Below are 55,834 nucleotides of genomic sequence, written 5' to 3'. Positions count from 1 at the left end.
ACTCGGGTCCGTGCAACTGACGACCGTTGTTCCCACCAGACACCGGTCGGCGCTGGCGCGCCTCCCTGCCACGTCCGCGGTGCCAAGCACCAGCGGCCTGGCGGCCGCGAACAAACCCGGCCGAGGGGCACGAAGCAGGGCCGGAACGGGCCGCAAGCGGGGCCAGAGGCGGGGTCGGAACGGTCCCTGCAAGCCGGGCCAGAGGCGGGGCCGGAACGGAGCCGGAACGGGGCCAGAGGCGGGCCAGAACGGGCCAAAGGCGGGGGCCGGAACGGGGCCCCCGAGGCAGGGCCGGAACGGGGCCGAGGCGGACCAGCGGGGCCAGAGGCGGGGCCGAGACGGGCCGCAAGCGGGGCCGCAACAACCAAGGGCCACGGTGAGCAACGAGCCGACGCACACCGTGAGCAAGGCGGCCAGCGAGGCCGCAGAACGACCGTCCGCAGCACGACTTTCAGCACCCGGCAACCATTGTTCCGCATTCGGAACAGCACACCCAAAGCAAGATCAACGTTAATACAACAACGCACAAGATCGCGGTTGTAAAAAGGCCGTGAATTCACCGGCGGCGGGACAAAGAAAATCCCGCGCCGCCCGAGGGAGCGGCGCGGGATTGAACCCGGCAAAAACGTTGGTTCAGGCGCGGGCGAGTGTCCCGAGGTACAGCTCGATCACACGAGGATCGTTGATGAGCCCCTCGCCCGAGGCCGTATAGGCGTTGCGGCCCTGGTCGAGCACGTAGCCGCGGTCGCAGATCTGCAGGCACCGGCGCGCGTTCTGCTCGACCATCACGACCGTGACGCCGGTCGAATTGATCTGCTTGGTCCGGAAGAACACCTCGTCCTGCAGCGCCGGCGAGAGGCCCGCGGAGGGCTCGTCCAGCAGCAGCACGGTGGGCTCCATCATCAGCGCCCGGGCCATCGCCACCATCTGCCGCTCGCCGCCCGACATGAGACCGGCCCGCTGCTTGCGCCGCTCGGCCAGGGTCGGGAACAGCTGGGTGACGAAATCGAAGCGCTCCTTGAACCGCTTGGGCTTGAGGAACGTGCCCATCTGCAGGTTCTCTTCGATCGTCAGCGCGGCGAAGACGTTGTTCGTCTGCGGCACGAAGCCGATGCCCCGCTCGACCAGCGCGTGCGCCTTGAGGTTGGTGATGTTCTCACCACGCAGCGTGACCGCGCCCGTGCGGACGTTCACGAGCCCGAACATGGCCTTGAGCAGCGTGGACTTGCCGGCGCCGTTGGGCCCGATGATGCCGACGAGCTCGCCGTCGTGCACGTACAGGTCGGCCCCGTTGAGGATGTTGACGCCCGGCAGGTATCCGGCGACGACGTCGTCTGCCCGCAGTACCGCACCGTCTGCCTTGGAAAGGTGCTCCGTGCGGTCGACCACGGCATTGCTCGGCGCGGCGGCCTCTTCGCCCTCGTCCTCGGGCAGATCGGCGATGTCGGTCACGACCGGTCCTTTCCGTCGGCGCCGGACTCCGCGGAGTCCCCCGCCGCCTCTTGCTCGAGCTCGTCGACGGCCGGGATGAGGGCCACCTCGCCGCCCTCGGCCAGGTCGCCGGCGTCGATCTCCTCGCCGCCGACGGTCTTGACCGCGCCGTCGTGGTGCGCGCCCAGGTAGGCGTCGATGACCCGCGGGTCGGCCATCACCTTGTCCGGGGTGCCCTCGGCGATCACGCCGCCCTGCCCCATGACGATGATCCAGTCCGAGATGTCGTGGACCATGTCCATGTCGTGCTCGACGAAGAGCACGGTCATGCCGTCCTCGCGCAGCTGCTTGACGTGGCCGAGCAGCGACTGCGTCAGGGCCGGGTTCACCCCGGCCATCGGCTCGTCGAGCATGACCATCTCCGGCTGCACCATGAGGGCGCGGGCCATCTCCAGCAGCTTGCGCTGGCCGCCGGAGAGGCTGCCGGCGAAGTCGTCGCGCTTGGCGATGAGCTTGAACCGGGTGAGCAGGTCCTCCGCGCGGGCGGTGATCTCCGCCTCCTGCTGCTTCCACACGCCCGGGACCAGGGCGCGCCAGAAGTTCTCGCCCTTCTGCCCGGTCGCGCCGAGGCGCATGTTGTCGATCACCTTGAGCTTCGACAGCGCCTTGGTCAGCTGGAACGTGCGCACCATGCCGGAGCGCGCGACCTTGTGGGCCGCCACGCCGGACAGCGACGCGCCGTTGAACGTCCAGCTGCCCTCGTCCGGCGCGTCGAAGCCGGTGAGCAGGTTGAAGAAGGTCGTCTTGCCGGCGCCGTTGGGCCCGATGAGCGCGGTGATGGACCCGCGCTGGACCTCGACGTGCTTGACGTCGACGGCGGTGAGGCCGCCGAAGCGGCGCACCACGCTGTCGGCGATGAGGATGGGGTCGGGCTTGGGTACGCCCGGCTCGCACGGCAGGCCGGCGAGCGCGGCGACCGCCCGCTCGCGGGCCGTGCCCGTCTTGACCGGCTCAGCGGACATCGAGCATGACCTCCCTCTTGTCGCCGAAGATGCCCTGCGGGCGGAAGATGAGCAGCAACATCAGGCCGAGGCCGACGATGATGTAGCGGACCGAGCCGGCCTGGGTGGTGCTGATCAGCCAGGACGGGACGTCCTTGTGGTTGATCGCCTCGGAGATGAACGCGTCGATGAAGACGAGCAGCACCCAGAAGATCGCCGAGCCGACGACCGGGCCGAAGACGCGCGCCGCGCCACCGAGGATGACGATGGTGTACGCGAAGAACGTGAACTCCGTGCCGTAGGTGTCCGGCTGCACCGCCGCCCGGTCGAGGGCGAAGACGAAGCCGCCGAGGCAGCCGATGACGCCGCCGATGACCAGCGACTGCATCTTGTAGGAGAAGACGTTCTTGCCGAGGCTGCGCACCGCGTCCTCGTCCTCGCGGATGGCCTTGAGCACACGGCCCCACGGGCTCTTCATGAGCAGCCACACGAACAGGCAGCTCAGCGCGATGAGGGCCCAGCCGACGACCAGGATCCAGGTCTCGCGGTCCGTGAACGTGATGATGTCGCCGATGTTGATGCCGCTGGTGCCCTTGAACGGGTTGAGGTCGTAGAAGTCCTGCGAGAAGCCCTGCAGGCCGTCGGAGGCACCCGTCCACTTACGCAGGTCGGTGGCTCGGTAGATGAGCCGGATGATCTCGGCCGCCGCGATGGTGACGATGGCCAGATAGTCCGCGCGCAGGCGCAGCGTCGGGATACCGAGCAGCAGCGCCAGGATCATGGACGCGCCGATGCCGATGACAACGCCGAGCCACAGGGGCAGGTCGAACGTGGAGACGGTCATCGCGATGCCGTAGGCGCCGACGCCCACGAAGGCGGACTGGCCGAAGTTGAGCAGGCCAGTGTAGCCGAAGTGGACATTGAGGCCGATGGCCGCGAGCGCGTAAGCAATGGTGGTGGACCCGATGATCGCTTCGAGCGACACGCTGAAGATGCTCTGCCAGTTCATCGTGTCCCCCTCAGCCGATCCGCGTCCGGCGGCCCAGGATGCCCTGCGGCCGGAAGAGCAGGATCACGATCAGCACCGCCAGTGCGCCGACGGTCTTCAACTCGGTCGGAATCCACAACGTCGAGAACTGGATGAACAGGCCGATCACCAGGCTGCCGATGAGCGCGCCCCACGCGGTGCCGAAGCCGCCGAGCGTGACCGCCGCGAAGACGAGCAGCAGGATCTGGAAGCCCATCTGGTAGCCGACGTTCTGGTAGGCGCCCAGGATCACTCCGGACAGCGCCGCCAGGCCGCCGCCGATCGTCCAGACGAGCCGGATGATGCGGTCGACGTTGATGCCGGAGGCCGCCGCGAGCGCCGGGTTGTCGGCGACGGCGCGGGTGGCCTTGCCCAAGCGGGTGCCCAGCAGCGCCCACGACACCGCGACGAGCACGATGATCGCGATCGCGTCGCAGATGAGGTTCTTGGGCGCAATGAGGAACGGGCCGTACTGGTGCCCGGGCTGGGCGTTGAAGTCGGCGAAGGCGCGCGACTCGCCGCCGAAGAAGTACAGGAAGACGTACCGCAGGGTCAGCGACAGGCCGATCGAGATGATCATCATCGTGACCAGGTTGGTGCGTCGCTTGCGCAGCCAGCCCCAGAATGTTCGGTCCTGGAAGTAGCCGGCGGCGGCGCCGATCGCGACCGCGATGAGGCCGGAGACGACCAGCGGCAGCCCGATGGTCACATTGAAGAGGAAGGCCATCAGCGCGCCGAAGGTGACCATCTCGCCGTGCGCGAAGTTGGTCAGGCCCGTGGTGCCGAAGATCAGCGAGATGCCGAGCGCGGCGAGCGCGATGATGAGCGAGAAGTGCAGGCCGGAGTAGAGCAGGTCGGCGTACCGGTCAAGGCTCGACGGAGCCTTCGGTGCGCCCGGCTGGTTCTGCCCCGGTGCGTTGCCGGCCGCCCCGCTGCCAAGCGGGAACAGCACGTTACGGGCCTGGCCGTCGGCCACCGGCGGGCTCAGGCTGGGCCGCCCGTTGCTCACCGTCACGCCCGCTGGGAGCGTGGACTGGTCGAGGTCCACCCGATATGTCCCGGCCGCAGGTACCGGGATACTCCATTTGCCCTGGGCGTCGGAGGTTGCTTCGCCGACGGGCGCGCCGTCCTGTGTGAACGCTTTGATCTTGACCCCGGCGACCGGTGTGTCGCCGTTCCTCAACGTTCCCTGCAATGACTCGCCGTCGGCCCAGGCGCTTGTGGCGCCGATGCCGAACGAGAGCATTACGCAGGCCAGGAAGGCCGTGAGCATGATCACGGCTCTACGCAATGGTGCTCCTCGAATCAACGGTGATGGTTGGGCCATTGCTGTGGGGGGCAGGCCAGTCCCGACCCTCGGGACTGCGGGATCATAGCCCGCCCCGCAAGCCAATTGCGGGCCGTTACCAAGCCGTTATTCGATGCTGAGCCAACCGCGGCAAACGCGCCGTGCGCAGGTAAAAGGTCAGGACTCGGCGGTTACGTTGGTGTTTCCGCCGGCGGTTTCGGCGATGATCCGGTCGGCCACTTCGCGCATCGTCATGCGGTGGTCCATCGCCGTGCGCTGGATCCATTTGAAGGCCTGCGGCTCGTTCATGCCGTAGGTCGCCATGAGCTGGCCCTTGGCCCGCTCGACGACCTTGCGGGTCTCGAGGCGCTCGGTCAGGGTGGCCACCTCGGACTCCAGGACCGACAGCTCTGCGTAACGGGAGACGGCGATCTCGACCGCCGGCACCAGGTCGCTCTTCTGGAACGGCTTGACCAGGTAGGCCATCGCACCGGCCGCCCGCGCCCGCTCGACCAGGTCGCGCTGGCTGAACGCGGTGAGGATGACGACCGGCGCGATCCGCCCGCCGGCGATCTTCTCCGCGGCGGCGAGCCCGTCCATGATCGGCATCTTGATGTCCAGGATCACCAGGTCGGGCTTGAGCTCCTCGGCAAGGCGCACGGCCGTCTCGCCGTCGCCGGCCTCGCCGACGACGTCGTAGCCCTCCTCGACGAGCATCTCCCGGAGGTCGAGGCGGATGAGCGCCTCGTCTTCCGCGATGAGCACCCGACGGCTCTGCACCTCGGCCACTGGCCTCTCCCGATCCGATCCGACGTGTCCGACGGCGGTTACCGTCGCGATCAGAGTAGTGGGTACCCTAGTGCGGCGTAGTCGTCCCGGTATCCCAATCGGCAGAGGAACGGAGCTCAAACCTCCGACAGTGTGGGTTCGAATCCCACCCGGGGCACCACCAGCGGTCCGCCAAACACGGACACACCCCCCAAACGGGCGCGAGAAGCCGCCCGCCGGCCCCGGCCGCAGGTGTGACGGCGGACACCATCACTGGCATGCGGCCTCTAGGCTCGGCGGCGCCCCGCAGCGCCCCCGGCGAAGGAGCCGCCCATGCACATCGCCGCCCACCTCGACGTCGACCTCATTGCCGTCGAGACCGAGGACCAGGTCTCGGTCATGATCGAGCTGACCGCGCCGGCCGCGCCGGACGACGGCGCCGAGCACACACCCCGCACGCTGCAGGTCGTCCTCGACCGCAGCGGCTCGATGTCCGGACCCCGCCTCGACGGCGCCAAGCGGGCCCTGGGCAGCCTCGTCGCCCGCCTGGACCCGCGCGACCGCTTCGGCGTCGTGGTCTTCGACGACCACGTCGGCGTGGCGGTGCCGGCCGCGCCGCTGGCCGACAAGCCGGCCGCGAGCCGGGCGATCGCCGCCATCCAGGCCGGCGGCTCCACCGACCTGTCCGCCGGCTACCTGCGCGGCCTGCAGGAGGCGCGCCGGGTGGCGGGCGCGGCCGGCGCCACGGTGCTGATCGTCAGCGACGGGCACGCCAACGCCGGCGTCACGAACCCCGTCGCCCTCTCCCAGGTCGCCGCCGAGGCCTACCTCAACGGCGTGACCACCTCGACGCTCGGATTCGGCCTCGGGTACGACGAGCGGCTCATGTCGGCGATCGCGCGCGGCGGCTCCGGCAACGAGCACTTCGCCGAGGAGTCCGACACGGCGGTCGCGCTCATCGCCGGCGAGGTCGAGGGCCTGCTCACGCAGACGGCCCAGGCCGCGACGCTGCACGTGCGCCCCGGGCCGGCGGTGCGCGGCGTGCTGGTCGTCAACGACCTGCCCGCCAGCGTTGTGGAGGACGGCGTGCTGGTCGAGCTCGGCAGCTTCTACGCCGCCGAGACCCGTCGCCTCGTGCTCACCTTCGACGTGCCGGCGATCGCCGACCTCGGCCCGGCCGCGGTCGCCGAGCTGGCGTTCACCTACGTGGAGCTGCCCGCGCTGGTACAGCACACGGTGACCGTGCCGCTGCAGGTCAATGTGGTCCCCGGCGACGAGGCCGCCCGCCGGGTGCCGGACGCCGGGGTGCGCACCGAGCTGGTGTACCTGCGCGCCCAGCAGGCGAAACGGCGCGCCTCCGACCACCTGTACCGGGGCGACTCCGAGGCCGCCCTGCGCGAGATCCGCCAGGCCAGGCGCGACATCGACGAGGCACGCGCCGACGCGCCCGACGCCTACGCGGCCGACCTCGCCGACGAGGCGCGGGAGCTGGACTACCTGGAACAGGAGACGGAGGCCGGATCGGCGGCGCGGGCCGGCAAGTTCATGTCGGCGAGCTCCGCCGCCCGCCTGCGCAAACGCGGACGCTCGTCCGGCTATCCGCCGGCTACCCCGCCGCCCGCCGCGACCGACGCCGACGACAACAACGCCGGCGACGAGGACGACGATCAGGCCTGATCCGGCCCGTCGAGGCGGACCGGCTCGGCGCCGTCGGTCAGCAGGTCCAGGCCGGCGCCGGTGACCACCTGGGCCGGCTGGCGGTCCCGGCCCGCGATCGCGGCGAGGCGGGCCACCGGCAGCCGGCCCGCCTCGAGCGCCGCGGCGAACACGACGTTGCCGAAGCGGCGCCCGCGCATCAGCTCGGGCCGCACGATGAGGCACACGTCGGCGAACGCGGTGCGCAACGTCGCCGCCTGGCCGCGGGAGAACGCGAGCGGCGCGAGGTCGGCGACGTTGAGCGCGTACACGCCGCCGGGCGCCAGCAGCCGGGCCACGGCGGCGGCGAACCTGACGTCCGAGACGCTCTCGGGCATCTGCGCGGCGTCGTAGACGTCGCCGATGATCAGGTCGTAGGCCTCCGCCTCGAGCTCGGCGACGGTCTCGCGGGCGTCGCCGAAGGCGATGTCGATGCCGGCGTCGGCGGGCAGCGGCAGCACCCGCTGCACGAACGCGGCCAGCCGCCGGTCGCGCTCCACGACCAGCTGCTCGGAGCCGGGCCGGGTGGCGGCGACGTACCGCGGCATCGTGAACGCCCCGCCGCCCAGGTGCAGCACCCGCAGCGGCGCGCCGGGCGGTGCGGCGGTGTCGATGATCGAGCCGATGCGGCGGGTGTACTCGAAGTAGAGGTGCGTGGGGTCGAGCACGTCGACGTACGACTGCTGCACCTCTTCGACGAGCAGCGTCCAGCCGCCCTTGCGCCGGGGGTCGCGCACCAGCCGGGCCGCGCCGAACTCGCCGTTCTCGGCGATCCCGTCGATGATCTCCCGCCAGCTTCCCATCGGGGCACAACGTACCGCGAAGCGGCGAAACCCTCAGGTGCAGGGCATGCGGTTCACCTGCGCGCTGACGGACGACCGAGATCTCGTTCTGGACGCGGCCGGTGCCATGTGGCACTGGATTGTGCCAACATAGGCGGCCATGAGGCGCATGCTGCTGGTGGCGCTGCTCGTGCTCGTCTCGCTCGGCGGCGCCGCGCTGTCCGGGCGCGGCCACTCGCCGCGCGACGCCGGGGCCGGCGCGGACACGGGCGCGCTGCCGCCCGGGGACGCGATCAAGATGCGCGTCGAGGTGACGCAGGGCCGGGTCGACGAGGTCCGGCACTCCGTGCAGGTCTCCCTGCACAACGACGGGCCGTCGAAGCTGGTGGTGTCGCGGGTCGAGCTGCAGGCGCCGTCGTTCACCGGCACCGAGACGGTGACGCCCAACGCCTGGCTGCCGCCGGGCGGGCTGCAGGTCGACGTGCCGCTGCTGTACGGCACCGGCGTCTGCACCGGCGACCAGGTCAAGCCGCAGGCGCAGGCCTCGTTCGTGAACCTGACCGTGCAGACCGAGGACGGCCGGGTGCAGCAGGTGCGGCTGCCGCTGCAGTACCCCAACCCGATGCTCGACAAGCTGCTCGGCATCGACTGCCTGCAGGCGTACCTCGACCAGCAGGCGACCTTCACCTTCGGCCCGTGGACGCACCTGCCCAGCGGCTGGGTCACCGGCACGGTCGTCGTGCACCGCACCGGCTTCAAGGGCACGGTCACGCTGCAGGAGTTCGTCGGCAGCATCCTGCTGGAGGTCCTGCCGACGCCGGGCCGCGAGGCGACCCCGAAGCCCTACGCGGTGCTGAAGCCCGGCCAGGACGAGGTGTCGATCCCGATCATCGTGGACGGCGAGCGGTGCACGCCGCACTCCCTCGGCGAGATCAAGAAGCCCTACGTCTTCCCCGCCTGGGTCAGCCTCGACGGCGGTCCGCTGCTGTACACCGAGCTGAAGATCACCGACAAGGAGATCGCGGCGTTCAAGCCGGTCATCGACGCCTGCGCCGCGGGCCACACCCAGATGTAGGTCGCTTGCTGGAAGGCAGTCGCTTTTCTTTAAGGCAGCTTTAGGCCGGTTGCAAGCGTGCGAGCGCGGGTGCCATGCTCCCAGCCATGTCCGAGGCCGGTCGGCGAGCCCGCGCCGCACTCCCCGCGGTCGCCCTGCTGGTTCTGGCCACCGGGGCGATGCTCGCGCTGTCCACGCTGCTCGGGTTCGCGCCGCTGCCGGCCGCCTGGCGCATCGCGCTGACCCTGGTCGTCGCGGTGCTGCTGGCGCTGGCCGCCGCCGACCAGGTGCGGGCCGCGCTCACCGACTGGCAGGGCGCGAGCGCCGCCGAGTCCGGCGTGCACCGCCGCCCCCGCCGCAACGTGCTCCCGCAGCCGAACTCGCGCACCGACCCGGACCGCTCGGGCGAGTTCACCGGCGAGCGCACGGAGACCGGCATCTTCACCGGCCGGACGCGCCCGGTGCCGACGACCGACGAGCTCTGGGGTGCAAGCGGCGAGCACACCCGGCCGGTCTCACCCGCGCCGGAGTCCGCGGAGGAGCGGCGGCCGGAGCGGCCGAAGCCCCGGCGCCCGTCGTGGGTCCGGCTGGCCGTGACCGTCGCGGCCGCGCTGGTCCTTGCTGCCCTGTTGTGGGTACCGCAGGTGCCGGTGCACGGCCTCGCGGTGCGCGTGACCACGTTCCTGCTCGGCTACGCCGCCTACGCGCTGCCGGTCCTGCCGCTGCTGCTCGCCTGGCCGCTGCCCCGGCTGCCGCGGGAGCCGTGGCCCTGGCGGCTCGCGCTCGTGCCGGTCGCCGACCGGCGGATGTGGAACGGCGGCGAGCTGCGCCACCTCGGCACCGCCACCCTGGCGTTGCTGCGCGAGCGGGTGCTGACCCGGGCCACCGGCGTGGTCGTCGCCGCGCTCGGCCTGCTGCACCTGGTGCGCGGCAACCCCGACGTGCTCGACGGCGGCGCCGCTCGGGCCGGCGGGCTGGCCGGCTACCTCATCGCCGAGCCGCTGCGGCTGCTGCTGTCCGGCGGCGGGGCCATCGCGGTGCTCGGCGGCGTGCTCGCCTCGGCGGCCGCGATCACCGCCGCGTCGGCCGGGCGGGCCTGGGGCACCGTCACGGGGTACACCACCCTCGCCCTGAGCGTCGTGGCGCCACTCGGCGCGGTCGGCGCCGGGCACTGGCTCGGCTACGAGTACTACCTGCGCACCGAGAACGGGCACGTGGTGGTCGTCGCCGGGCTCTCACCGACGCACCGGCAGGCGGTGCACGACACGAAGCTCAGCGTCGAGGGGCTGTCGCCGTCGCTGCGGCAGCTGTTCGCCGACGGGCTGCCGGTCTCCGACTACGACGACGGCGACCGCATCGCCAAGGCGCTCGCCGCGCCGGCCACCTCGGCGGCGGAGAGCTACGCGGGCGAGGAGTTCGACCTCAGGACCGGCGAGTGCTTCGACTGGATCGGCGGGTCGTCGCAGCTGCGGTACGTCGCCCAGTGCAACGCCGCCCACGTCGGCGAGGTCACGTTCGTCGGGCACCTGCCGTTCACGGTCAACCCGGGCTCGAAGGCGGTCGCCGCCGCGTCGCAGGCCATGTGCGAGCAGTCCTACGGCGACTATCTCGGGGTACCGTTCGGGCAGTCCTTCCTGCCGCTGGAGAAGCCGCTGCTGCCGCCGGGGCTCGAGGCCGCCTGGCACGCCAAGCCGGTCATCGCCTGCTGGCTCGGCTCGGTGGGGCCGTGGCCGCTCAAGGGCACCAAGACGGTCGCGGCGCTGCAGCAGAAGGCGGCATGGGGACCGGCCGGCGGCTGCAAGATCGAGGTGCCCGACGCGCTGCGGGTCACCGCCGAGCAGCCCAACGCGCGCTGCCTCGCGCCCGGCCCCGAGCAGCGCCTGAGCGTGCCGGGCGGCGGGTTCGCGATCGACCTGGAGTTCGCGGCGATCGGCAAGGGCGCCGGCGGGGCCCGCATCGGCGCCGGGTGCTACGACGGGGCGAACCTCGCCAACGGGTACAGCTTCGAGGTCAATGCCGACGGGGTCATCGAGATCTACAAGCACGCCGGCGACCAGCACCCGCGGGTGGCCGCCTCGGCGAAGCCGAAGAACGCCGGCCCGCCCACGACGGCGTCGACGCCGCTGCAGGTCAGCTGCAAGCCGACGGCCGACGGCGGCGTCGAGCTCACCGCGTTCTCCACCGGCAACCGCAAGGCCTCGTTCGTGGACAAGGACCACCCGTTCACGTCGCTGAGCCCGCGGCTGGTGCTGACCAACGCCGGCACCGGCGGCGTGGTGATGACCACCATGATCTTCAACGCCACCCGGGTCTAAAAAGCGAGCGTTCGTTCTACTATTGGGGAGTGCCCCGCGTCTCCGAAGCCCATCTTGCCGCCCGCCGGGAGCAGATCATCGAGGCGGCCACCCGCTGCTTCGCGCGCAACGGCTTCCACCAGACCTCCATGCAGGACGTCATCCGGGAGGCCGGCCTGTCCGTCGGCGCCTTCTACCGGTACTTCTCCAGCAAGGACCAGCTGATCCGGGCCATCGCCGAGGAGAAGGTCGGCGTCATCATCGCCACCCTCGACCGCCTCATGCGCGTCGAGCCCGTGCCGCCGCTGCGGGCCGTCTTCGCCGAGATCCTCGAACAGGTCGACCACAACCTCGGCGTCGACGGCCCGGTCCGCATCGCCGTGCAGGTGTGGGGTGAGGCGGCGCACGACCCGACGTTCGCCGAGCTGATCGGCGGCATCTACGGGCGCATCCGCGACGCCGCCGTGGCCCTCGCGGCGCGGGTGCGCGACGCCGGGCAGCTCGCGCCGGACGCCGACCCGGCGGCGATCGGCGCGGTGGTCGTCGGGCTCATCCAGGGGTACGTCATCCAGCGCGTCCTGACCGGGCGGGTCGACCGCGACGTGTACCTGGCCGGAATCGAGGGGTTGACCGCCCGCCCGTAGGGTGGAGCTCATGCAGGAACGGATTCTGGGGCGCACCGGCGTCCCCGTCAGCGTGGTCGGGCTCGGCGCGTGGCAGCTCGGCGCCGACTGGGGTCGCGTCGACGAGGACGAGGCGCTGGCGACCCTGATCGCCGCGCACGAGGCCGGCGTGACGTTCATCGACACCGCAGACGTCTACGGCGACGGGCGCAGCGAGCGCATCGTCGGGCAGTTCGCCCGCTCCCTGCCCGCGGGCCGGCGGGTGACGGTGGCGACCAAGATGGGCCGCCGGGTGCCGCAGGTGCCCGAGGCGTACCGCCGGGACAACTTCAAAACCTGGAACGACCGCTCCCGCGAGAACCTCGGCGTCGACACCCTCGACCTGGTGCAGCTGCACTGCCCGCCCTCGGAGGTGTACCGCACGGAGGAGGTCTTCGACGAGCTCGACGAGATGGTCGCCGAGGGGCGCATGCGCGCCTACGGCGTGAGCGTCGAGACCACCGAGGAGGCGCTCACCGCGATCGCCCGCCCCAACGTGGCCAGCGTCCAGATCATCTTCAACATGCTGCGGCTCAAGCCGCTCGACGAGGTGCTGCCCGCCGCCGAGAAGGCCGGCGTCGGCATCATCGCCCGGGTGCCGCTGGCCAGCGGCCTGCTCTCCGGCCGCTACGACGAGCACACGACCTTCGGCGCCGACGACCACCGCACGTACAACCGCCACGGCGAGGCGTTCGACCAGGGCGAGACGTTCTCCGGCGTGGACTACGGCACCGGCCTCGCCGCCGTGCGCCGCCTCGCGCAGCTGCGCCCCGACGACGCGACGATGGCGCAGTTCGCCCTGCGCTGGATCATCGACCACCCGGCCGTGTCCGTGGTCATCCCCGGCGCCCGCAACGGCGAGCAGGCCCGCGCCAACGCCGACGCGGCCGCCCTGCCGTCGCTCACGCCCGAGGCGCACGCCACCGTCCGCGACATCTACGACGAGCTGATCCGCGAGTCGGTGCACCCCCGGTGGTAAACGTCGGCGACACGCTCGGGGTAGAGGAAGAGTTCCATGTAGTCAATCTTGAAAGCGGCAGCCTGGAGATGGCCGCGCGGCGGGTGCTGCGCGGCGTGGACGCCGAGCCCGAGCTGCACCGCTCGATGGTCGAGACCGCGAGCGCCGTGCAGACGGACCTCTCCGCGCTGCGAGCCGACCTGGTCGAGAAGCGCCGCTCGCTGGTCCAGGCGGCCGGCCGGCACGGGCTCGCGGTCGTGGCCGCCGGCACCGTGCCGGGCTGCGGCAGCACGCCCAGCCGGGTGTACCCCCACGAGCGCTACGAGCGGATGGCGCAGGAGTATCGCCAGCTCGTCGACGAGCAGCAGGTGGCCGCCTGCCAGGTCCAGGTCGGCGTGCACGACAGGGACCTGGCGGTGCGCATCACGCGGCGCATCCGCGAGTGGCTGCCGACGCTGCTGGCGCTGAGCGTCTCCTCGCCGTACTTCGCCGGCCAGGACACCGGCTACGCCTCCTACCGCACGATCGTCACCTCGCGCTGGCCCACCGTCGGCCCGCCGCCGGACCTGGGTTCGGCGGCGGAGTACGACAAGGTCGTGTCCACGCTGGTGGAGAGCGGGGTGATCAGCGACGCCAACATGGTGTACTTCGACGCCCGCCCTTCGGCGCGCTACCCGACGGTCGAGGTCCGCGTCGCCGACTCGTGCCCGGACATCGACGACGTGGTACTGCTGGCGTCGCTGTCCCGGGCCCTGGTGACGGTCGCCGCGGCGGAGGACGCCGCCGGCCGCCCCCTGCCCGAGACCCCGCAGGTCCTGCTGCGCGCGGCCACCTGGCGGGCGGCCCGCTCCGGCCTCGGCGGCCACCTCGTCGACCCGTCCACCCGCTCCGCCGTCCCCGCGGGCGTGCGCATCGACGCCCTGTTCGAGCACGCCCGCCCGGCTCTGGAGGCCCGCGGCGAGTGGGACACCGCCGTGGACCTGCTGGCCGCCCTGCGCTGCCGCGGCACGTCGGCGACCCGCCAGCGCCGCGCCGCTTCGCACCGGGAGGCGGTCCTGGCCCTGGCCGAGGAGACGCGCCAGGGGTGACTACGCTCGGGTCATGACGCTGCATCGGGGCCTGCTGGTCGACTACGGCGGCGTGCTCACCACCGACGTGTTCGCCTCGTTCGACGCCTTCTGCACCGCCGAGGGCCTGCCACCGGGCACCGTGCGCGACCTGTTCCGCACCGACCCGACCGCCCGCTCGCTGCTGGCCGGCCTCGAGGACGGCACCCTGTCCGACGCCGCCTTCGAGACGCAGTTCGCCGCCCTGCTGGGCGTCTCGCCCGAGGCCCTGATCGCCAGGCTCATGGCGGAGGCCGGCGACGACCGGGAGATGCTCGACTTCGTCCGCACCGCCCGCCGCGCCGGCGTGCGCACCGGCCTCATCTCCAACTCGTGGGGCGTCGGCCGCTACGACCGCGCCCTGCTGGCCGACCTCTTCGACGGCGTGGTCATCTCCGGCGAGGTCGGCATGCGCAAGCCCGCGCCCGAGATCTACGCCCTGGGCGCCTCGTCCGTCGGCCTGCCGCCCACCGAGTGCGTCTACGTCGACGACCTGCCCGGCAACCTCAAGCCCGCGCGAGCCCTGGGCATGACCACCGTGCACCACCGCGACGCGGCCGCCACCATAGGCGTGGTGGGCGCCCTGCTGGGTCTGTCCACATGAGACGCCGCGCCCTGCTGGCGGCTCTTGCAGCGGCGCCTTTCCTGTCGGCCTGCGAGTCCGACGGCGCCGAGGCGACGGGCACGTTGCGCATAGCGACGGGCAGCCCCGGCGCCGTCTACTACCGCTACGGCTCGGCCATCGCCGACCTGGCCCGCCGCTACCTGCCGAACGTCCACGCCAGCGTCCTGTCGACGGCCGCCTCACAGATCAACGTCGACTACATCCTCAACGGCACCGCGGACGTCGCCTTCACCCAGGCCGACATCGCCGCCGACAACGAGAAGGCCCACCCACGGCAGCTGGCCGCGCTGGCCCGCCTCTACGACGACTACATCCACGTGGTGGTGGCCGCCCAGGGCAAGATCGCCACCTTCCAGGACCTGCAGAACCACCGCATCTCGGTAGGCGCAAAGGGCTCCGGCACCGCGGTCACCGCCAACCGCGTCCTGGAGGTCAACAACGTCACGGTCGAACACGCCCAACTGGGCCTGGACGACTCGGTGAAGGCCCTGCGCAACTCCCAGATCGACGGCTTCTTCTTCTCCGGCGGCCTCCCGGTGGCGGCGATCGCCGACCTGGCCCGCGACATGCCGATCCGCCTGCTGAACCTGGCCGACTCGGTGCAGAGCCTGCGCCGCACGTACGGCGACTACTACGCGGAACGCGTCGTCCCCGCCTCGACGTACACCGGCATCACCGCCACGGTCGTCATCGGCATCGCCAACTACTTGGTAGTGCGCCTGTCAATGTCCGAACCTTTGGCCTACGGCGTGACCCGCCTGCTGTTCGAGGGCCGCGACGAGCTGGCAAAGGCCCACCAGGCAGCGGCGCGCCTGAACATCCGCTCGGCCATCTCGACCCCCCCTCTCCCTCTACACCCCGGCGCCATCCGCTACTACAGAGCGCAGAAGCCATAGCCACACAGCGCGACGGGCCGGACGTGAATTTTTCTCACAGTGTTAGGCTTGGATTTGAAAGCGGCCCGGCCATCCGCCTTCACTCGCATTTGCTTCTTCGCTTCGTCCGTTCGCACCTGCCCTCGTCGTTCGCACCGTGACCTCGCTCAGCGCGGCCCCACGCGCGGGCGTTGGTGCGGACGATCGCGGGTTGTTGGTGAGGGCGGTCGAGGGTTCGCGGCCTGGGTCGGTCGCTCGTGCGCCACGCTCGCGAAGTGCCGGCGCGGGCGTCCGCGTGGGCTTGTGCTTTGTCGGTCGGCTGGGACCTCACGCTTTGTCAGGCGTCAGAGTCCTGCCGGGATGGGTTTGTCAGGGGGCGGCCGGGAACCAGACGCGGGCGTGCAGGCCGGTGGGCTCGTTGGGCAGCAGGTCGAACCGCCCGCCCGAGGCGTCGACCAGCACGGCGACGATCGGCAGCCCGAGGCCGCTGCCGTCGACGTTCTGCGCGTCGGGCGCCCGCCAGAAGCGCTCGGTGGCGAGGTCGCGCTGCTCCTCGGTCAGGCCGGGGCCGGTGTCGAGGACGTGGAGCGCTACGCCGTCGTCGTCGGCTGAGGGGCGTACGGTGACGGTGGTGCCGGGGCCGGAGAACTTCACAGCGTTATCGATCAGGGCGTCCAGCGCCTGGTCGAGGGCGCTGCGCACCGCCCGGGCGCGCAGCGGGCGGGCAGGGCGGACGTAGCGCAGCGTGATGTCCTTCTTCGCGGCCACCGGCTGCCAGGCCAGGACGCGCGCCCAGGCGGTCTCGCCGGCGTCGACGTCGACGAGGTCGTAGCGGCCGCGTTCGGCCCGGGCCAGGGCAAGAAGGCTGTCGAGCACCTCGCCGAACCGCTCGGCCTCCTCCAGGGCCAGGCGGTGGCCCTCGACCGCGGCGGGCTCGGTCAGGTCGGCGCCGAGGTCCTCGACGCGCAGGCGCAGCGCGGTCAGCGGGTTGCGCAGCTGGTGGCTCGCGTGCGAGACGAACGCGCGCTGGCGCTCCAAGGAGTCGGCGACCGTCGCGGCCATCTCGTTGAACGCGGTGCCGAGGCGGCGCAGCTCAGGCGGGCCGTCGGCGGCGGGGACGCGCGCGGCGTAGTCGCCCGCGCCGAGCTCGTGCGCGGCGGCGTCGAGCTCGGCCACCGGGCGCAGGGTCCAGCGGGCCAGGGACCAGGCCGCCACGATGCCGGCGAAGAGGACGACCAGGCCGCCGCCTGCGAGGATGATCCACGAGGTGCCGACGCCGTTGGCGTTGCGGCGGGTCGGGGAGACCGTGACCACGGCGCCGATCACCTCGCCGCCGCGGCCGACCGGGACGGCGACGACCAGGGGATCGGTGCGCCACGGCCAGATCGTCCCGTCGTCGCTGGCCTCGCGGCCCTCGAGGGCGCGGCGCGCCTGGCGCAGCACGTCGGCGTCGGCCAGGCGGATGCCGCTGCGCGAGCTCACGACCTCGTGCGCGTCCTGGTCGACGACGATCGCGCCCACGCCGTAGACGTCGTCGTAGCGCGTCAGCTCCGCCGCGAGCTCCGCGGTGTCGGAGGCGCGCAGCGCGGGCTCGGCGAGCGTGGCGAACCGGGTGGCGTCGGCGAGGCGGTCGGCCACGAGGCGCTGCGTGTCCCGGCCCGCGATGGTCATCGCCAGCGGTACCTCGAGCGCCGCCAGCACCAGCAGCAGCAACACCAGGTAGACGGCGCCGAGGCGGACCCTCATGGCGCCAGGCGGTAGCCGACGCCGCGCACCGTCTGCACCAGGCCCGCCACGTCGAGCTTCGCCCGCAGCGAGCCCACGTGCACGTCCAGGGTGTGCCGGCCGACGAAGCTCGTCTGCCACACGGCGAGGATCAGCCGGTCGTAGGAGACGACCACGCCGGGTGTGCGGGCGAGCACGGCCAGGATCTCGAACTCCTTGCGCGTGAGCGCGACCTCGCGTCCCTCGGCCACGACGCGGCGCGCGGCGACGTCGACGGTGACCGGGCCGGCGGAGAGCACCTCGCTGGGTGGCGGCGCGGCCCGGGCGGCGCGGCGCAGCACGGCCTCGATGCGGGCGTTGAGCTCGGCCATCGAGTACGGCTTCACGACGTAGTCGTCGGCGCCGGTCTGCAGCCCGAGCACCCGGTCGCGCTCCTCGGCGCGCGCGGTGACGGCGATGATCGCCACCGTCTCGTCCTTGCGCCGCAGCGTGCGGCACACCTCGATGCCGTCGCCGTCGGGCAGGTTGAGATCGAGCAGGACGAGGTCGAAGGGCTCGCCGGCGAACGTGTCGAGCGCGCTCTGTGCGGTCGGACAGTGCACGATCTCGTGCCCGCGCCGGCGAAGGGCCGTGGCCAGGGCGGCCGCCACCCGCGCGTCGTCTTCCACCAGCATCACCCGCATCGTGCGCCCATGGTACGGGAGCCGATCCTTCAAGAGTTCCTCAAGGAACGGCGGTGAACGTTCCCGCGAACGGCCGCTGTTGCCACGGTGTGCAGGTGGACATCGTGTCGAGCGGCGAGCGTTATCGGGCCTCGACCGTCGCCGCGTTCGAGGCGGCCGTGCTGGTGCGATGTACAGGGGTGTGTGGTGGAGGAGGTCGTGCCCGGGCGCTGGGGGGCACCCGGGCACGTTCCCCGTACGCGCCGAGCGGCATGCTGGCCGAGTTCAACCGCAGCGTCGCCGCCGAGCGGCTCGCGGAGCTGCTGGGTTCGGCCGGGCACGAGGCGAGCGTCCATCGGTACACCGCCGGCACCCGCCACCGCTACGAGATCTTCCGCGTCCTCGCCGACGAGCGGACGTTGCTGTTCCTGGACCGTGCGTGGGCGCAGGGTTACGGCGAGCTGTGCGGCGCCCCGGCCGAGGCGCGCTCGACCCGCCAAGTGCGCCACTCCCGCCAGCTCGCCGAGGCCGCGTGGCGCGGCGTGCTGATGGTCTCCGGCCCGGCCCGATCGGGCTCGCCGGGGCTACGCGTGCCGGACCTCGACACCGCGACCGTGCTGATGCGCGCCGGCCGCATGATGCGCCTGCCGGTCCGCATGAGCACCCGCCCGGGCGGCCAGCTCCTACTGGTGATGCCCGCCGAAGCCGCCGCCTGACGGGAACTTTCGCTCCAGGCCGTCGACCAGCGCGTCGAGGCCGAGCTCGAACGCGGCGTCGTCGACCTGGGCATGCCGCCCGGCGAGGCGGTGCGCGTCGCGCAGGTGCGGGTAGTCGGCCTCGTAGAGGGACGGGTCGTCGACGAAGCCCAGCGCGAACGACCCCAGCGCGGAGCCGGCGACGAAGTACCGCATCGCCGCCCCGATCCGCGTCGCCTGTGCCGGAGGCCATCCGGCGTCGACGAGCGCGCCGTAGACGGCGTCGGCCAGCCGCAGCGACGCGGGACGCCGAGCCGGGCCGCGGGCCAGGAACGGCACCACGTTGGGGTGCGCGCGAAACGCCGACCGGTAGGCGCGCGCCCACGAGCGCAGCGCCTGCGGCCACGGGTCGCGGCCGAGCATCGACAGGTCGACGCCGGCCACGATGGCGTCGCCGATCGCGTCGACGATCTCTTCCTTCGTGGCGAAGTGGTTGTACAGCGACGGCGCCTGCACCCCCAGCTCCCGCGCCAGCCGCCGGGTCGACAGCGCGCCGAGCCCTTCGGCGTCGACGATCGCTGTGGCGACCTCGACAATGCGCTCGCGGCTCAGCAGTGGCGTTCGGGGACGGACCATGCGTACGATCCTAGAAACTAACAACGTTAGTTAAGGAACCCGGTATGGACTTGACCCTCAGCGACGAGCAGCAGGCCGTGCGCCGCATGGTCGCCGAGTTCACGAATCGCGAGATCATCCCGCACGCGGCCGCCTGGGACCGCGCCGAGCAGGTCGACCTGTCGATCGTCAAGAAGCTCGCCGACCTGGGCGTCTTCGGCATCACGATCCCGGAGTCGCACGGCGGCAGCGGCGGGGACCACCTGACGTACTGCCTGGTCCTGGAGGAGCTCGGCCGCGGCGACTCGTCGGTGCGCGGCATCGTCTCGGTCTCGCTCGGCCTGGTCGCCAAGACCATCCACGCCAACGGCACCGAGGAACAGAAGGCCGAGTGGCTGCCGCGCCTGTGCTCGGGCGCCGACCTCGCGTGCTTCGCGCTGACCGAGCCCGACACCGGCTCCGACGCCGGTTCGCTGTCCACGCGCGCCACCCCGGTCGAGGGCGGCTGGCGCATCGACGGCGCCAAGATGTTCATCACCAACGGCACCTGGGCGTCCGTGGCGCTGGTGTTCGCGCGGACCGGCGGCCCGGGACCCAAGGGCGTTTCGGCGTTTCTGGTACCCCTGCCGTCGGAGGGCCTGCAGGTCACCGAGATCCACGGCAAGCTCGGCCTGCGCGGCCAGGCCACGGCGATGCTGAGCTTCGACGATGTGTTCGTGCCGAGCTCCGCCCTCCTCGGCGCCGAGGGCCAGGGCTTCAAGATCGCCATGGCGGCGCTGGCCAAGGGCCGCATGTCCCTGGCCGCCGGCTGCGTCGGGATCATCCAGGGCTGCCTGGACGCCGCGACCGGCTACGCCACCCAGCGTGAGCAGTTCGGCCGCAAGATCGCCTCGTTCCAGCTCGTGCAGCAGCTCATCGCCGACATCTCCGTGGAGGCCGACGCGGCCCGGCTGCTCACCTGGCGGGTCGCCGACCTCATCGACCGCGGCGAGCCGTTCGCCACCGAGTCGTCCACCGCCAAGCTGTTCGCCAGCGAGGCCGCGGTGCGCGCCGCCAACGCCGCCCTGCAGGTCTTCGGCGGCTACGGGTACATCGACGAGTACCCCGTGGGCAAGTACCTGCGCGACGCGCGGGTCACTACCGTGTACGAGGGCACCAGCCAGATCCAGAAGCTCATCATCGGCCGCGCTCTCACCGGCGTGAGCGCGTTCGCGTAAGGGGCCAAGCATCGTGATCGACGTCATCAATCCCGCCACCGAGCAGGTCATCGGCGCTGTCGCACCCGGCGACGTCGACGCCGCTGTCTCCTCGGCCCGCGCCGCACAGCACGCCTGGGCCGCGCTGTCCCGCGCCGAGCGCGCCGCGCACCTGCGCGCGCTGCTCGAGGCGATGAGCGCCGCCGCGCCGGAGCTCGCCGAGCTCATCAGCGCGGAGATGGGCTCGCCGCTGCCGGTGGCCCGCAAGGTCCAGGTCGGGCTGCCGCTGGCCACCGTCAAGTCGATGATCGACCTGCTCGAGGGCCCGGACGGCCCCGGCAAGGTCGGCAACTCCGAGATCTACCGCGAGCCCGTCGGCGTGGTCGGGGCGATCACGCCGTGGAACTACCCGCTGCACCAGACCGTGGCCAAGGTCGCGCCCGCGCTCGCCGCCGGCAACACCGTCGTGCACAAGCCCAGCGAGGTGGCCCCGCTGTCGGCCGGGCGCCTCGCCGAACTGGTGCGGGCGGCGGGGATCCCCGACGGGGTGTACAACATCGTGCACGGCTATGGCGACCCGACCGGCGCGCGGCTCGCCGGGCACCCGGGCATCGACCTGGTGTCGTTCACCGGCTCGACCGGCGCCGGGCGCCGCGTCGCCGCGCTCGCCGCCGCCAACGTCACGCGGGTCTCGCTCGAGCTCGGCGGCAAGTCCGCCAACGTGATCCTGCCCGACGCCGACCTCGCCGCCGCGGTGAAGGTGGGCGTCGGCAACTGCTACCTCAACTCCGGCCAGACGTGCACGGCCTGGACGCGGATGCTGGTGCACGAGTCCCGCCACGACGAGGCGGTGGAGCTCGCGGTCGCGGCGGCGGCGAAGTACACGGTGGGCGACCCCTCCGACCCGGCCACCCGTCTGGGCCCGCTGGCCTCGGCCGCGCAGCGCGAGCGGGTGCTCGGCTACATCGAGCGTGGCCTCGCCGGCGGCGCGACGATGGCGTTCGGCGGCGGCGAGGTGCCGTCCGTCGGCTACTACGTCGCCCCGGTCGTCTTCGCCGGCGTCGACCCCGGCTCGGTGATCGCCCAGGAGGAGATCTTCGGGCCGGTTCTTTCCATCATTCGGTACCGCGATGAGGACGAGGCCGTCCGCATCGCGAACTCGACGCCGTACGGCCTGGCCGGCGCGGTGTGGTCGGTGGACCGGGAACACGCGGTCGCGGTCGCCCGGCGGTTGCGCACCGGCCAGGTCGACATCAACGGCGGCGCGTTCAACCCCGTCGCCCCGTTCGGCGGCGTCGGGCACTCCGGCTACGGCCGCGAGCTCGGCGCCTTCGGCTACGAGGAGTTCACGTCGGTGAAGGCGATCCAGCTGTGACGCTCGCGGCGGTCATGCGCACGATCGACGCCCCGATGGCGGTCGAGGAGATCGAGCTCAACCCGGTCGGCCCGGGCCAGGTGCGGGTCCGCCTCACCGCGGCCGGCGTCTGCCACTCGGACCTGTCGCTGGCCAACGGCACCCTGCGCCAGCCGCTGCCGGCGGTGCTCGGCCACGAGGGCGCCGGCACCGTGGTCGAGACCGGCGAGGGCGTCGAGGGCCTCGCGCCCGGCGACCACGTGGTGCTGAACTGGGCCCCGCCGTGCCGGGCGTGCTGGTTCTGCGAGCACGGCGAGCCGTACCTGTGCCAGCACGCCGAGGACGCCCGCGCGGTGCCGTTCGCCACCGCCGGCGGCGGGCCCGTCTACGCCGGCCTCGGCACCGGCGCGTTCGCAGCCGAGACCGTCCTCGGCGCGCACGCCTGCATCCCGGTGCCCGACGACATCCCGCTCGCCGAGGCCGCGCTGCTCGGCTGCGCCGTGCTCACCGGTGTCGGCGCCGTCACCAACGCCGCCAAGGTGCGACCGGGCCAGACCGTCGCGGTGATCGGCCTCGGCGGCGTCGGGCTCGCGGCGATCCAGGGCGCGCGCATCGCCGGCGCCGCCGAGATCATCGCGGTCGACCCGGCCGTGGCGAAGGAGGGCCTGGCCCGCTCGCTCGGCGCCACCCAGTTCCTGGCGCCGCACGCCGGGCTGGCCAAGGAGATCCGGTCCCTGACCGGCGGCCTCGGCGCCGACCACGCCATCGAGTGCGTCGGGCGCGGCGAGACGATCCGCTCGGCCTGGTCGGCGACCCGCCGCGGCGGCACCACGACCGTTGTCGGCCTGGGCTCCGCGCAGGACCCGGTGACGTTCAACGCGCTCGAGGTCGCGTACTTCGCCCGGACCATCGCCGGCTGTATGTACGGCAGCACCGACCCGGCTGTGGACGTACCGCTGCTGCTGGAACATTATCGGGCCGGGCGGCTGGACCTGGCCGCGCTGGTCACCGACGAGGTCGGCCTCGACGGGGTCGGCGAGGCGTTCAGCCGGATGCGCTCCGGTCAGGGAGCGCGGACGCTGATCCGGTTCTAGCCGCCGTCTCCAGGATGATCCCGGCCACGGTGGCCGGGTCGTCGCTCATGGGGACGTGGCCGCAGCCGTCCAGGGTGACGTGGCGGGCCCCGGGGAGCACCTCGCGGGCCCGCAGCGCCTGGATCGGCTCGAGGATGCGGTCGCGGGCGGCCCACGCGATCGTGACCGGCACCTCGCCCGGGTCCCCGGCGAACGTGTACGTCGCGCCGTGCCGGGCCACCGCCGCAAAGCCCTTGCCGCCGCGCAGCGCCAGCGTGTCGGCGAGGGCCCGTTCGGCGGTGAGCACCGTCGGGTCGGTGACCAGCGCACGGAACGAGAACCGCTTGCCGAACTCGGTGCGGTAGAACTGCCGCAGCACCGGTTCCGGCGCGTACGCGCCGAAGCGCATGCTGCGCAGGATGCGCAGCGCCCGGCGGACCTGTGCCGGGGTGGCGAACCCGGCCGGGGACAGCGCGGTCGCCGAGCGGGCCAGCCCCGCCGCGGCCAGCTCGAGCGCGATCGCACCGCCGAGGCTGTTGCCGGCGACGTGCGGCCGCCCCAGCCCGTGCTCGGCGAAGAACTCCCCGAGCGCCGCGACCGCGGTCGGCATGCCGTGGTTCACGGCCGGCGCCGGCGAACGCCCGAACCCCGGCAGGTCGAGCGCGATCACGTCGTGGTGCGCGGCGAGCCGGTCGATGACGGGCTCCCACGCCCGCCAGTGGTGCCCGATCCCGTGGATCAGCACCAGCGGCGCGCCGTCTCCCGAACGTACAAAGTGGACGGTCATGCGATCACCTCGTAGGCGGCAAGGTCGAACCGCTTCATGCGCTGCCGGAAGCGCCAGGTAGAGCCCGGCCAGAGCGTCGAGTTGCGCCCAGTGGCGTCGATGTACCAGCTGTGGCACCCGGTGGCCCAGACGGTTTTCGCCATCCGCCGGTCGACGCCCGCGACGAACCGCGCCTGCGCCTCGGCCGTCGGCTCCACCGCCCGCACCCCGTCCAGCCGCATCCGCTCGAGCGCCCCGAGCACGTAGTTGATCTGCGACTCGATCATCAGCACGACCGAGTTGTGCCCGAGCCCGGTGTTGGGCCCGAGCAGCAGGAAGAGGTTCGGGAAGCCGGAGACGGTCGTGCCGCGGTACGCCTGCGGGCTCCCCTGCCACCGCTCGGCAAGGCTGCGCCCGTCGCGCCCCCGGATCCGCTCGGCGATCGGCAGGTCCGTGACCCGGAACCCGGTCCCGAACACGATCACGTCCGCCGGATGCTCCACCCCGTCCCGCGTCACGACCCCGCCGGCCCTCACCTCGGCGATCCCGTCGGTGACCACGTCGACGTTGTCGCGCGCGAGCGCCGGGTAGTAGTCGTCGGACCTGAGCACCCGCTTGCACCCCATCGCATAGTCCGGGGTGAGCTTGGCCCGCAGCCGCGGATCTCGCACCCCGCGCCGCAGGTTTGCCAGGGCCATCCGCTGCGCGAGCCGCATGACCCGCGGCCGGAGAAACCCGAGGACCGTGGCCTCGATCGACCAATACACGACCGTGCGCATCAATCGCTGCGCGCCTGGGATTCTTCGGTACGCCCAGTGCTCCCACTTCCGCAACGCCCGCTCGTTGCGGGGCATCACCCACGCGGCCGTCCGCTGGAACACCGTGAGCCTTTCGACAACGGGCTGGATGGCCGGCACGATCTGCACCGCGGAGGCCCCCGTCCCGATGACGGCGACGCGCTTGCCCGCCAGCTCGACATCGTGGTCCCACCGCGAGGAGTGGAACGCCTCCCCCTGGAACGTCTCCATCCCCGGCAGCTTCGGCATCGCGGGCTCGTTGAGCGGCCCCGCGGCCGCGATGAGCACGTCGGCCGTCCACTCCCCGACGGAGGTCGCGATCCGCCACCGCCCGGCGTTGGCGTCCCACTCCGCCCGCCGCACGTCGGCCCCGAACCGAATCTTGTCCCGCACCCCGAACCGCTGCGCACATTCGCGCAGGTACTGCCAGATCTCGCCCTGCCGCGAGTAGGTACTGGTCCAGTCCGGCTTCAGCGCGAACGAGAACGAGTACACCTGCGACGGCACGTCACACGCACACCCCGGATAGGAGTTGTCGCGCCACGTGCCCCCGAGGTCCTCCCCCCGCTCGAGCACGACGATGTCGTCGAACCCACCCTGCACGAGCCGAATGGCCGCCCCGATCCCCCCGAACCCGGCCCCGACGATAGCGACGCGCACATGCATCCAGCGCCCCCTGGCGTCCCCCTGGTACTCAACGGTACCAGCACGTTACCACCGGGTAGCTCCACGCGAAAGGGCTCGCCCAGTCCCTCGGGCGAGCCCTTGTCCCTGCACTTTCGCTCGTTCTTCGTCGTTCGTTCTTCCTCTGCCGGTCTTCGCCGCGTCGGTCTTCGCGCGTCGGTATTCGTCCTTCGGTGTTCGGTGTTCGGTGGTTCGGTGTTCGGTCTTTCGTCAGAGCCCGAGCAGCCGATCGAGGAAGTCCCGGTACGCCCGAACCGCCGCCCGAAGCCTCTCCGTGTCGTCCCCCGGCTGCCCCCGCCACGCCGCAAGTTCACTCCGCTGCGCCTCGAGCGCCCCGGTCAACATGCCCAGCGCCTCCCCGATGAGCTCATCCGCCTCGGCCGCAACCGCCCGCGGATCGTCAATGAACCGCAGCTGCAGCGCCCCCCACCGCTCCCGAAGCCCGTCAACGGCCCCATCGGCCCATACGGCCCCCACAGCGGCAACATCAACGTCCCCCGGCCGCGACTCATCAGCGCCCGCGACGCCATCCACATCCGCGCCCGCAACCTCATCCGCGTCACGGTCCCCAACCGCGACAGCGTCCCCAAGCGCGACACCGTCCCCAACCGCATCGGGCTCCCCAACCGTGTCACGGTCCTCAACCGTGACGAGGTCCGCATATGCGTCGCGGTCCTCCTGCGTGGCACTGTCCTCATAGGCGACAGCAGCCACATCAACATCGGACCCATCGGACCGATCCGCACGCCACTCCGCGTCCTCGGCGTACTCGGCCTGGGCGGTGCCGACCTCGTCCCGCTCGTCCTCGTCCACCACCTCGGCGTCATAGCCCTGGACGGTGCCGACCTCGTCCCGCTCGTCCTCCGTCTCGGCGTCGCGGGCTTCGTTCTCCCGGACCGCCTCGTCGTACACAGCGTCGACGTCGCTCTCCCGCTCCGTCCGCGCGTCCTCGGCGAACGACTCATCCCCGCGGGCGTCATCCTCTACGACCCGCTCGTCGTCGGCGCGTTCCTCCTCCAGCGCCTCGTCCCGGTCCACCACCGTGACGTCATCCCGGTCGGTGACGTCGTCTCTGTCAGTGGCGTCATCCCGGTCGGTGGCGCCGGAGGCATCGGGATCGGCTGAGCCGGACGCGTACGTGGCGGCCGGGTAACGCTCCGCCGCCGCGCGGTCCTCCGGGTCCTCGTAATGCTCGGTGTGTGCGGTGCCGATCACCGGCTCCGCATCGTCGTCGGCCGGCCTCGAGCTCAGGACCTCGTCCTGGTCGGCCGGCCTCGAGGTCAGGGCCTCGTCCTGGTCGGCCGACCTCGAAGCCGAAGCCTCGTCGTGGTCGGCCGAGCGAGGGGCCGGGACCGAGGTTGTCGCCTCGTCGAACTGGCCGCGGTACTGCTCCTGCTGGGTCATCGCAACCGTCCTTCCCCGGCCCTACGACCGGTTGCTCGTGTCGTGGGGGGCCTGGGAGGTGTGGCGCTGCGCGGGAACAGCCCGCGTCTCGGCGGCGTCATCCGACTGACGGAGTTCCGCATCCTGACGGGCGCCTGCATCCTGACGGGCATCCGCATTCTGGCGGGTGTCAGGGTCTTGACGATCGTCTGCATCGTGGCGGGCGTCCGTGGCATGGCGAGCGTTCACAGCATCGCCATGGGACACATCAGCGCCGTGAGACACATCAGCGCCGTGAGACACATCAGCGCCGTGAGACACATCAGCGCCGTGAGACACATCAGCGCCGTGAGACACATCAGCGCCGTGAGACACATCAGCGCCGTGAGACACGTCGGCGCCACGAGACGCGTCGGTGTCACGAGACACGTTGGTGTCACGAGACACGTTGGTGTCACGAGACACGTTGGTGGATGTGGAGTCGATGCCGATTGGAGCCGCGGACGCGGCCGAAGCCGCCGCGTCCGCGGGGGACGCGGAGTCCGCGGTAGGGGCGTCCGTGGCCAGCAGATCCGCGAACAAGGCGCGGTAATGCACCACGGCCTGGCGGAGCTGCTCCGTCGTGGCCTCGCCGCGGTCGGACAGCTCCGAGATCTCGTGCGCCTCCCGGTAGTGGCTCAGCGTGCGCGCGTGCTCGACCGACAGGTGCGAGAGGCGGGATTCGTAGTCTGACGTGGGGTAACCACGCTCCGCGATCAGCTCTGTCAGTAGAGCGTCCGCGGCGCGAACGGCGCCGGCCGGGTCGTCCAGGAAGCGGGACTGCAGGTCTTCCCACTCCGCGGTGTACCGGGACCGCGCCTCCGGGGCGAGGGGGCGCAGCTCGAGCTCGGCGTGGCGCCGTTCGCGTTCGCGTAGGTCGCGCTCGGCGGCCAGGCGGCTTTCGCCCTCGGCTACGGCCCGGTCGTACTCGGGGCCGAACCGATGTTGCAGGGCCCGCCGCCGAGTGACGAACCAGATGCCGTAGCCGAACGCGGCGATCACGACCAGAACGAGGATCGTGATCGTAACTTGGGTGGCTGTCATGGCGGTCCTCCTTCAATAGGAGGTATTCCGCGAGACGTCACCCCTCAAACGGACGTGAATGTGTCAGGTGCCGACCAGGTGGTTGAGGAAGTCGCGGTAGCCGTGCACGGCGTTGCGCAGCTGCTCGGTGTCGTCGCGGCCCGATACGCGCCAGTTGCTGAGCTGGTCCTTGCGGGCGTTCAGGGACGCCGTCACGCCGGCCAGGGCGTCGTCGACCAGGCGTTCGGCCTCGCCGGCCGCGGTCTGCGGGTCGTCGACGAAGCGCAGCTGGAGCTCCTGCCAGCGGGTGCGTACCTCGTACGCGTGGGCCTCGGTGGTGAGCGGCGCGTTGATCAGGTACTGGCCGCCGCCGTATGTGCCGCCGCCCACATTGCCGCTGGACGGAGCGCTGCCCTGGCCGTAACCGCCGCCGGCGGGGGCGGGCTGACCATAACCACCGCCGGGCGGCTGACCGTAGCCACCACCGCCGTACGGCACCGATGACATCGGGGCGCCCTGCGGCACCGCTCCGGTGGCCGGCGGGCGTGGCGCCGCCGGTGCGGCGTACTGACCGGGCTGGGCCGGCGGGGCCGAGCCGGCGCCCTCGGTCTCCTCGTCTTCGTCCTTGCCGCCGCGCAGCAGGATCCAGCCGCCGACGGCCAACGCGACTACGACCAGGCCGATCGTGATCGTCGTGGAGTTCATGGGGTCCCCCTCAACAGTCCGAGGATCAGAGTCCGAGGATCACAGTCCGAGGATTCGGTCGAGGAACTCGCGGTAGTCGCGCAGCGAGGCCCGCAGGTTCTCGGTGTCCAGGCCCCGGGCGGCGCGCTGCTGGTGCAGCTGCCCCCGGCGCTGGTCCAGTGAGGCTGTCAGCGAGGCCACCGCCTCCTGTACGAGCCGCTCGGCCTCCCCCGCCACCAGGTGCGGATCGTCGATGAAGCGCAGCTGCAGCTCCTGCCACCGGCCGCGGATGCGCTGCCGGTCGGACTCGTTCCACAGCCCGGCCAGGGAGGCGGCCGCTGAGCCGCCGACCGGCCGGTACGCGGCCCCGTTCGGCGCCGCCCCACTGCTCGGGGCTCCCGCGCCAGTGCCCGGGACCCCCGTGCCGTCGCCTGTTGTGGCGCCGCTGGCCGGGGCCGCCGCCCCGTTATCCGGGGGCGCGGCGCCGGCTGGCGAGGCCGAGACGGTGCCGCCGTCGAACTCCGCGGCGGCCGGGGCATCATCGTCGACCTGGGGCGCCATCTCGCCGCCTTCAGGTTGCATGCGCGCGTTCCTCTCCATCGGGAGATCACGCGATACCCGCCGCCAACCGCGAAATAGCCACTCACAGGGGTGAGCTAGGGCTGGAAGCGGTACCCCATGCCCGGCTCGGTGAGCAGATGGCGTGGGCGCGCGGGGTCGTCCTCCAGCTTGTGCCGCAGCTGCGTGACGTACTGCCGCAGGTACTGGGTCTGCTTGAGGTACGTCGGACCCCACACCTCCTGCAGGAGCTGCCGCTGGCCGACCAGCTTGCCCGGGTTGCGCGCCAGCGCCTCCAGCAGCTGCCACTCGGTGCGGGTGAGGTGCACGCCGCCGCTGACCGTGTGCGCGGCGAAGTCGACGTCGTGGGAGCTGATGCGCACCGTGCCGAGCGGGTCAGCCGGGCCGAGGCGGCGGGTGACGGCGCGGACGCGGGCGAGCAGCTCGTCGATGCTGAACGGCTTGGTCACGTAGTCGTCGGCGCCGGCGTCGAGGGCCTCGACCTTGTCGCGGGAGTCGGCGCGGCCGGACAGGACCAGGATCGGCACCGGGGTCCAGGAGCGCAGCTTGCGGATCACCTCGACGCCGTCGAGGTCGGGCAGGCCGAGGTCGAGCACGACCAGGTCGGGCTTGGTCTCGGCGGCCAGGCGCAGCGCCTCGGCCCCGCCGCCGGCGACCACGACGTCGTACTGCCGGGCCACGAGGTTGATCCGCAGCGGGCGGACGATCTGGGGCTCATCGTCGACGACGAGAATTCTGGTCACTTGACAAGGCCGAACGTGACGGCGGACACGCTTGAGGGGTTTCGCAAGCGGACCGCAAGTGGCTGCCAAGTCCTTGACGGCAGAGTGCTCAGCATGACGAACTCCTGCAAGTTCTGGGCTGGACCTACATACATCGTGACCGCCACCACCGCCGCCTCAGGCGCGCACCTGGACAAGGGCAAAAGCGCCGCCGGTGCGCCATGAGGCGGGCAGGGCGCCCTCCGCGCCCGCGGACAGTCCGACGACCACGTCCGACTTCACCGTCCGCAGCGCGGCGACCGGGCCCGGAAAGTAGCCGGTGACCTCCTCGAACGAGGTGGTCGCCGGCCAGCTGCGATCCCCGACCAGGCGGCGGTAGTTGAGGTCCCCCTTGAGGATCGTCAGCTCCGCCGCCGCGAACCGGGCGGCGAGCCCGTCGGGCGCGTCGTGGAAGGTGAGCGGCGCGCAGTAGAAGTCCTCGGTGTGCAGCCGCAGCGTCCCGTCGCGCAACGCCGCGTCGAGCCGGCCGCCGACCGCGCTGCCCGCGGGGAAGCGCCGCAGCTCGGCGAGCACGTCGGCGGTCAGGGCGTCGGAGACGAAGTACGGCGCCGGCTTGACGTGCAGCTCGACCCGCGACGCGCGCCCGGTGCGCAGCAGGAAGTCGATGAGCACCAGGTCGGGCAGCAGCTCCCGCCCGGCGTTGTCGGCCACGAGCACCGCCGGGCCGCCCTGCGCGAGCGACCACAGCCGCTTGCTGTCATCGACGATGAGGTCGTCGACCCGCTGCAGGTCCCCGGCGACCAGCCGGAACCCCAGGTCGGCCCGGTTGCCCCACAGCGCCGCCGCGACCAGCCCCGCCGCCTGCTCCTCCTCCGGCCGCTCCTGCAAGGCGTCGAGCTCGGCGAGCTCCTCCGCACCCGGCAGGTCCGCCGCCTTCTGCGGCCCGAACGGGTCGACGCCCTGCCAGGCCCCCGGCTCGTAGTACCCGACCGCTTCCAGCAGCCGGCGGTAGAAGAAGTTCTCGGCGAAGAGGAACGGCACGTCGTACCACGACCGCCCGAACATCCCGGCACCCCACTCGGCCCAGGCCGCCGCGTCGTGGGCCCCGCCGGCCAGGGGCGCCACGACGTCCTCCTGCAAAAGCCTTTCCAGCCGCAGCGGTACCTCGGGAGGGTACGGATACGCCCCCCGCACCCGCTCGACGATGGCCGGGTGCCGGTCCCGCAGTACCGAATGCGGAAACGACATCGGATCGGTGCTCACGATGACGGGCGGCTCGACGGGCATGGGGGCAGTATCACCCGTAAACTCGATCCATGTCGGACGACCAGTTGTTCTACGCACTCTTCGTGGTCGGCGCCCTGGTGCTGATCGCCCTGCTGGTGCTGGCGATCGTCCTGGCCGTGCGGGTCTGGAAGACCGGCAAGTATCTGCAGGCGATGGGCGTCGGCGGCAAGTGGGTCTTCTGGGGCGCCATCATCTACACGATCTTCCCGATCGACCTGCTCCCCGACCCGATCTACCTGGACGACGTCGGCGTGCTCGGCGGCGCCCTCCTCTACCTCAGCCGCCTCGCCGTCAAGGCCCGGCAGAACCGCCAGGCAGCCGGCCGCCCGCCCCTGCCGCCGCAGCTGCGCCCCCCGCAGCGCACCCGCTGAGCTCCGCCCGGCTCACCCGGTCGGTGTCGACCGGCCCGAAGCGCGCGATCAGCAGCGCCCCCGCGAGGGTTCCCCCGACCAGGGTGATCCACAGTGGAGCGCCGCCGGCCCCGAGCAGCGCCAGCAGCAGCGCCGGCGCGACCGCGTTGGCGACCCCGGTCGAGGCCTGCCACGCCGCCAGCGCCCGCCCGAGCCCCGCGGGCCGGGCCGTCGCCGCGACCAGCGCCGTCCCGGTCCCGGCGTAGAGCATCTCCCCCACCGTGTACAGCACCGCGACCACGGCAACGCCGACGGCATCCCCCGCCGCCCAGAACCCCAGGTAGGACACGGCCAGCACGGCGCCCGACCCGGCGAGCACCAGTCGCCGCGACTGCCCGCCCAGCCAGACCACCAGTGGCACCTGCAGCGCCACCACCAGCACGGTGTTGCCGGCGAAGATCAGCCCCGACCACGCCGCGCCGGCGTGCAGCCGCTCGGTCAGGATCACCGGCAGCACGACCTCGAGCACCGCGAAGCACAGCGCCAGCGGCAGGTTCGCCCACATCAGCAGCCGTAGCGAACCCGTCCCGGCCCCGGCGCGCCGATCAACGGCACGCGCGACGTCCTGCGACCGGCGGGCCAGGCGCATCGTGCGCATCGACAGGACCAGGGCGGCCGCGACCGCGTAGCCGGCCGCCGTGCCGAATGCCAGCAGGCGCAACGCCGAGGGGCCGAATCCCACGCACGCGGCGGCGACCAGTGCGCCCGCGCCCAGGCCGGCGTTGCGCAGGGAGCGGCCGAACGCCAGCGGGGCGTCGGCCGGGCCGTCGGCGAGCGCGGCGACCAGCGCGGCGTGCGCCGGGGGCCAGGCCTGGTTGCCGATGCCGAGCAGCAGCGCGGCCAGCGCGAACGCCCACACGCCGTGCGCGGCGAGCAGCACCGCCACGCCGGCCACGCGCACGAGCAGGGTCGCCGCGACCGGCGCGGTGCGGGCGCCGGCGTCGATCCACCGGCCGGTGAGCGGCACGGCGGCCAGGCCCGCCAGGAGACCCGCCGACAGCGCCAGGCCCGTGGCGGACGCCGGGAGGCCGAGGACGCTCACGCCGTACAGGACGAGGAAAGGACGCAGCAGTCCCGCGCCGATCGCATCGATCGCGAGAGCCGCCGCGTACCGCGGGCCGAACCCACCGAATCGCATGGCGGCCAGCCTGGACGGCGGCGCCCGGCCGAGTCCCGCCGATTGACGATCCCGGTCAACTGGCGAGCCGTGGAGGGCGGGCGCTGGCACGATTGTGAGGTGCTGACGATCGACATCACCGGCCTGCCGCCCGAGCGGGTGACCTTCGCCGCGTCGCCGCTGGCCGAGCTCACGTCGATGCTGCACGTGCTGGCCGAGCCGGCCCACCATCCGGCGATGCAGGCGTGGGCGGGCGCGACGCTCGCCGGGCTCAAGCCCGCGCTCGCCGACCGGCTGCTCGAGGCCGAGTTCCTGTGGCGCTCCTCGCGGGCCGACTTCCTGGTGCCCGGGCGGCCCGCCGAGCGGCTGGCCGACGAGCTGGACGAGGTCGACCGGCTGCCCGACGACGTCTACGTCGCCGCCGCCCTCGTCACCACCTGCGGCTCCTCGCGGCTGTCGTTCCGCCGCGGCCACGCCGGCGCGGGCCGGGGCTCGCCGCTCACCGACCCGGCGGCGGCCGACCGGGCGCTGGAGCTGGCGCAGGCGCGGGGTCCGCGGCAGGCGGCGTTCGCGGAGCGCCTGCTGGAGGACCCGCCGGCGGTGCGGGCCGCGGTACGCCGCCTGCTCGAGGACTGCGCGGACGCGTTCTTCGCCGACGCCTGGCGGCCGGTCGAGCACCGCCTCGCCGCCGACGCGCGGCACAAGAGCGAGCTGCACGCCCGGCTCGGGCTGGCCGCGGCGCTCGATGCGGTCTCGCCCGCGGCGAGCCTGTCGGAGCACGGCGGCGCGCGCGAGATCCGGCTCGACAAGCTGCAGGACAACTGGACCTCCGGCGCCGACGGGGTGACGTTCATCCCCTCCGTGTACGGGCGCCCGCACCTGCTGACCGTGCACGCGCCCGGCTGGCGGCCGGTCGTGCAGTACGCGGCGGCCGACCGCCACGACCCGCCGCCGCTGTCGCTGGACCTCGTGCGGCGCCGCCTCGAAGCGCTCTCCCACCCGGTGCGGCTGCGGCTGTGCCGGACCCTCGCCCGCGGCCCGCACACCACCGGCGAGCTCGCCGAGGCGTGGCAGCTCACCGCGCCGGAGGTGTCGCGGCACCTGGCCGTGCTCAAGAAGGCCGGCCTGCTGACGACGACCCGCCGCGGCCGGTACGTCAGCCACGCCCTCGACGTCTCGGCGACCGCCGCGCTCGGCGCCGACCTGCTGGAGGCGTTCCTGCGATGAACGAGCTCTCCGTCATTCCGGTTCCGGCCGAGGTGTACCCCGAGCCGGGCGTCGTGTTCAAGCTGCGCCCCGACGCCGTCATCCGCTCCGACTCGCCTTCCGTCGGCGCGTACCTGGCGGACCGGCTGCGCCCGCCGACCGGCTACGCACTGCCCCTCGCGCAAGGCCCCGGCCACGGCATCGAGCTGCTGCTGGCGGACGCGCCGGCGGGCGAGGAGGAGTACACGCTGGAGGCGACCGCCGAGCGCGTCACCGTTAGGGCGCGGACGGACGCGGGGCTCTTCTACGGCGTGCAGACCCTGCTGCAGCTCCTGCCGTCCACCGTGGAGGCCAGCACCGTCCAGGATGGACCGTGGACCGTCCCCGGCGGACGGATCGCGGACCGGCCGCGGTACGCGTACCGGGCCGCGATGCTCGACGTGTCGCGGCACTTCTTCGGCGTCGAGGTGCTAGAGCGTTTCGTCGACCGGCTCTCGCGGTACAAGATAAATGTCCTGCACTTGCACCTGAGTGACGACCAGGGCTGGCGGATCGCCGTGAACGCGTGGCCGCGGCTGGCGACCGTCGGCGGCGCGTCGCAGGTCGGCGGCGGCCCCGGGGGCCACTACAGCCAGGAGCAGTACGCCGGCCTGGTCGCCTACGCCGCCGCGCGGCACGTCACGCTGGTGCCCGAGATCGACATGCCCGGCCACGTCAACGCCGCCCTGAGCGCCTACCCCGAGCTGAACGCCGACGGCGCCGCCCCGCCGCCGTATACCGGCGTCGACGTCGGCTTCAGCACCCTGAGCGTCGGCAAGGAGGTCACGTACCGCTTCGCGCGCGACGTGCTCGAGGAGATCGCCGCGCTGACGCCCGGCCCGTACCTCCACATCGGCGGCGACGAGGCGCAGAGCACGACGCCGGAGGACTACGTCGAGTTCATGGCGCGCGTCCAGCCGATGGTCACCGCGGCCGGCAAGACCGTCATCGGCTGGCACCAGATCGGCCCGGCGGCGCGCGAGCCGGGCCGGATCGCGCAGTACTGGGGCAGCACCGACGAGCCCGACGCGGACATCCGCGCGGCCATCGCACAGGGCGACCGCGTGCTGCTGTCGCCGGCGAACCGGGTGTACCTCGACATGAAGTACACCCCCGACACGCCCATCGGCCTGGACTGGGCCGGCCACGTGACCGTTCGGACGGCGTACGAATGGAACCCGGCCACCCTGCTGCCCGGCGACCCGGACGTCATCGGCGTCGAGGCTCCACTATGGACGGAAACGGTGTCCACACCGGACGACATCGACCTGCTGACCTTCCCGCGCCTGCCGGCGGTCGCCGAGCTGGCCTGGTCGCCGCAGCCGTCCCGCGACTGGCCCGGCTTCCGCGCGCGCCTGGCCGTCCACGGTCCACGGTGGACACTGCTGGGAATAGCGTTCTTCGAGAGCCCGGAGATCCCCTGGCAGTTCTAGAGCGGTTTGCGCGCCACGATCACGTCGCGCAGGATCGCCTGGTCGACCCGGTGCCGGAACGACTCGTACGGCGCCTCTTCGACGACCTCGAGCCCCGCGTCGGCCAGCAGCCCGGCCGCCAGCTCCCGTTTGGCCACGAACGTGTTCCAGGCGACCCCCATCGCCCCGCCCGGCCGCAGCAGCCGCGCCCACACCGGCGCCGCCTCGGCCAGCAGGTCCTCCGGGCTGCGCACCAGCCCCTTGCCGGTCGTCCGGCTGCCGTGCTGCACCCCGTACGGCAGGTCGGTCACCACGAGGTCGAACGAGCTCTCCTTGAAGAACTCCCCCGACCGCACGGTATCGGCGTTGACCACGTCGAGCAGCTGCGTGCTCTTGGCCTTGTACTCGTCGCGGTCCGCCGCCAGCTCGATCCGCAGCCGCTTGGCCACCACCTGCCGCTCCCGCCGCACCGGCCCGAACTCGGCCTTGTGCTTGACCCGCTTCCGCTTGAGCCACGTCTGGATGAAGGCGGCGTAGGCTTCGAAGTCCTTCTGATCCCGATCGACACCGGCAGCGTCGAACCCGTACATCAACGCCTGGTTGAGCGTCGTCCCGCGCCCACACAGCGGGTCCAGCACCCGGAACCGCCGCTCGAGCATCTCCCCGGCGTGCGCCGAGGCGAGCAGCGTGACGTTGAGCAGCAGCTTCGTAAACTGCTCATTGGTCTTCCCTTGGTACTTCAGAATCGTGATCAGATCATCGTCGAACCGATCGAGGTTCGTCAGCCCAACGGGCCGCAGCATCTCCCCGACAACCTCGAACAACGCGTACACCGACGACAGGTTCCCCAGCAGCGCCGCGCCACGCTCCCCGAGCTCATCCACCTCAAACGTGACATAAGGAACACCCGCCACTTCACGCGTGCCGATGTTCTCCAGCCGCCCCCCGAGCACCGCCCGGTCGAACGCGAGCAGCTCCGCCTTGGTCAACTCAACGGCCGAATCGGCGTACACCCGATTGGTGGAAGGCAGGATGAGCAGTGCATATAGCGCCATAGACCCCACACCCTAGCCGACACGCGGGGTACCAGGGTGCAACCCCCGGGGTCAGTGATGTAGAGTTCGTCTTCGCGGGCGATTGGCGCAGCGGGAGCGCGCTTCGTTCACACCGAAGAGGTCACTGGTTCGATCCCAGTATCGCCCACCGCACGTTTTTGCAGCTAGATAGCCTGTTGCCGGAGTTCTCGGTAACGGGCTATTCGGTTCTTGCTCCTTATTTGGGGAGCAAACGGGGAGCACAAGATCATCAGCAGGACTACCCAATCCGCCCCAAGCTGATCGCCGCCTTGGCCATCGTGGCGGCCTGGTGACGGACTACTTCTGGAGCAGCAGGTCCGCACCAGCACCGTGGCCAAGGCACCAGCTCCGAGCGCCGGGCGCTCCCTCGATCCACCACGTCAAGTTCGGCATTGGCGGCGCGAATTGGGTCCTGATGGCGCTCGGCGTGTCGCTGGCCCTCTTCGGCATCGTCACGATGGTGTTGCTGCGACACCAACTGTCAGCGACGAGCGGCCCGCCGTCGGAGGTGAACCGGCCAGCCCAGCGCGCCAGCGAGCCGGTGGTCGCCAAGCGCTTGCAAACTTCGCCACGGCACAGACTTCGCCAAGGGTCGGGGCGAGCCGGGCGGCTGCCATGGGCCAGGAATGCTGGATGGGAAGCGGTCGCGGCTTGGCCCCGGATGGCACCTCGCCACGACTCGACCTCTAGACCAACGGATTAAAAGTCCGCAGCTCTGCCATTGAGCTAGCAGCCCGCGCACACAGGGTACCCTGTCCAGCCACCACGGCTCGCGTCCGTTTCCGTCCCGGCGCGTATTGCCTGGTCCGGACGTTGCCGGTCCACATTGCGGAACATGGCAGTGTGCCGTCGGTCGCGAAATCCGGTAGATTCGGGCTGGTCCGTCCACGGTCCTGAACATCCGAGCACCCACGGAGCACCCACGGCGACCACCATCCCGCGTATCAGCTCGCTTGCCCGCCATCGAGGAGAGTGGTCCAGGGATGACCCAGCTCGTGGACCAGCTACATCGACGCCCGACACGCGCGGCCGGGAGCTGTCTGTTCGCCCGTCACCGACGGTCAGGCGAGCAACCTCGGAGCAACCAGCACGTGTCCCGACAGCTGGTCAATCATGCCATCCGGGAAGCCGAGCACCCAGGTTGACGGCCCTCCGCGACGCAGTTCGGCCGAGGGCCGGATACCGACGGCGTGGCAGTGGCCCCCGAGCCGACGCGGTACGTGGCGCTGCATCCGGGGGCGCTACACCGAGGCGGGCGTGTCGCTCAAGCGGCTGTACCGGCTCCCGTCCAAGGACGACTTGGTCGAGCAGGTGCTGGCGCGCCGGCACGACATGTGGAACGCGCTGGTCGCCGACGCCACCGCCGTCGACGACCCGCGGCTGAGGCTGCTCGCGATCTACGACATGCTCGCGCGCTGGTTCGACCAGGACGACGTCCGCGGCTGCATGTTCATCAACTCGTTCGGCGAGCTCGGCGCGACCGCGCCGCGGATCGCCGAGATCGTGCGGGCACACAAGGCCGGCTTCCAGGCGCGCCTGGCCGAGATGGTGGCGGAGGCCAGCGCGCCGCCCTCGCTGGCGGCACAGCTGGCGATCCTCGCCGAAGGCGCACAGACCACCGCCGCCATCGCCGGGACGAACGAGTCCGCGACACAGGCCCGTCAGGCCGCCGCCGTGCTCATCGACGCCGCCGCTCCACCCCGTTGATCCCGGTACGAGCCGCCGGTCACGGCTGCTCTCTCAACATCAACTACGCTGCCCTCAGCGGCATAACCCGTGTCCAAGATCAGGGGCCAAGACCCGTTATTGATCGGCAGCCATAAACGAGAGACGGCCGGGCCGGTGGCGCCGGCAAGCACGAGCATTGACACCGCTCTGCCTTGGCCGGGGCAATCGCCCGGATTCAGCAACGGGGCACCCGCCGACGCTGCCGCCTCAGCCGGGGAACTCCGCCACGGCCTTGCCGAGGTCGCGTTCGAGTTCACCGGGCGTCTGGAGGCCCCGGTCCGCCAGGTACTCCAGACGCTCACGGCTTTCGGGCAGTGCAACCAGGCCGAGGAACGTGGCCGAGTCGGAGCGCACGCTCGCCGGGTGCGGCAGCGTGAGGTCATTGATCGCGCGCTTGGCGGTCTTGACCCCCTCGGGCGGAAAGCCGGCGATGCGCTTGGCCAGGCGCTCGACGAAGCCGTCCAGCTCGGCGTCGGGCAGGGCGCGGTTGATCCAGCCGTAGCACTCTGCGAGATCGGCATCAAAGTCGTCGGCGCCGGTGATGGCTTCGATGGCGCGTGTTCTGCCCAGTCGCCGGGTCAGGTGCTGCATGCCGCCGGCGCCGGGCAGGGCGCCGGTGCCGGACTCGAACTGCCCGAAGATAGCGTTCTCGCGCGCGGCGAAGATCATGTCGCAGGCAAGGGCGAGTTCGTTGCCGCCTCCGCGTGCCCTGCCGCGCACCTTGGCGATGGTGATCACTGGGACATGCGCCAGCTTGAACAGGAGCATGCCGAGCGAGGCGTCACCGGGGCCGCCGGCCTTCGCGGCCTCTGCGGTGTACTGGGGGATCGCCGTGAGATCCACGTGCGCCGCGAAGAATTCGGGTGAGGCGCTGTCGATGACAACAACTCGCACGTCACCGGGGTCGGTGTACAGCGTGTCGAGGAGTGAGACGAGGTCACGGACAAGGTCGACACCGATGAGGTTGAGGGGGCCGGCGTCGAGGGTGGCGAACAGGACACCGGCCTGCTCCCGGGTCTGAATCGACGAGTAGGCGAAGCTCATGATCTTTCCTTTGAGTGAGGGGTTCGGAATGGAGCTGGGAAGGGTCACGGGGCATGGTCTTGCCTCGGATCGTGCCGGGCACGCCGGGGAAGCGGTCCTTTGCCCGTCAGGCGAGGTGCTCACGAAACCAGGCGCGGGCGGCGCCGCTCGCCTGAGGAATACCCCAGGGCGACCGGTTCATCATGATCAGTGAGCACGGCGAGAGCGAACTCTTCCTGGACCCGACGTTCATGTGCATGCAGCGCAGCAGCGACACCATGATCATCACGCTTCAGCTCGGGGCCCACCGGCCTCTGGAGGACAAGCGGGCAGTGGCGGCGGTCATCAACAACCTGGTGATCGAGGCACTCGGCGTCTCACCCCATGACATCTTCATCGCGTTGATTCCGGTCCCGAATGAAAACTTCTCCTTCGGCCGGGGCGAACTCCAGCTTGCCGACGGCGCACCACGCTGGTGAACCATGGCCGCACGGTGAAGTGCCGCACCCGAGTACCGGACAATCTCAGCAAGCAACAGGAGGCGTTCGGCGAACCGCTGACTTCCTACGCCGATCACCGATCCGGGGCTCAGGTGTCCAAGATCAGCGGTCAACTCCCTACCAACTCGTGACCGTCAAGCGTGTGGCAAGGTAGGTCGCTGTGCCAAACCGAATCATGATGATCCGCCCGAACCTTGACGACCTACCGCCGTCCGAGTTACCCGAGCCGTACACGATTCGCTGGCACCGTGACGGAGACGCCCAGCACTGGATGACCATCAAGTCCGCGTCCGACATGCATCACCAGGCCCCGCCGGACTATTACGAGCGAATGTACGACGCGCATCCCGACTCGCTCGGGCAGCGGCAGGCGTTTCTCTGCGAACCCTCCGGCAAGCCAGTAGGCACGGTCACGGCCTGGTGGTTCGAGAACGTCGACGACCCCAGTCTCGGCAAAGTCAACTGGATGCTGATCGCCCCTCAAGCCCAGGGCCGCGGATTGTCCAAGCCCCTGCTGGTGGCCTGCTGCGCGCGCCTCGCCGCCCTCGGCCACACCAGAGCAGCGCTCTACACGCTCACGCAGCGGATCCCAGCCATCAACCTGTACCGCAGCTTCGGCTTCGTACCCCTCATCAGGCACCCCGCCGACGTGCAGGCCTGGGCTGCCACGAACCCGCTGATGAAGCACCCCTATGCGGAAACGGAGTACCTGCGCGGTCCCGAGCTCGGCATCGACGTCGCCACGCTGTCCGACTGAGACCGCCTGCGCCGTTCGATAACTCGGTCAATGGTCCTGACGTGCGTTTTTGTGCGTCCGGTTGTCGTTTGTGGTGGACATGCTGACGGTCGTGATCCTGTCGTCGGGTATCTGTCGTTCGGGTACCTGGTGCTGCACCAGGGTCCTGCACCTGATGATCCTCGGGTTTGCGTCGTGAGCGGTCGAAGGAGATCGAGATCCTGGTGCTGCGGCATCAGGTCGCGATGCTGCGGCATCAGGTCCACCGGCCAGACCTGCAACCCGCCGACCGCGCGGCGCTGGCCGTGCTATCCCGGCTACTGCACCGCCAGCAATGGACGACGCTCTTCATCATCCCGGCAACGCTGCCGCGCTGGCATCGCAACCTGATCGCCCACACGTGGACGTATCCCCACCGTGCGCCCTGGGCGGCCACCGGTACGGGCGGAGATCCGCGCCCTGGTGCTGCTCCTGACTCGCAGGGCCCGGCAAAGTCGTTAGGTGATGCCGAGTAGGGCCAGTGGTCGGTTGACTTCCCGGCCGTGGTGGCGGTTGGCGGCGGAGATGTTGGTGACGCCGGCCAGGCGCAGGACGCCGATGGCGGCGTTGCGGATAGCGGCCATGACCTGGGGACCGGTGCCGGTGCGGATCTGGGAGCGGTATTCGTCGTAGGTGACGTCGCGGACCCAACGGGTCTTGTTCTCGATGGAGCAGTGCCCGCGTATCCAGTCGGCGAGGTGCATTGGTTTCGCTTGATGCGCTTGGAGGCGCTGGAGCCGGGCCCTGAGAGGATCGACCGCTGGCAGCGGCGGGCCGGCACCCGCAACGACGCCGCCCCAAAGGTGCGACAGCGAGACGCCGCAGCGTGATGATGGACCTCGATGCGGATCGCCGAGCATTCGGCATTCCGTATGCCATCACCGCCGTGTCGAGGCCCCTGGCATCGAATCTGCAGAAGCGGTCGCCTCGCAGGGACGCTGACGCCGCGGCACCTCTGGTCACCAGCACCGACACGGTCCGGAACGGAGCTTCGTCCCTTTGGAGACGATACCGCCTCCCACCTGGGCGGGTGGGGGTTTCCGGCGGCGACAGGATCAAACGGTGATGTCGGCGGTGATGCCAGCGAACAGGTCGTCCTCGGGGAGCCGGGTGCCGACCAGTGAGCGGGCCAGCTCGTAGTCTTCGGTCGGCCAGACCACGCGCTGGACGTCGAGCGGCACCCGGAACCATGGGCCGTCCGGGTCGATCTGCGTGGCGTGGGCGATCAGCGCCCGGTCGCGCACCTCGAACCAGTCGGCGCACTGCACCCGGGTGGTGAACTCGCGCTCCTTGCGGCCCTCCTCGTCCCAGCCGGCGATCCACTCGCCGTAGGGGGACTCGTGGCCGTGCTCGACCAGGTAGGCGTGGAGGGCGCGGATCCGGGCCATCGAGATGCCGTGGTTGTAGTACACCTTCAGCGGCTGCCAGGGCTCACCGGACTCCGGGTAGGCCTCGGGGTCCGCGGCCGCCTCGAAGGCGGCCATCGTGATGGTGTGGGTCATGATGTGGTCGGGGTGCGGGTAGCCGCCGTTCTCGTCGTACGTGGTGATCACGTGCGGACGGAACTCCCGGATCAGCCGGACCAGCGGCTCGGCTGCCTTCTCCACCGGCTCGAGCGCGAAGCAGCCCTCGGGCAGCGGGGGCGGTGGGTCGCCCTCCGGCAGGCCGGAGTCGACGAAGCCCAGCCAGGCCTGCTTGACGCCCAGGATCTCGCGGGCGGCGTTCATCTCTTTGCGCCGTACCTCGTGGAGGTTGGCCTCGAGCTCCGGGTCGCCTTGGAGCTTCGGGTTGAGAATGGAACCGCGCTCGCCGCCGGTGCAGGTGGCTACCAGGACGTCCACGCCCTGGGCGACGTACTTCGCCATGCTGGCGGCCCCCTTGCTGGACTCGTCGTCCGGGTGCGCGTGGACCGCCATCAATCGCAGTTGCCCTGTCAACGCATGTTCCTTCCGCATCGCCCCGCTGCGGGGGGGTGTCGTTAGCCGGGGCCCTCCGCACCGAGCAGAGGACCACTCAGCGGCCCGCCATGCATTGCATGGCGTGATGTTGTGCGCGTATCGCTCCACCGTCGCCGTGGCGATCAACCCGAGCTTCTCGTTGGGCATCTGAGCTCACGTCGCGGTGAACACGACCGGCGCCCGGACGCCGCGGGCCATTCAGGAGGCCGTTCAGCCCTCCACATGCCGTGGTCGTCGCACTGGGCACCGGTCGAAGGTGTCAGTGTCAGAGGGTGACGCGTTCTCCGCTGGTGGAGGACCGCTCGATCGCGTCGAGGAGCCGGTGGAGCTTCACCGCTTCGTCGAAGTCAGGAATCTGGTCGACTGCCGAAGGGCCTTCGGCGAAGCGCGCGTAGGCTTCGGCGACATTGACGGCGGTGCCGTCGAGTTCCTGCGGAACGGTGCGGTACTTCTCTGGGATCTCCAACACGGACAGGCTCATGTCGTCGCCGCGGCCACCGAGCAGGGTCAGCTCGGACAACTGGACGTGTCCCAATGGTCCTGTGATCCGAAGGTCGCCCTCCGTACCGTTGATCTCCCACAGCAGGTTGGCGCCGCGCGAGACCCCTCCGCGGTAGTGCGCTGAAACGACGACGCCGCTGGTGAGCACGCCGCTCACGGCGATCTGGTCGTCGATGTTCCGCGTGCGGACCTCCTGGGTCTCTGCCACGGTGTAGGTCGGGCGTCGGATTTCCAGCGTTGCCGAGACTTCGCGGAATTCGCCCAGGATCCAGCACAGGGCATCGACGGTGTGACCGAACGGGATCGTGAGCATGTTCGCGCCGTTGGCTCGGTCGTTCAGGTAGATCATCGCCTCGGGCTCCGTTGCACCAGTGCTGCCGGCCGAGCCGACGAGCGTGGTGGACAGCACCTCGCCGATGTAGCCATCGCGGATCAGGTCTCGGACGTAGCGGATCGTCGGCGCGGACCGGGCCTGCAGCCCGACGGCGGTGCGGACGCCGAGCTTCCGAGCGCGGTTCGCCATCGCCTCCGCCTCGGCCAGCCCGTTGCCCAAAGGCCACTCGCAAAAGACCATCTTCTGCGCGTCGAGGGCGGCGTCGACCAGTTCCAGGTGGTGGGGGACCTTGACCGTGACGGTAACGAGATTTACGTCCGGATCGCTTGCCAGGTCCCGCGCGCTCGGGAACGCATGGGGGATCCCCAATGCCTCCGCAGCGGCCCGGGAGGACTGCTTGCTGCTGTTCGCCACCGCGACCACCTCGTAGCCCGGCAGGCTGCGCAGCGCCGGGACGTGCGAACGGGCCGCCCAACCTTGTCCCGGGGTGAGCCCGACTATCCCCACCCCGATCGTCGTGTCGGAGGGCGTTGTCTCTGTCATGGCGATGAATTCTCCTTATCTTCTGGTGAACTGTCTGACGCCGGATTGGGTGTGTGCTTCGCACGGACGGCGACTCCGTGGGGCGGTCGCCACGGCATCACTCACCGCAGGACCCCGAGTGATCGCAGTACGGCTGATAGCCGCTCTGCCCGCAGGCGCACAGGATCGCCCTGGTCTCGGCGCGCGGGTGCTCTGCTCAGCTCACCGCGCACGGCCAACTGCCCGATAGCACCGCGGACGATTCGCGTGGGTCAGTCGGGGGTCTCCGTCCCGCCGTCCGCAAGTTCGTACTGCAGCGCGCCCGAGGGGCAGCGCGGCACCACGTCGGCCAGGCGATCAGCCGCGGCACCATCCGGCTGGATCCACGGGCGCCTCGCCGTATCGAAGACCTCCGGCAGGCCATGGATGCATTCGGCGGCGTGCAGGCAACGCCTGGCCTCGAACGTGACCGTGATCGATTGCCCCTTGTACGCCTTCTTCTCGGACCTGCCGCTCATTCCGGCCTCCTCCACCGCCGCCTTCGGCTACGACGGTCCTATGCGGTGCCGGCCCGGGCGAAGCCGCTGGCCGTGCCGAACTCCTCGTACGGTTTCCTCGTCCAATTCGTCTGGGTCCTGGGCCATCGGCTGCGGGTCCGGGCCGCCAGGAAGCCAAAGACACCCACCCCCGCAGCGCGGGTGCGGACCTCGCTGAGCCGCAAACTCAGGGAGCCGCTGCAGATCCCGGAAGTCGTGGGTGCGAGGCGTCCCTTCCACGCGCCCACGACAGGTCTCGGGAGTACCCGCCGCGTCAGTGGGCGACAACCGGCACCGCCACCTCGTCCTCGACGCCCTCGCTGCCCGCGTGCCCGGCGTTGATCAGGACCAGGGCGATCAGCGCGGCGAGCATCAGCATGCCGACCGCGAACCAGATGGCATTGGTGTAGCCGTGCACCACGCCCTGCAGCTGGACCAGCTGTTGCTGCGGCTTCGTCGCGGCGTCGGCGATGTGGTCCTGGACGTACAAGGTCGTCGCGGAGGCGGCGATCGTGTTCAGCAGGGCCGTGCCGATCGCGCCGCCCACCTGCTGCGAGGTGTTGACCATCGCGGAGGCGACACCGGCTTCCCGGGGCTCGATGCCCAGGGTGGGCAAGGACATGGCGGGATTGAACGTCGTACCCATGCCGAGACCGAGCAGCACCAGCGCCGGCAGGACGGTCGAGGCGTACGACGAGCCGATCTCCAGCTGCGCCAGCAGGAACAAGCCGACCCCGGCCACCAGGAAGCCTGAGCCCATCAGGAACCGGGCCGGGACGCGGGTCATCAGACGCGTGCCGATCTGCGTCGAGCCGACCATGATGCCCGCGACCATCGGCAGGAAGCAGAACCCGCTTTTGACCGGCGAGTAGCCCTTCACGACCTGCAGGTAGTAGGTCAGGAACAGGAAGGTGCCGAACATCGCGATGACCGCGATGCCGAGTGAGAGGTAGACGCCGCCGCGGTTGCGGTCGGTGACCACGCGCAGGGGCAGCAGCGGTGCCTTGACCTTGGCCTCGGTGAGGACGAAGGCGAGCAGCAGGACCACCGCCGCGACGAACAGCGAGATGGTCGTGGTGTCGCCCCAGCCGTCCGACTCGGCGCGGGTGAAGCCGTAGACCAGGCAGACCAGGCCCAGGGTGGACAGGACGACGCCGGGGATGTCGAGCGGGGAGCGGTTGCGGCCGCCCTCGGGCTCACGGACGACGAAGAAGGCGCCGGCCGCCGCGACGATCGCGAACGGGATGGTGACGAAGAACGTCCAGCGCCAGTCCAGGTATTCGGTGAGCACACCGCCGAGGATGAAGCCGACAGCGCTGCCCCCACCGGCGATCGCGCCGTAGATGCCGAACGCCTTGGCGCGCTCCTTGGCGTCGGTGAACATCACGGCAAGCAGGGAGAGCGCGGCGGGGGCGAGCAAGGCGCCGAACATACGACCCACTGCCGGTCGCCGTCGGAGATGCCCAGGTCCTGCTGGGCGGAAGGCAGGGCGATGTTCACGATGGTGGTGTCGAGGACGACCATCAGCTGGGCGAGCGCGATGAAGACGAGCGCTTTCCAGCGCTCGGCGTGCGCGTCACCGGGAGCATTAAAGGCTGTTCGAGACATGAAGGTATCCACTCCGGGACTTCGTGAGGAATAGGCTGGCTGAAGGTGCCTGAGGACGTGCTTCGATGGGATCGCCGCATCCGCGAAGGCCTCCTCCGCGGAGAAGGTCACTTCTTTCCGGCCGTACCCGCTCGCGTCGTGAGACAATGGGCTCGGTGCGGGTCCCGGAACCTGACCCGTGTCCGTTCCGTTCCGGGACACGGCCCGCTCCGCCTGTCGCCGTACCAGCCCCCACGGTCGCGATCCGACCGCGTCGTGGCTCAGCGGCGACCGGCATCGCGGTTCCGCGGACCGGTGGTCAGGCCTTCCGGCGGCTGAAAGTTGAGATCAACACGGCGGCGACCGCGATGTGCATCAGCGCCAGGATCGTCTTGGCTGCCCCGGTTGCCTCGAAGATGAACAGGGGCAGGAAAGATACCAACAACACCACCACGGCAAGCACCGTCCACACGACCGGTGCGCTGCGGGTAAACCGGTCCAGCAGCGCCCGCGCACCCCAGCCGAGCAGACTGACGGCGAGCGCAAAGGTGACGGTCAACGGCAAGCCGACCGCTGAGGGCGCCTGGCCGTTGCGGGGGTCGACACGCAGCTCGATACCCAGAATCTGGGCGGCCGTCCAGAGCAGCGCGGCGGCCAGGACGGCACCGCCGACCGTCAGGGCGCCGACGCGCAGCCGCGTGGCTGTCGGGGAGACGGACGTGCTAGTCATCAGGAACTCCTTGACGGAACGAAAATGATCTTGCCGACGGCTGCCACCGGACTCGGCGTCGTGGCGCACCGCGACGCCGAGTCGGTGAGGGGACGAGGCGCGGTGGCGTCGATCCCGATGGTGCCGGCGTCGACGAGCGCGACCGGTGCGGCGAGGTGGCTGGTGTCGTTGCGGGCCATGAGTGCACCGCGTTGACCTGGGAACCGGTGGGCACCTCGACCGGGACGGTGCCGGACACGACGACGCCACCTGCCTGAGGATGGACGGTTTCCCGTCGCCCTTCCGGTGGGCGAGGGCGTCAGACCCGGACCGTCTTAAGGGCGCGGGTCCAGGACTCCAGCTGGTCGAACAGGGTGGTCGCGGCGGCGTCGTGCTGCTCGCCCGGCTTGAAGACGGAGAAGTTCTCGAAGTCGGTGAACAGCGAGAAGGACAGCTGCTGACGTACGTGGGCCAGCTGCAGTTCGCTGGCCACGGTCCGCAGGTGCTCGATGGCCCGAGCGCCGCCGAGGGAACCGTAGGAGACGAAGGCGGCGGCCTTGTTGTTCCACTCGCCGTACAGGTAGTCGATCGCGTTCTTGAGTACGGCGGAGGTGGAGTGGTTGTACTCGGGGGTCACGAAGATGTACCCGTCGAACCCGGCGATCTTGGCCGCCCATGCCTTGGTGTGCTCGCCCTGGTACTGGCCCATGGCCGGCGGCATGGCCTCGTCCAGGTGGGGCAGCGGGTAGTCGGCGAGGTCGACCAGCTCGTACTCGACGCCGGCGCGGGCGCCGGACCGGTCCACCACCCAGTCCGCGACCGCCTTGCCGTTGCGGCCGGGACGGGTGCTGCCGAGGATGACGGCGATCTTCAGGTCATACATGGGTTGTTCTCCTTAGCGGCTGCCCGTGCCAGGCCAACCCTCTGACTTGAATGTTCATCTGAGACGCTAGCAGTGACTCATGAAGATTCAAGTGTGAGCTGCGACTCGTGAACGTTCATGTCAGATAGACTCGGGGCATGCCAAAACAGCCTGCGCACCCGAACGATCAGCCCCGCTGGCTGACCCCGGCGGAGCTGGAGACATGGCAGCAGTTCGCCCTGATGCTGCACAAACTGCCCACCGCCCTGGACGCGCAGCTGCAGCAAGACGCACACCTCAGCTACATCGAGTACTACGTCCTCGCCGGACTGTCCGACCAGCCGGGACGCCGCATGCGGATGAGCGACCTGGCCGTCCTCGCCAACTCCGAGCAGTCCCGTCTCTCCCACATGATGAGCAGGCTGGAACGCCGGGGTTTCGTCCGCCGCGAACCCGACCCTACCAACGGCCGCTACACCCATGCGATCCTGACCGACGCTGGCTACGCCCATCTCGCCGAAGCCGCACCAGGGCACGTGGGCCAGGTACGCGACCTCGTCTTCGACGTTCTCGACCCCGCAGAGCTCAACAGCCTGCGCGCCACCGCCGAGAAGATCAGCGAGAGGATCGACCGCTGGCCGCGGCGGGCCGACACCCACCAGGACGCCGCCCCAAACGTGCGACAGCGGGACGCCACATCTTGATGATGAACCTCGATGCGCCGCCGAGCGAGCATTCGACATTCCACACCGCCCCAGCAAACGTTCAAGCATCAGGTCAGTGACAGCGGCGCGTCGGCGCTCAGGCCGACACGGCAGTTTTCCTGGTCCACCATGGTGATGGTCGTCGTTCCACGCGACTCGCCGGCGCCGGCGTCGACCTCGACGACGGCCGGAGCGATCAGAACCGGCGCTCGGGCGCCGCCGCTGCGATCTCGGCCGGGAACTGGACTGCCGCTTTGGATCCGGCCCTACGGTCGACGGAGGAAGGTGTGCGCCACCAAGGCCATCGCCGCCCGGTTGGCCTCGGCGGCGACCGGAATTTCTTGACGCCGGGCCAGCGCGATCGCCAGCACGTTGGCAGTCGTGCGACCGAGACCCACGTTGCCGCTGACCGTGGTGACCCCAAGATGTCCGGTTCCTCGCTTGCCACGCTGAGGAGCAATGCCGTCATGTCGTCGACGCTGGGTCACAGTCCAGAATCACCGGGATCGCCACCCGCGAGTTCTCCCAGACGCTCGGCGGGCGCGGCTGAAGGCCGGGCCAATGTGGCCCTGGGTTCGAACCAGACGCCTCGTGGTATGACCATGCGCTGACCCACCCGCCCACGACACGGCGTCTGTCAGCGTCCATGTGCCATGACGCGGTCCGCCGTCTGCGCCGCCGAGGCGATCGCGTCGAATTCGACTACGAGGTGCCGCGGTCCGCGCAGCTCCGGGTTGGGCCGGTACGGGGGCGGGTCGGCGACCAGACGGGGGTTCACGAGTCGGCGGGCCAGTGCCGGCAACGCCACCTGTGTCTCGATCCTGGCCAGCGGGGCACCGAAGCAGTAGTGGATGCCGCCGCCGAAGCCGAGGTGCCGGTTGTCGGTGCGGTCGGGGTCGAAGCGGTCCGGGTCGGGGAAGCCGTCGGGGTCGCGGCTGCCGGCGGCGAGCATCAGGATCAGCGGGGAGCCTTCGGGGATGGTGGTCCCCGCGATTTGAATATCGGCGAGCGTGGTGCGCCGGTTCAGCATGTGCACCGGTGGTTCGTAGCGCAGCAGCTCCTCGACCAGCGGGGTGATCAGGTCGGGTTGGTGGCGCAGCCGGTCGAGCACGCCGGGGTGGCGCAGCAGGGTGAGCATGCCGTTGGTGATGAGGTTGACGGTGGTCTCGTGGCCGGCGACCAGCAGCAGGGCGGCGGTGCTGAGCAGGTGCTCGCGGGCCATCGGCGCGTGCGGGCCGGTGTCGGTCAGCAGCCCGGAGATCAGGTCGTCGCCGGGCTGGCGGGCGTGGGCGTCGGCGAGTCCGCCGAGATACCCGCCCAGCTCGGCGCTAATCTGCTGCCGCCGTTGCTGACGCTGCATGAATGTGCCCGTGGTCACGTCGAGGGTCTCGATGAGCGCGTCGGCCCAGACGTGGAAGCGCGGCTGGTCCTCGCGGGGGACGCCGAGCAGGTGGCAGATCGCGGTCACCGGCAGCGGGTAGGCGAAGTCGTCGACGAGGTCGACGCGGTGCTTCCCGGCGAGGTCGTCGATGAGCCGGTCGGTGACATCGACCAGCCAGGGGCGCATGCCCTCGATGCGGTCGTGGGTCTGCGGCGGCCCGAACGGCCGCATGGCCAGCTCTCGTAGCTGGTCGTGCTCGGGCGGGTCGCGCTGGATGAACGATTCGGGCAGTCCGGATGGCGCCTCCTCGGATGTGGTCGCGGCGCCGGCCATCTCGGGGTGGTTGCGGGGGTCGGAGCTGACCCGTGGGTCTTTCAGCAGCGCGACGATCTCGTGGTACGTGCTCACGACGTAGGTGCCGTCGGGCTCGCGCGTGACCGGGGTCGTGCGCAGCTCGGCGTACAGCGGGTAGGGGTTGGCCCGGTTGGCGGGGTCGAGGATCTGTTCGACGATGCTGGCCTGTGCCACAACAACCATGCCTTCCTGGGATTCCCCCCGCGGGGGGCGCTGTGCCACGCCGGTGTGTCGACGCTCGGGTCAGTGGTGGTTGATCAGCTCGGCCCGGCGCTCGCTCGGATCGTGGCCGGTCACCACTACGGTGGCCTCGAAATCGCGGATGTTCCGGTCGGGCATCTGGGCCGACACGGGCCGGCGGTCGGCCGGCAGGTCGACGGCGCGGTAGTTGGGCGGGAACGGTGCGGCCGCCTCGATCATGCCCTGGTAGAACTCCAGCCACTTGCCCTGGTCGAACCCGACGGCGGCGGTGATGCGGCCGTGGTAGCCGTAGACGGCCACAAACTGCCGATCGGCCACCGAGCCCTGGGCGATGACGATCTCGTCGGCGAAGGTCGGCACTCCGACGGACTTGAGGTTGACGCCGAACTGGGACGACCAAAACACCGGCGTGGCCAGGTGAGGCCACCGGTCCGGCGGGGCGTTGACCATGTTGTGGGCGGCAACCTCAGCCTGGGTAACGGCGTTGCCCCAATGTTCGAGCGCCAGGAACTGGTAGTCGTACAGCGGGTGCGGGAAACGAGCGATGTCCCCGGCGACGAAGACGTCGTCGGTGGTCACACCGTCGACGTCGAAGGCGCGGCAGCCGGCATCACAGCCCACACCCCAGGCACCCGCGGCCAGCCCGGAACCGCGCAGCCATTCGGTATTGCGCACCGCCCCCAGCGCCACGACAGCCACGTCGGTGTCGATGGTGGTGCCGTCGGACAGGTGGGCGCGGCGCAGCCGGCCCGCACCGTCGCCCTCCAAGGTGTCGACCGTGACGCCACACCGCAGGTCGACGCCGTGCTGCCGCTGCAGGTCGGCGGCCACCGCGCCGATCACCCCGCCCAGCGCCCCCACCAGCGGCGCCGGACCCCGCTCGATCACCGTCACCGGCAGGTCCAGACGTCGGCAGGCCGAGGCGACCTCCGAGCCGGTGAACCCGGCGCCGATGACCAGCACCCGCCCGGGCCTCTCGGCCAGCCGGTGCTGCAGGCCCGCGGCATCGTCCCGGGTCCGCAGCACGAACACCCCGTCGAGTGCGGCCTCGGCGTCGTTCAACCAGGGCCGGGCGCGGGTCCCCGTGGCGATCAGCAGCCGGTCGAACTCAACCGCGTCGCCGTTGGCCAGGCGGACCTGCTTGGCGGGCAGATCCAGCCCGCTGGCGGGCACGCCCAGCCGCCACTGCGCGGCGAACTCGACGCGCAGCGGCAGGCCGGTGTGGTCCGGCGGTATCCCCCCGTCGAGAACCTGCTTGGACAGTGCTGGGCGATCGTACGGCGCGTACGGCTCATCCCCGATCATGGTCAGTGAGCCGGCGAAGCCCTCCCGGCGCAACACCGCCGCGGCCCGCAACCCGGCCAACGACGCACCCACGATCACAATGCGGCCGTCCCGGCGGAAGGCCTCGATCGCCGCAGTCCGCCGGGCCGACGCGACCGAGCCGGACGGCCTAGCCGGCCCTGGCGACGTGGCCGCCGACAGCATGGCCGGCGCGGCAGCCTCCCGGTTGCCGATCCCGTCGATCAGGATGGCCTGTACCGGGCAGGCCGCCGCGGCTCGCAGGACCCGATCCCGCTGCGCGTCATCGGGCTCCGCGTCATACACCAATGCCTCGGCGCCACGCATTCGGAAGACCGCAGGAGCGAGAAAAGCGCACTGCGCGTAACCCTCGCAGCGCGTGAGATTCACGACAACCCTCACCGACCGGCACTTCCCGGCCCGCCAGCGGGCAAACCTTTCAGCACGTATACGTGCGTATCCCGTGCGGCGTCGACGACCCTATGGATAAGGTCCGGGCAGAGCGTACGCTTTCAGGGAGCGACCAGGGATACATCATGCCGCTCCTCCGGACCTCGACACACGATCTCCACGCGGACCTGGAACGCCTCGTGAACTGTCACGAGCGACCTGGAGTGGCGCGTCGGGCGATAGCTGACCACCGGCAACCGCACCAAGGACACCAAGCACGTCACCTCCGGCGACACCGTCCGCGACTACACCTACCCGTCCTCCGGCCCCACTAGCGTCCGCCCGCACACCGTCACCGGCATCGCCAGCACCGGCGCCGTCACCAGCACCGACAGCTACACCTACGACAACGCCGGCAACACCCAGACCCGCACCATCACCGCCGGCCCCAACCAGACCCTCACCTGGGACAAGGAAGGCCACCTCAGCACCGTCGCCGACAGCACCGGCACCACCACCTACACCTACGACACCGGCGGCGCATGGCTCGTCGCCGCCGACCCGCAGGGCACCACCGTATACCTGGCCGGGTTCGACCTGCGCCAACAGAACGGCACCACCACCACAACCCGCTTCTACGGCAGCGTCGCCGTCCGAACCACGGGCGGCCTGACCTGGCTCGCCGCCGACTACCACGGGACCGGCGCCCTCACTATCGACGCCGTCGCCCTGACCACGACCCGACGCCGGCTCGACCCGTTCGGCAACCCGCGCACGGCTACCAGCGTCGCCTGGCCGGCCAACCGCGGCTTCGTCGGCGGCATCCTCGACAACACCGGCCTGACCCACCTCGGCGCCCGCGAGTACGAGCCCACCACCGGCCGGTTCATCTCCGACGACCCGATCACCGACCCGTCCGACCCACAACAGATCAACGGGTACAGCTACGCCCGCCAACAACCCCACCACCGGCAGCGACCCCACCGGCCTGCGCATCTGCAGCGGCCCTGACGACTGCGGCGAAGGCCAAGGGCCGGCAAACTTCGACCCGACGCGCGGCAACCCGGGCTACGGCAACGGCTCATCGCCCGCCAGTTCCGCCACCAACAAGAACATCTGCGGCGGCAGCTGCCACAAACCGAAGCCGATCGCGAACCCCGGCATCACGCAGGTCGACGACGCGCCGAGCCAGGGAGACATCGACAAGGCCAAGAAGCTCAAGGAAACCAGCACCGTCGACGTCATCCTCAGCGTTGGTGGCCAGATTCTCCTCGACATGATCGGTGTCACCGACGCCGTCGACTGCTTCACCAAGGGCGACATCGGCGGCCGCGTCAACACCATCCTCAATGTCATCCCATGGGGCATAGCCTTCAAAGCCCTTAAAATCGGCGAAGCCGCCTGGCGCGTCGGACGAGCCGTTGTCAGATTCCTCGGCGAACTCAAATGGGCCGAGCGCATCCTTGCCAAAGCCGAACGCGCCGCCACCAAGGTCCCGGTAACAGGGTTATGGAACCCCGCAGGCTCAGTAATGTGGATCTTGAGTTGGCCGGATTTCGTTACGCGCTGCCAGGTGTCGGCAAGTCCTGCCAGACGATCACCTCGAGCAGAACGCCCGACGCGTCGATCGACTTAACGCGGACGAACGCTTGATTCCATTCGTGTGAGAGGCCAAGGTTGTCAACGCGACCAGTGGCCATACATAGGGCCGATCCAGTACGGACGGGTGCTGGCGTGTACTCCAGTCGATGAGTGGAGCGATTCTCCACACATGCGGTCATCGTTGGTTGGCCGCCGTCCCACGACCCGAAGACATCCAAGAGAGGAAGCAGAGTGCCACTCTTCGACCATTCGAGTTCGTAGTCTTGTGAGTCCGCTTCCAAGGAGGGTGGAACTGCATCCAGGTCAACCCGCGTGTGCTTGCCGCTGAGTCGGACCTCTCCGCTCCATCGCGTAGGCGAGCTGGCCTGCGTTGTCGATGTCGTGTCGGCTCCTTTACTCGGGTTGCCGTTGAATCGGTTCAGGAGTGGAACGGCAGCCAGGGCGAGGATCACGACGATGGCGGTCAGACCAAGCCAGCGATGCCGGCGCAATGCCGCGAATCCGCGAGGCCCCGTGGGGAGGCCGGCGATGCCCGGCGATGACGCTTTCACACGCGGACCGGTGGTGGCGGGTCGCTGCGCAACCGAGGCGGTGGCTATAGATTCGGCGCGGTCAGGCATTATTTCGGCACGGGACGGGTCGGGCTGTCCGGCGTCGGGTACGGGGCCGGCGTCGACCTCTGTCGCGATGGTGGTTCGGGGCGCCGCTTGGTCCTCCGGGATATCGATGTTCCGCGCAGCCGTGAAACCGGGTGCGGCCACGGTGCCCGACATATTGAGGGTAGCTGTCGCTGGGCCAGGCCGTGCAGCCGACAGGGCTGCGGCATCCGCGACCGGCACGGTTGTCTCGCTGGTCGGTGGTGCCGATGTGAGGCTGCCGTGTGTCACGACGAGCTCGGGCTGCTCAATGACTACCGGTGCTACACCGAGAGCCTGGTGCAGCAGGGTCGCCACCAGCGGCACGCGGGTAGCCCCGCCGACCAGGAAGACCCCAGCCAGGCGATCCGCCGTGACACCGCTGGTGAACAGGGTGGACGTGGTCAGCGTGACCGTGCGGTCGAGCAGCGGCCGTGCGAGCGCCTCAAACTCCGCGCGGGTAATGTGGATCTCTCGATCCCCGAACGGCAATGGGATGCCGGCTGTCGCAGCTCGGCTGAGCTGCTCCTTGACTGTCCGGGCGTCGTCCCAGAGCAGGCGGCGGTTACGGAAGTCGGAGAGAGTGTGTGGCTGCTCCAGCCGGGTGCGCGTCTGCTCGTCGACCGCGGCGAGGACGCAGTCGACGATCAGCGCGTCCATATCCACTCCGCCGACGTCGTCGAGCCCGGCCGCAGCCGCGACTTCCCAACTGCGGTCCCGCGTCCGACGTACCACGGTGATGTCGAACGTCCCGCCACCGAGGTCGTACACCACGACAGACGCACCGGCGGGTACCTGGTGGCCAAGGACCGTGGTGAAGTAGCTTGCGGCAGCGACCGGCTCGGGTACGAGCCGCACACCGGTGAGTCCGGCGAGAGCTGCGGCCTCCGTCAGGATGTCCCGGCGCGGTTGTCCCCAACCAGCCGGATGGGTGAGACTCACCGATGCCGGCACACCGGCCGTCACCCGACGGGCCTCCTCGGCCACCCTGCCCAGCACTGCGGCCACCGCCTCGACCACGCTGACCTGCGATTCGCCCAGGAGCAACGTACCTTCGCCAATACGGCGCTTGGGGTTGGGTTCATATGCTGCCGGGTTCAGCCGGGCTCCGCGCTCAGCGTCTCGTCCCACCAGCAACCGGCCTGAGTCCGCGTGGATACCCGACGGCAGCAGCGGCGACGAGTCGAACAGCAGAACCTCGGAACGGCCGCCACGCACCGCGATAGCGGCCACGGTGTGGGAGGTACCAAAGTCGATACCGAGATCAAAGGTAACGGCCACGCCGGGCAGGTTATGCGGATTCGCCGCCGGCCAGGAATGGGGTGAGCAGCCGTACCTTCCACTCCAGAAGGATGATCTTCCAATCAGTCCCAGCCGTGAGGGCGGTGGCGGCGCATTGGAACACTGATCAACGAATACTCGCTGGCCGCATAGCCCGAACCGGCCTTACGAGCCCCACAGGGTCCACACTCGTGTTGCTGATGCTGGCCGTCGCGTAACGAAACGGCGTATGGCGGACAGCTACCGGGGTGCTATCCGGCGACCGCCAGCCTCCAGGGGGACCTTGCAGCGAAGAATTCCCGGTGCCCGATCAACGCGATCGCTCAACGCAACAGCGCCCGGCCGAGCGCACTCTCCCGCGGCCGGCGGGGGCGTCGTCGGTCAAGTCGGTGCCGGGACGCAACGTTGAATTAGTGCGTCGGTCAAGCGGACCACACCGGTGGCGGTGCAAAGCTCGGTGACGAGTACCCCGGTGTCTTGCCTGTACCACTGTGGACGCTCACGACTTTCGGATCTGGCGATGATCTCGTGGTCCACGCGTCAGGTGTTGAGCAGGATTCGGCGGCGCAGGAGGTCGAAGCCTTCCGAGTACGCCCCCGCCCTATCTCGACAAACGATGTCCGCTCCAGGATGCTCCCGCAGCCACGCGGCGAGAGGTTCGGCGTCACGGCCGGGCAGCACGTCGACCGGCCGGTGGGTGTCCGCGTCCAGCATAAGAAACAACCCGGGAGTTCCTGGTGTGGTCTGTCCACCGTGGAATCTGTTGCGTGGCTCTGACCTGGACATCTGCTGGTTCAACTGAAGAGAGGTGCTGGGCTGACGTTACTTCAGGATTTCTG

General features: G+C 70.6%; 56 protein-coding genes, 2 tRNA genes and 1 pseudogene. 24 read left to right on the top strand and 35 right to left on the bottom strand.

Going from position 1 to position 55,834, the window contains the following annotated elements; translation table 11 throughout:
* Positions 1–633 precede the first annotated feature (633 nt).
* The 5 genes from ABD901_RS30270 to ABD901_RS30250 form a co-directional block, all read right to left on the bottom strand.
* Positions 634–1,452, bottom strand: coding sequence for an ABC transporter ATP-binding protein (locus ABD901_RS30270; RefSeq protein WP_345131714.1), 819 nt, complete (start codon positions 1,450–1,452; stop codon positions 634–636).
* A complete protein-coding gene (locus ABD901_RS30265) occupies positions 1,449–2,453 on the bottom strand; it encodes an ABC transporter ATP-binding protein (RefSeq protein ID WP_345131712.1) in 1,005 nt (334 codons plus the stop codon). Before ABD901_RS30265 ends, ABD901_RS30270 begins: the two co-directional genes overlap by 4 nt.
* Positions 2,443–3,441 (bottom strand): branched-chain amino acid ABC transporter permease, encoded by a 999-nt coding sequence (locus ABD901_RS30260; RefSeq protein WP_345131709.1) that lies wholly within the window; start codon positions 3,439–3,441, stop codon positions 2,443–2,445. The genes ABD901_RS30265 and ABD901_RS30260 overlap by 11 nt, the downstream gene beginning before the upstream one ends.
* Positions 3,442–3,451: 10 nt before the next feature.
* A complete protein-coding gene (locus tag ABD901_RS30255) occupies positions 3,452–4,750 on the bottom strand; it encodes an ABC transporter permease subunit (RefSeq protein ID WP_345131706.1) in 1,299 nt (432 codons plus the stop codon).
* A 174-nt stretch (positions 4,751–4,924) separates the two neighbouring features.
* The gene (locus ABD901_RS30250) at positions 4,925–5,536 is read right to left on the bottom strand and encodes an ANTAR domain-containing response regulator (RefSeq protein ID WP_345131704.1); all 612 of its coding nucleotides are present in this window, start codon (positions 5,534–5,536) and stop codon (positions 4,925–4,927) included.
* Between the two features lie 83 nt (positions 5,537–5,619).
* On the opposite strand from ABD901_RS30250, the gene ABD901_RS30245 reads away from it, so the two are divergent.
* Together ABD901_RS30245 and ABD901_RS30240 are read left to right on the top strand one after the other, a co-directional pair.
* Positions 5,620–5,696: transfer RNA gene (locus ABD901_RS30245), tRNA-Leu, on the top strand.
* A gap of 152 nt (positions 5,697–5,848) precedes the next feature.
* Positions 5,849–7,192, top strand: coding sequence for a vWA domain-containing protein (locus tag ABD901_RS30240; protein ID WP_345131702.1), 1,344 nt, complete (start codon positions 5,849–5,851; stop codon positions 7,190–7,192).
* Here the strand turns inward: ABD901_RS30240 and ABD901_RS30235 are convergent.
* Entirely contained in the window at positions 7,183–8,013 is an 831-nt protein-coding gene (locus ABD901_RS30235) for a spermidine synthase (protein WP_345131700.1), read from the bottom strand. The two genes, ABD901_RS30240 and ABD901_RS30235, sit on opposite strands and share 10 nt — an antisense overlap.
* A 139-nt stretch (positions 8,014–8,152) precedes the next feature.
* Here ABD901_RS30235 and ABD901_RS30230 point away from each other — a divergent pair, with 139 nt between their 5' ends.
* The 7 genes from ABD901_RS30230 (at position 8,153) to ABD901_RS30200 (ending at position 15,587) form a co-directional block, all read left to right on the top strand.
* Entirely contained in the window at positions 8,153–9,067 is a 915-nt protein-coding gene (locus ABD901_RS30230) for a hypothetical protein (RefSeq protein WP_345131699.1), read from the top strand.
* Positions 9,068–9,153: 86 nt separating this feature from the next.
* Positions 9,154–11,361 carry a hypothetical protein gene (locus tag ABD901_RS30225; protein ID WP_345131697.1) on the top strand — a complete coding sequence of 736 codons (2,208 nt, stop codon included), beginning with the start codon at positions 9,154–9,156 and terminating at the stop codon, positions 11,359–11,361.
* 29 nt (positions 11,362–11,390) lie between these two features.
* Positions 11,391–11,984: a TetR/AcrR family transcriptional regulator gene (locus ABD901_RS30220; RefSeq protein WP_345131696.1), complete on the top strand. Its 594-nt coding sequence runs from the start codon at positions 11,391–11,393 to the stop codon at positions 11,982–11,984.
* Between the two features lie 10 nt (positions 11,985–11,994).
* Positions 11,995–12,981: an aldo/keto reductase gene (locus ABD901_RS30215; RefSeq protein ID WP_345131694.1), complete on the top strand. Its 987-nt coding sequence runs from the start codon at positions 11,995–11,997 to the stop codon at positions 12,979–12,981.
* The gene (locus tag ABD901_RS30210; protein ID WP_345131692.1) at positions 12,975–14,048 is read left to right on the top strand and encodes a carboxylate-amine ligase; all 1,074 of its coding nucleotides are present in this window, start codon (positions 12,975–12,977) and stop codon (positions 14,046–14,048) included. The genes ABD901_RS30215 and ABD901_RS30210 overlap by 7 nt, the downstream gene beginning before the upstream one ends.
* Positions 14,049–14,061: 13 nt before the next feature.
* The gene (locus tag ABD901_RS30205) at positions 14,062–14,670 is read left to right on the top strand and encodes an HAD family hydrolase (protein WP_345131690.1); all 609 of its coding nucleotides are present in this window, start codon (positions 14,062–14,064) and stop codon (positions 14,668–14,670) included.
* Positions 14,667–15,587, top strand: a complete 921-nt coding sequence (locus ABD901_RS30200) for a TAXI family TRAP transporter solute-binding subunit (protein WP_345131688.1) — start codon at positions 14,667–14,669, stop codon at positions 15,585–15,587. The genes ABD901_RS30205 and ABD901_RS30200 overlap by 4 nt, the downstream gene beginning before the upstream one ends.
* Before the next feature lie 348 nt (positions 15,588–15,935).
* On the opposite strand, the gene ABD901_RS30195 is transcribed toward ABD901_RS30200, so the two are convergent.
* Positions 15,936–17,312, bottom strand: coding sequence for a sensor histidine kinase (locus tag ABD901_RS30195; RefSeq protein WP_345131687.1), 1,377 nt, complete (start codon positions 17,310–17,312; stop codon positions 15,936–15,938).
* Positions 17,309–17,974: a response regulator transcription factor gene (locus tag ABD901_RS30190; RefSeq protein WP_345131685.1), complete on the bottom strand. Its 666-nt coding sequence runs from the start codon at positions 17,972–17,974 to the stop codon at positions 17,309–17,311. Before ABD901_RS30190 ends, ABD901_RS30195 begins: the two co-directional genes overlap by 4 nt.
* A gap of 95 nt (positions 17,975–18,069) precedes the next feature.
* Here ABD901_RS30190 and ABD901_RS30185 point away from each other — a divergent pair, with 95 nt between their 5' ends.
* A complete protein-coding gene (locus ABD901_RS30185) occupies positions 18,070–18,669 on the top strand; it encodes a hypothetical protein (protein ID WP_345131683.1) in 600 nt (199 codons plus the stop codon).
* Here the strand turns inward: ABD901_RS30185 and ABD901_RS30180 are convergent.
* Positions 18,637–19,284, bottom strand: a complete 648-nt coding sequence (locus tag ABD901_RS30180; protein WP_345131681.1) for a TetR/AcrR family transcriptional regulator — start codon at positions 19,282–19,284, stop codon at positions 18,637–18,639. The two genes, ABD901_RS30185 and ABD901_RS30180, sit on opposite strands and share 33 nt — an antisense overlap.
* A gap of 44 nt (positions 19,285–19,328) precedes the next feature.
* On the opposite strand from ABD901_RS30180, the gene ABD901_RS30175 reads away from it, so the two are divergent.
* Genes ABD901_RS30175 through ABD901_RS30165 form a run of 3 tightly spaced genes read left to right on the top strand, consistent with a single transcriptional unit; the run spans position 19,329 to position 22,907 of the window.
* The gene (locus ABD901_RS30175) at positions 19,329–20,480 is read left to right on the top strand and encodes an acyl-CoA dehydrogenase family protein (RefSeq protein WP_345131679.1); all 1,152 of its coding nucleotides are present in this window, start codon (positions 19,329–19,331) and stop codon (positions 20,478–20,480) included.
* A gap of 13 nt (positions 20,481–20,493) precedes the next feature.
* The gene (locus ABD901_RS30170) at positions 20,494–21,834 is read left to right on the top strand and encodes an aldehyde dehydrogenase family protein (RefSeq protein ID WP_345131677.1); all 1,341 of its coding nucleotides are present in this window, start codon (positions 20,494–20,496) and stop codon (positions 21,832–21,834) included.
* A complete protein-coding gene (locus ABD901_RS30165) occupies positions 21,831–22,907 on the top strand; it encodes a Zn-dependent alcohol dehydrogenase (RefSeq protein ID WP_345131675.1) in 1,077 nt (358 codons plus the stop codon). The genes ABD901_RS30170 and ABD901_RS30165 overlap by 4 nt, the downstream gene beginning before the upstream one ends.
* Here the strand turns inward: ABD901_RS30165 and ABD901_RS30160 are convergent.
* From ABD901_RS30160 to ABD901_RS30125, 8 genes are all read right to left on the bottom strand, one after another.
* Positions 22,858–23,673, bottom strand: coding sequence for an alpha/beta fold hydrolase (locus tag ABD901_RS30160; RefSeq protein ID WP_345131673.1), 816 nt, complete (start codon positions 23,671–23,673; stop codon positions 22,858–22,860). The two genes, ABD901_RS30165 and ABD901_RS30160, sit on opposite strands and share 50 nt — an antisense overlap.
* A complete protein-coding gene (locus ABD901_RS30155) occupies positions 23,670–25,115 on the bottom strand; it encodes a flavin-containing monooxygenase (protein ID WP_345131672.1) in 1,446 nt (481 codons plus the stop codon). The genes ABD901_RS30160 and ABD901_RS30155 overlap by 4 nt, the downstream gene beginning before the upstream one ends.
* Positions 25,116–25,343: 228 nt before the next feature.
* Entirely contained in the window at positions 25,344–26,537 is a 1,194-nt protein-coding gene (locus tag ABD901_RS30150; protein ID WP_345131670.1) for a putative sodium/potassium/calcium exchanger, read from the bottom strand.
* 21 nt (positions 26,538–26,558) lie between these two features.
* Positions 26,559–27,599 carry a hypothetical protein gene (locus ABD901_RS30145; protein WP_345131668.1) on the bottom strand — a complete coding sequence of 347 codons (1,041 nt, stop codon included), beginning with the start codon at positions 27,597–27,599 and terminating at the stop codon, positions 26,559–26,561.
* Positions 27,600–27,662: 63 nt separating this feature from the next.
* Positions 27,663–28,283 carry a hypothetical protein gene (locus tag ABD901_RS30140; protein ID WP_345131666.1) on the bottom strand — a complete coding sequence of 207 codons (621 nt, stop codon included), beginning with the start codon at positions 28,281–28,283 and terminating at the stop codon, positions 27,663–27,665.
* 39 nt (positions 28,284–28,322) lie between these two features.
* Positions 28,323–28,844, bottom strand: a complete 522-nt coding sequence (locus ABD901_RS30135; RefSeq protein ID WP_345131665.1) for a hypothetical protein — start codon at positions 28,842–28,844, stop codon at positions 28,323–28,325.
* A 74-nt stretch (positions 28,845–28,918) separates the two neighbouring features.
* Positions 28,919–29,584, bottom strand: coding sequence for a response regulator (locus ABD901_RS30130; protein WP_345131663.1), 666 nt, complete (start codon positions 29,582–29,584; stop codon positions 28,919–28,921).
* Positions 29,585–29,740: 156 nt separating this feature from the next.
* Positions 29,741–30,850, bottom strand: coding sequence for a damage-control phosphatase ARMT1 family protein (locus ABD901_RS30125; RefSeq protein ID WP_345131661.1), 1,110 nt, complete (start codon positions 30,848–30,850; stop codon positions 29,741–29,743).
* Between the two features lie 29 nt (positions 30,851–30,879).
* Between ABD901_RS30125 and ABD901_RS30120 the strand changes: the two genes are divergently transcribed.
* Entirely contained in the window at positions 30,880–31,221 is a 342-nt protein-coding gene (locus ABD901_RS30120; RefSeq protein WP_345131659.1) for a DUF1232 domain-containing protein, read from the top strand.
* Here the strand turns inward: ABD901_RS30120 and ABD901_RS30115 are convergent.
* Positions 31,142–32,398 (bottom strand): MFS transporter, encoded by a 1,257-nt coding sequence (locus tag ABD901_RS30115; RefSeq protein WP_345131657.1) that lies wholly within the window; start codon positions 32,396–32,398, stop codon positions 31,142–31,144. The genes ABD901_RS30120 and ABD901_RS30115 overlap by 80 nt on opposite strands.
* Positions 32,399–32,497: 99 nt before the next feature.
* On the opposite strand from ABD901_RS30115, the gene ABD901_RS30110 reads away from it, so the two are divergent.
* Both ABD901_RS30110 and ABD901_RS30105 read left to right on the top strand, forming a co-directional pair.
* The gene (locus ABD901_RS30110) at positions 32,498–33,604 is read left to right on the top strand and encodes a DUF5937 family protein (protein WP_345131656.1); all 1,107 of its coding nucleotides are present in this window, start codon (positions 32,498–32,500) and stop codon (positions 33,602–33,604) included.
* On the top strand, positions 33,601–35,055 hold the full coding sequence (locus tag ABD901_RS30105) for a beta-N-acetylhexosaminidase (protein WP_345131654.1): 1,455 nt from the start codon (positions 33,601–33,603) through the stop codon (positions 35,053–35,055). Before ABD901_RS30110 ends, ABD901_RS30105 begins: the two co-directional genes overlap by 4 nt.
* Here ABD901_RS30105 and ABD901_RS30100 read toward each other — a convergent pair.
* On the bottom strand, positions 35,052–36,089 hold the full coding sequence (locus ABD901_RS30100) for a TRM11 family SAM-dependent methyltransferase (RefSeq protein ID WP_345131653.1): 1,038 nt from the start codon (positions 36,087–36,089) through the stop codon (positions 35,052–35,054). The two genes, ABD901_RS30105 and ABD901_RS30100, sit on opposite strands and share 4 nt — an antisense overlap.
* A gap of 76 nt (positions 36,090–36,165) precedes the next feature.
* Between ABD901_RS30100 and ABD901_RS30095 the strand changes: the two genes are divergently transcribed.
* Both ABD901_RS30095 and ABD901_RS30090 read left to right on the top strand, forming a co-directional pair.
* Positions 36,166–36,237 (top strand) — tRNA-Val (locus tag ABD901_RS30095).
* Positions 36,238–37,358: 1,121 nt separating this feature from the next.
* A pseudogene (locus ABD901_RS30090) lies at positions 37,359–37,817 on the top strand (TetR/AcrR family transcriptional regulator); the annotation flags it as partial.
* Between the two features lie 228 nt (positions 37,818–38,045).
* Here the strand turns inward: ABD901_RS30090 and ABD901_RS30085 are convergent.
* On the bottom strand, positions 38,046–38,882 hold the full coding sequence (locus ABD901_RS30085) for an enoyl-CoA hydratase/isomerase family protein (RefSeq protein ID WP_345131651.1): 837 nt from the start codon (positions 38,880–38,882) through the stop codon (positions 38,046–38,048).
* Between the two features lie 182 nt (positions 38,883–39,064).
* On the opposite strand from ABD901_RS30085, the gene ABD901_RS30080 reads away from it, so the two are divergent.
* The 3 genes from ABD901_RS30080 (at position 39,065) to ABD901_RS30070 (ending at position 40,612) form a co-directional block, all read left to right on the top strand.
* Positions 39,065–39,340: a tautomerase family protein gene (locus ABD901_RS30080; RefSeq protein WP_345131649.1), complete on the top strand. Its 276-nt coding sequence runs from the start codon at positions 39,065–39,067 to the stop codon at positions 39,338–39,340.
* Positions 39,341–39,521: 181 nt separating this feature from the next.
* On the top strand, positions 39,522–40,118 hold the full coding sequence (locus tag ABD901_RS30075) for a GNAT family N-acetyltransferase (RefSeq protein WP_345131647.1): 597 nt from the start codon (positions 39,522–39,524) through the stop codon (positions 40,116–40,118).
* 167 nt (positions 40,119–40,285) lie between these two features.
* Positions 40,286–40,612, top strand: a complete 327-nt coding sequence (locus tag ABD901_RS30070; protein ID WP_345131646.1) for a hypothetical protein — start codon at positions 40,286–40,288, stop codon at positions 40,610–40,612.
* On the opposite strand, the gene ABD901_RS30065 is transcribed toward ABD901_RS30070, so the two are convergent.
* From ABD901_RS30065 to ABD901_RS30025, 9 genes are all read right to left on the bottom strand, one after another.
* Positions 40,595–40,840, bottom strand: coding sequence for a hypothetical protein (locus tag ABD901_RS30065; RefSeq protein ID WP_345131644.1), 246 nt, complete (start codon positions 40,838–40,840; stop codon positions 40,595–40,597). The two genes, ABD901_RS30070 and ABD901_RS30065, sit on opposite strands and share 18 nt — an antisense overlap.
* 351 nt (positions 40,841–41,191) lie before the next feature.
* The gene (mca, locus tag ABD901_RS30060) at positions 41,192–42,073 is read right to left on the bottom strand and encodes a mycothiol conjugate amidase Mca (RefSeq protein WP_345131643.1); all 882 of its coding nucleotides are present in this window, start codon (positions 42,071–42,073) and stop codon (positions 41,192–41,194) included.
* Positions 42,074–42,359: 286 nt separating this feature from the next.
* Positions 42,360–43,472 carry a Gfo/Idh/MocA family protein gene (locus tag ABD901_RS30055; RefSeq protein WP_345131641.1) on the bottom strand — a complete coding sequence of 371 codons (1,113 nt, stop codon included), beginning with the start codon at positions 43,470–43,472 and terminating at the stop codon, positions 42,360–42,362.
* A gap of 251 nt (positions 43,473–43,723) precedes the next feature.
* A complete protein-coding gene (locus ABD901_RS30050) occupies positions 43,724–43,969 on the bottom strand; it encodes a (4Fe-4S)-binding protein (RefSeq protein WP_345131640.1) in 246 nt (81 codons plus the stop codon).
* Positions 43,970–44,261: 292 nt separating this feature from the next.
* Positions 44,262–45,407, bottom strand: a complete 1,146-nt coding sequence (locus ABD901_RS30045; protein WP_345131638.1) for an MFS transporter — start codon at positions 45,405–45,407, stop codon at positions 44,262–44,264.
* Positions 45,371–45,607 (bottom strand): hypothetical protein, encoded by a 237-nt coding sequence (locus ABD901_RS30040; protein WP_345131636.1) that lies wholly within the window; start codon positions 45,605–45,607, stop codon positions 45,371–45,373. Before ABD901_RS30040 ends, ABD901_RS30045 begins: the two co-directional genes overlap by 37 nt.
* Positions 45,608–45,893: 286 nt before the next feature.
* A complete protein-coding gene (locus tag ABD901_RS30035) occupies positions 45,894–46,304 on the bottom strand; it encodes a DUF6069 family protein (protein ID WP_345131634.1) in 411 nt (136 codons plus the stop codon).
* Positions 46,304–46,483, bottom strand: coding sequence for a hypothetical protein (locus tag ABD901_RS30030; protein ID WP_345131633.1), 180 nt, complete (start codon positions 46,481–46,483; stop codon positions 46,304–46,306). Before ABD901_RS30030 ends, ABD901_RS30035 begins: the two co-directional genes overlap by 1 nt.
* A 119-nt stretch (positions 46,484–46,602) precedes the next feature.
* Positions 46,603–47,166 carry an NADPH-dependent FMN reductase gene (locus ABD901_RS30025; RefSeq protein ID WP_345131631.1) on the bottom strand — a complete coding sequence of 188 codons (564 nt, stop codon included), beginning with the start codon at positions 47,164–47,166 and terminating at the stop codon, positions 46,603–46,605.
* Between the two features lie 137 nt (positions 47,167–47,303).
* Between ABD901_RS30025 and ABD901_RS30020 the strand changes: the two genes are divergently transcribed.
* A complete protein-coding gene (locus ABD901_RS30020) occupies positions 47,304–47,849 on the top strand; it encodes a MarR family winged helix-turn-helix transcriptional regulator (RefSeq protein WP_345131629.1) in 546 nt (181 codons plus the stop codon).
* Positions 47,850–48,115: 266 nt separating this feature from the next.
* On the opposite strand, the gene ABD901_RS30015 is transcribed toward ABD901_RS30020, so the two are convergent.
* The 3 genes from ABD901_RS30015 to ABD901_RS30005 form a co-directional block, all read right to left on the bottom strand.
* The gene (locus ABD901_RS30015; RefSeq protein WP_345131627.1) at positions 48,116–48,337 is read right to left on the bottom strand and encodes a hypothetical protein; all 222 of its coding nucleotides are present in this window, start codon (positions 48,335–48,337) and stop codon (positions 48,116–48,118) included.
* Positions 48,338–48,486: 149 nt separating this feature from the next.
* Positions 48,487–49,758, bottom strand: a complete 1,272-nt coding sequence (locus ABD901_RS30010; RefSeq protein WP_345131625.1) for a cytochrome P450 — start codon at positions 49,756–49,758, stop codon at positions 48,487–48,489.
* Positions 49,759–49,827: 69 nt separating this feature from the next.
* Positions 49,828–51,477, bottom strand: coding sequence for an FAD-dependent oxidoreductase (locus tag ABD901_RS30005; protein ID WP_345131957.1), 1,650 nt, complete (start codon positions 51,475–51,477; stop codon positions 49,828–49,830).
* Positions 51,478–51,720: 243 nt separating this feature from the next.
* On the opposite strand from ABD901_RS30005, the gene ABD901_RS59165 reads away from it, so the two are divergent.
* Entirely contained in the window at positions 51,721–52,488 is a 768-nt protein-coding gene (locus ABD901_RS59165; RefSeq protein WP_380140032.1) for an RHS repeat-associated core domain-containing protein, read from the top strand.
* A 57-nt stretch (positions 52,489–52,545) separates the two neighbouring features.
* On the opposite strand, the gene ABD901_RS30000 is transcribed toward ABD901_RS59165, so the two are convergent.
* Positions 52,546–52,722 carry a hypothetical protein gene (locus tag ABD901_RS30000; RefSeq protein WP_345131623.1) on the bottom strand — a complete coding sequence of 59 codons (177 nt, stop codon included), beginning with the start codon at positions 52,720–52,722 and terminating at the stop codon, positions 52,546–52,548.
* Between the two features lie 31 nt (positions 52,723–52,753).
* Between ABD901_RS30000 and ABD901_RS29995 the strand changes: the two genes are divergently transcribed.
* Positions 52,754–53,113 (top strand): hypothetical protein, encoded by a 360-nt coding sequence (locus ABD901_RS29995; RefSeq protein ID WP_345131621.1) that lies wholly within the window; start codon positions 52,754–52,756, stop codon positions 53,111–53,113.
* Here the strand turns inward: ABD901_RS29995 and ABD901_RS29990 are convergent.
* Together ABD901_RS29990 and ABD901_RS29985 are read right to left on the bottom strand one after the other, a co-directional pair.
* Positions 53,037–54,995, bottom strand: a complete 1,959-nt coding sequence (locus ABD901_RS29990; protein ID WP_345131619.1) for an Hsp70 family protein — start codon at positions 54,993–54,995, stop codon at positions 53,037–53,039. The two genes, ABD901_RS29995 and ABD901_RS29990, sit on opposite strands and share 77 nt — an antisense overlap.
* A gap of 540 nt (positions 54,996–55,535) precedes the next feature.
* A complete protein-coding gene (locus ABD901_RS29985; RefSeq protein WP_345131989.1) occupies positions 55,536–55,709 on the bottom strand; it encodes a hypothetical protein in 174 nt (57 codons plus the stop codon).
* Positions 55,710–55,834: the final 125 nt, after the last annotated feature.

This window comes from Dactylosporangium darangshiense, from assembly GCF_039537565.1.
Lineage (GTDB): Bacteria > Actinomycetota > Actinomycetes > Mycobacteriales > Micromonosporaceae > Dactylosporangium > Dactylosporangium darangshiense.
The sequence above is the reverse complement of the archived record's forward strand: the minus strand, read 5'-3'. Positions and strand labels throughout refer to the sequence as shown.

Bases quoted from the DNA above. Each gene is read 5' to 3' on its own strand.
- ABD901_RS30265 (WP_345131712.1), bottom strand. From the start codon at position 2,453: ATGTCCGCTGAGCCGGTCAAGACGGGCACGGCCCGCGAGCGGGCGGTC.
- ABD901_RS30260 (WP_345131709.1), bottom strand. From the start codon at position 3,441: ATGAACTGGCAGAGCATCTTCAGCGTGTCGCTCGAAGCGATCATCGGG.
- ABD901_RS30240 (WP_345131702.1), top strand. From the start codon at position 5,849: ATGCACATCGCCGCCCACCTCGACGTCGACCTCATTGCCGTCGAGACC.
- ABD901_RS30235 (WP_345131700.1), bottom strand. From the start codon at position 8,013: ATGGGAAGCTGGCGGGAGATCATCGACGGGATCGCCGAGAACGGCGAG.
- ABD901_RS30230 (WP_345131699.1), top strand. From the start codon at position 8,153: ATGAGGCGCATGCTGCTGGTGGCGCTGCTCGTGCTCGTCTCGCTCGGC.
- ABD901_RS30225 (WP_345131697.1), top strand. From the start codon at position 9,154: ATGTCCGAGGCCGGTCGGCGAGCCCGCGCCGCACTCCCCGCGGTCGCC.
- ABD901_RS30215 (WP_345131694.1), top strand. From the start codon at position 11,995: ATGCAGGAACGGATTCTGGGGCGCACCGGCGTCCCCGTCAGCGTGGTC.
- ABD901_RS30205 (WP_345131690.1), top strand. From the start codon at position 14,062: ATGACGCTGCATCGGGGCCTGCTGGTCGACTACGGCGGCGTGCTCACC.
- ABD901_RS30200 (WP_345131688.1), top strand. From the start codon at position 14,667: ATGAGACGCCGCGCCCTGCTGGCGGCTCTTGCAGCGGCGCCTTTCCTG.
- ABD901_RS30195 (WP_345131687.1), bottom strand. From the start codon at position 17,312: ATGAGGGTCCGCCTCGGCGCCGTCTACCTGGTGTTGCTGCTGCTGGTG.
- ABD901_RS30190 (WP_345131685.1), bottom strand. From the start codon at position 17,974: ATGCGGGTGATGCTGGTGGAAGACGACGCGCGGGTGGCGGCCGCCCTG.
- ABD901_RS30180 (WP_345131681.1), bottom strand. From the start codon at position 19,284: ATGGTCCGTCCCCGAACGCCACTGCTGAGCCGCGAGCGCATTGTCGAG.
- ABD901_RS30175 (WP_345131679.1), top strand. From the start codon at position 19,329: ATGGACTTGACCCTCAGCGACGAGCAGCAGGCCGTGCGCCGCATGGTC.
- ABD901_RS30160 (WP_345131673.1), bottom strand. From the start codon at position 23,673: ATGACCGTCCACTTTGTACGTTCGGGAGACGGCGCGCCGCTGGTGCTG.
- ABD901_RS30155 (WP_345131672.1), bottom strand. From the start codon at position 25,115: ATGCATGTGCGCGTCGCTATCGTCGGGGCCGGGTTCGGGGGGATCGGG.
- ABD901_RS30150 (WP_345131670.1), bottom strand. From the start codon at position 26,537: ATGACCCAGCAGGAGCAGTACCGCGGCCAGTTCGACGAGGCGACAACC.
- ABD901_RS30145 (WP_345131668.1), bottom strand. From the start codon at position 27,599: ATGACAGCCACCCAAGTTACGATCACGATCCTCGTTCTGGTCGTGATC.
- ABD901_RS30140 (WP_345131666.1), bottom strand. From the start codon at position 28,283: ATGAACTCCACGACGATCACGATCGGCCTGGTCGTAGTCGCGTTGGCC.
- ABD901_RS30135 (WP_345131665.1), bottom strand. From the start codon at position 28,844: ATGCAACCTGAAGGCGGCGAGATGGCGCCCCAGGTCGACGATGATGCC.
- ABD901_RS30125 (WP_345131661.1), bottom strand. From the start codon at position 30,850: ATGCCCGTCGAGCCGCCCGTCATCGTGAGCACCGATCCGATGTCGTTT.
- ABD901_RS30120 (WP_345131659.1), top strand. From the start codon at position 30,880: ATGTCGGACGACCAGTTGTTCTACGCACTCTTCGTGGTCGGCGCCCTG.
- ABD901_RS30115 (WP_345131657.1), bottom strand. From the start codon at position 32,398: ATGCGATTCGGTGGGTTCGGCCCGCGGTACGCGGCGGCTCTCGCGATC.
- ABD901_RS30105 (WP_345131654.1), top strand. From the start codon at position 33,601: ATGAACGAGCTCTCCGTCATTCCGGTTCCGGCCGAGGTGTACCCCGAG.
- ABD901_RS30100 (WP_345131653.1), bottom strand. From the start codon at position 36,089: ATGGCGCTATATGCACTGCTCATCCTGCCTTCCACCAATCGGGTGTAC.
- ABD901_RS30085 (WP_345131651.1), bottom strand. From the start codon at position 38,882: ATGAGCTTCGCCTACTCGTCGATTCAGACCCGGGAGCAGGCCGGTGTC.
- ABD901_RS30080 (WP_345131649.1), top strand. From the start codon at position 39,065: ATGATCAGTGAGCACGGCGAGAGCGAACTCTTCCTGGACCCGACGTTC.
- ABD901_RS30065 (WP_345131644.1), bottom strand. From the start codon at position 40,840: ATGCACCTCGCCGACTGGATACGCGGGCACTGCTCCATCGAGAACAAG.
- ABD901_RS30055 (WP_345131641.1), bottom strand. From the start codon at position 43,472: ATGACAGAGACAACGCCCTCCGACACGACGATCGGGGTGGGGATAGTC.
- ABD901_RS30050 (WP_345131640.1), bottom strand. From the start codon at position 43,969: ATGAGCGGCAGGTCCGAGAAGAAGGCGTACAAGGGGCAATCGATCACG.
- ABD901_RS30035 (WP_345131634.1), bottom strand. From the start codon at position 46,304: ATGACTAGCACGTCCGTCTCCCCGACAGCCACGCGGCTGCGCGTCGGC.
- ABD901_RS30030 (WP_345131633.1), bottom strand. From the start codon at position 46,483: ATGGCCCGCAACGACACCAGCCACCTCGCCGCACCGGTCGCGCTCGTC.
- ABD901_RS30025 (WP_345131631.1), bottom strand. From the start codon at position 47,166: ATGTATGACCTGAAGATCGCCGTCATCCTCGGCAGCACCCGTCCCGGC.
- ABD901_RS30020 (WP_345131629.1), top strand. From the start codon at position 47,304: ATGCCAAAACAGCCTGCGCACCCGAACGATCAGCCCCGCTGGCTGACC.
- ABD901_RS30000 (WP_345131623.1), bottom strand. From the start codon at position 52,722: ATGACGTCGACGGTGCTGGTTTCCTTGAGCTTCTTGGCCTTGTCGATG.
- ABD901_RS29995 (WP_345131621.1), top strand. From the start codon at position 52,754: ATGATCGGTGTCACCGACGCCGTCGACTGCTTCACCAAGGGCGACATC.
- ABD901_RS29985 (WP_345131989.1), bottom strand. From the start codon at position 55,709: ATGCTGGACGCGGACACCCACCGGCCGGTCGACGTGCTGCCCGGCCGT.